The organism is Caballeronia glathei, from assembly GCF_000698595.1.
GTDB lineage: Bacteria > Pseudomonadota > Gammaproteobacteria > Burkholderiales > Burkholderiaceae > Caballeronia > Caballeronia glathei.
Map to the genome: position 1 here is coordinate 56,596 of NZ_JFHC01000017.1, position 55,610 is coordinate 112,205.

Here is a 55,610-nt window from a genome sequence, read left to right on the forward strand (position 1 = left end):
CCGTGTCGAGCGTCTCGCGAGCGGCCCGCTCTAGCGCGGCGCGTGCGTTCGTTGCATGCTCGAACGCGCCGACGAACGCGCGCATCAACGGCGTGCGCTCGTCACCCGGCAGCGTGCTGTAGTCACTCATTGCCGTCGCGCCCCGCGCGCGCCGTGCCTTCGGGCGCTTCGTCGGTCGGCGTGAAAAGTTGCATGGCCCATGGCGCAACGCGGGCCGCACCCGGACGAACGTCGATCACAAGCGGTTGCGTGTAGTCGAACCACGTGTCGTCGAGCACGATGGCAAACATCGCCGTGTCGTCGCCTGCGCTGTAGGCGGCCCGCTCCTCGCGCGCGAGCCGCCGCCGCGAGAGACCGCGCATGCGCTGCCGGACGAGCGTCGGCAGATGCGGGCGCGACGCGATCACCGTCTCGTCGAACCATGCGCCCGCGTCACGCTCGCCCGCATCGGCGGGCATGCGCAGCCCGACCACCAGTTCCTTCTGCAGCGTGCCGCTGTCGAATGGCGGTCCGATCCAGAATCCGCCCGCCTCCTCGGCAAACTGGCGTACGCGATACCCCTCGCGCACCGTCGAGAGCGCGTCGTCGATCCATTCGAGCAGAGGGTCGAACGATGCCAGCAACTCCATGTAGTCGAACGGCGCGAACACCGGCACGCCGCGCTCCGGGCGCAGGCCCGCCAGCGCGCCCGCCATGCCGGCCAGAACGCGATGCAGATCGAGCGGATGCGCGGCGCGCGACAGGAGCGCCGCCTCGAGTTCCGGCAGACGCATCCACAGCGCGGTCAGTTGACGCTCGATCTGGGCGGCATCGTCGAGTTCGCCGGCGTGCCGCGCGGCGCCGAGCCGGCCCGCGAGAAACACGCATTTCTCCCGCGCCCGCAGCAGCATGCGCATCACGCGCTGCCCGAGCAGCGTATCCGGCCTGACGAGCGGGCACGGCGCGACATACTCGGTCAGCGCGACACCACCGCCCTGTTGCCTCAGTCGCATCAACGGCAACCGGTCGTATTCCTGGTTGCCGAGACCGGTCATCAGATGCAGACGCGGCCGCCACGTCGTGATCGTCGCCGGATCAGCCCCCGCCGTCAGATCAGGGACGTCGTTGCTCTGCTGCTGCAGGTAGCGCGCGCCGCGCTGGTCGAGCTGGCCGCCGCGATAAAGCGGCGGTACCGCCAGATAGACCGTGACGGTCTGCTCCGGCGAGCTGAATGCCTGCCTCACGTCCACCTGCAGCACGGGGTCGTCCACGGTGTGGCGGATCGGCAGGCCGTCCGCGAGAATGGCGTCGAGCGCCGTGATGCGCACCAGGCCTTCGGTGAGCCCGGCTTCTTCCTGCTCGAGCGAGAGCACGCCCCAGAATTGCGGCCGCGCCGCGCCCGCGAGCAATGCCGCATGACCGGCCGCGTGCAGCGCCTGCGTCTGGAAATGTTGCGGCAGCAACGGCATGCCTTCAAACCAGCAGATCGGATCGGGAAACAGGTTGCGCATGATGGTTAGTCCGCCGGTCTTGCCGGCTTCGTGGAGCCGCGCGCGGCAGAATTCATCGTTCGCTCTGGCGCGCCAGCAACTGCAGGTCCTGGTCGCCCAGCTTCAGCAGCGCCTTCGCGGGGCCGCCGTCCAGCCGCACGCGATGCGCGCCCGGCGTCTGATAGTCGGCGAACACGAGCACGCCCGCGGCGCGCTCGCCATCGAACGCGAACGGCGCTTCGATGATCTGCTGCCCGGGCACGACTTCATACGACAGCACGCTGAGTTCTTTCGGATAGTCGCGCCGCAACTGCTCGCGCTGCGCGAACCATTTTGCAGACGGCAGGCCAAGCAGCATGTCGAACAGTTGAGGATTGCGCACGAGGACCGCATCCACGGCAATCGGCGTATCGAGATTCGCCTGCGTGGCAACGTCGATCGACAGCGTATCCACGTTGACACGCGGCAGGGAGCTGGAGCAGCCGGCCACGCACAGTGCCGCGAGAAGCGGCATCGAGCGCCAGGCGGCCATAAGCCGGTCGCGCCGGCTGCCGGCGCGTCGCAACGCGATGATCACTTGGCTACCCCTATCACTGTGTCCGTTGTTATGCCGAAGGCAAAGCCGGCATGCTCTTTCTTTGATTCTCTTTCTAAGCATTGCGCCTCGGCGGCGCACGAGCGCCGCGCGTAGTCTACAAGTACCGCCATGCGTACCGCAATCTCCGCTTGCAGAAAAAACGCGGCTCAAAAAACGGACGGGCCGCTTGCGCCTGCTTTCCCTCTGCATTTGCCCGACCGCCAGAAAGCGGTGCAATGCCCTTCAATAGACCGGTATCGTGCGTCACGCAAATTTTGTTTGAAATTCGCTGCGGACTATCGTAGAGTCATTTAAGTCAGATGTTTATGCCGCTGGCGGATTTTTTCAAGTTCCTTTTGCAAATCCATTAGCCGCGGCATACCGGGAGCAGATGCGTGGGGCGGGGCAACGGGTGCCCTTTTTGTGCCGACGTACGCGCCAATCCGGTGCAGGCATGCGGTACGACGTTGCAGTACAACGTATATGCAATTGTTCGGGCGGCTGCATGGTTGTCTGCTGCATCGGCGCTGTAAGCCGGGCAGCGGAAACCGTGCTTATCGCAAAAGAATAAGAAAGGCAAAAAAAAACGCTGCACTACGCATTCAAAGCAATAAAAGAAGATTCCCGTTGAGGTGACCATGTCCGACAGTACCCAGCATTGGTTCGAAAGGAACCGTCCGCCGCGCGTGCAAATCACGTACGACGTCGAAACCGGTAATGCAATTGAAAAAAAGGAATTGCCAATGGTAGTCGGCGTACTCGCCGATCTATCAGGTAATCCGGAAAAGCCGCTGCCGAAAATGACGGAACGTCGTTTTGTGGATATCGACCGCGACAATTTCAACGAAGTAATGAAATCCATCGGTCCGCGCGCTACGCTGCAGGTGGATAACACGCTCGCCGCCGATGGCAGCAAGATCAATCTCGCGCTCAAATTCGAGCACATCGACGACTTCGACCCGGTGCGCATCGTCCAGCAGATCGCGCCGCTCAAGCAGCTCTACGATGCGCGGCTGCGCCTGCGTGACCTGCTCACGAAGCTCGACGGCAACGACGAGCTCGACAAGCTGCTGCAGGAAGTGGTGCACAACACGCAAGGTCTTGCGGAGATCAAGTCCGCTCATCCCGCGGATGCGCCGGTCGCGCAGCTGCCTGCGCCGGAAGGTGATGACGCCCCCGCCGGCGACGCGCCTGCCAACTAAGCCCCGCATCCGAGGAGAAGCCGATGTCCGAGATTCAAGCCGCGGCTGCGCCCGCGCAAATGGAAACGCTCACCCTGCTCGACCGCATCGTCCACGAAGGCCGCATGGCCCACGACGAGGAGCAGCAGCAGCATGCGCGCGAGCTGCTCGCCGAATTCGCGCTGCAGGTGCTCGACAAGAACATGACGGTGAGCCGCGATACCGTCGCGATGATCAATGCGCATATCCGCAAGATCGACGAGCTGATCAGCGAGCAGCTCAACGCGGTGCTGCATCACCCTGACATGCAGTCGCTCGAATCGTCGTGGCGCGGGCTGCACTATCTCGTGAAGAACACCGAGACCGGCACGCGGCTCAAGCTGCGCCTGCTGAACGCGTCGAAGAAGGATTTGCAGAACGACCTCGAAAAGGCGATCGACGTCGACACGAGCGCGCTCTTCAAGAAGATCTACGAAGAAGAATACGGCACGTTCGGCGGCCATCCGTTCAGCCTGCTGATCGGCGACTACTACTTCACGCGCCAGACCCCCGACATCAGCCTGCTCGAAAAGCTCGCGTCGGTGGCGGCGGCCGCGCATGCGCCGTTCATCTCGGCCGCACACGCGCAACTGTTCGACATGGGCAGCTTCACCGAACTGAGCGTGCCCCGCGATCTGTCGAAAGTGTTCGAAACGATCGACATGCACCGCTGGCGCGAATTCCGCAAGAGCGAAGACTCGCGCTATGTCGCGCTCGTGCTGCCGCACGTGCTGATGCGCCGTCCGTACCATCCGGACAGCAACCCGGTGGAGGGCATGAACTTCACTGAAAGCGTCGACGGCACGGATCACTCGAAATACCTGTGGGGCAACGCGGCCTACGCGCTCGGCCAGCGCATCACGAACGCGTTCGCGCAGTACAGCTGGTGCGCAGCAATTCGCGGCGTGGAAGGCGGCGGCGCGGTCGAAAAGCTGCCTGACCACATCTTCCAGACGGCCGCGGGCGACAAGGCGATGAAGTGCCCGACCGAAGTCGCGATCACCGACCGCCGCGAAAAGGAGCTCGATTCGCTCGGCTTCATCGCGCTGTGCCACAAGAAGAACGAAGGGGTTGCCGTCTTCTTCGGCGGACAGACGGCGAACAAGCCCGCCGTCTACAACACGAATGAAGCGACGGCTAACGCGCGCATCTCGGCGATGCTTCCGTATGTGCTCGCCGCATCGCGTTTCGCGCATTACATCAAGGTGATCATGCGCGACAAGGTCGGCAGCTTCATGACACGCGACAACGTGCGTGCGTACCTGAACACGTGGATCGCGGATTACGTGCTGGTCAACGACAACGCGCCGCAGGAAATCAAGGCGCAGTATCCGCTGCGCGAGGCGCGCGTCGACGTGACCGAGGTTGCCGGCAAGCCCGGCGCCTATCGGGCCACGGTCTTCCTCCGGCCGCACTTTCAGCTCGAGGAGCTGACCGCGTCGATTCGCCTCGTCGCAACGCTGCCGCCGCCGGCCGCCGGCTGAGGATTGCCGGCCGCGCGCCGGCGTCACGCACCGTTACCACGATCACGCAGCGCGGCCTTCCAGGTACGCGCCGCTTTCATACGCTTCAGGAGCGCTCATTCATGGATTCGATCATTCTCGACCTCGGCAGCGACATCAAGGGCGAATGCACGCTCGAGGGATATACCGACAAGATCGAGCTGATGTCTTACAGCCATAACGTGGCGATGCAGGTCACCAACGACGTCAGCAACTCGGAGCGAACATCGGGCAAGCCGCATGTGGGCGAATTCACCGTGACGAAATTCGTCGACGTGGCAACGCCGACGCTCAACGAGTACTGCTGCGGCGGCAAGGCCATCGCAACCGCAACCGTCATCGTCGGCCGCAATGCCGCCGAAAGCGACGGGAAGATCATGCCGTTCATCACCTATACGCTCAACAACGTCGTGCTCAGCAACGTCAGCGTGTCCGGCGGCGCGGGCGGCAAGCCGGTCGAAACGATGTCGCTGAACTTCACGAAGATCAAGTGGGAGCTGACCGCGCAGAAGGACGACGGCTCGAAGGAAGGCACAGCCGCAGCGACGTGGGACATGGCCGCAAACAAGGTAGTCAAACAATAAGATGCGCCCACCGGGGATTGAACGCCGATGCCGTCCGTAGCGCCCCCTGTAACGCCGATGCCGCTCTTCGAGCGGCTCGAGGACAACGCCCCCTTCGTGGCCGACGAGGCGCTGGTTCAGCGCACGCTCGGCGCCGACGCGCTGCGCCAGTCGGTACGTGCGGAACTGATTCGCCTTCTGAACACGCGGCGCGCGAAGGCGCGCGATAAGCGGCCGCTCGACGTGCTTCACTACGGACTGCCGGACTGGAGCGCGAACTCCGCCGCGCGAAGCGTGGATCGCGCCGAGCTGGAGCGCGACGTCGTCGAGGCGGTTCGCGCGTTCGAGCCGCGCCTGCAGCAGCCTCGCGCGCAGGTGGAACCGGACCCGGAAGCGCCGTGGCGGCTGCGCCTGCGCATCACGGGCAGCCTGAGCGCGGGCGATCACGCATGGCCCGTGGCGTACGTCGCGCAACTGATGGACGGCCAGCCGGTCGGAATCGTCGATGAACGACTCGCTTGACGACCTGCTTCTCGACTACTACCAGCGCGAGCTGAGCTATCTGCGGCGCGCGAGCGAAAGCTTCGCACAGCGCTATCCGAAGATCGCGCGCCGGCTGGAGCTGGGGCCGGGCGAAAGCGCCGATCCACACGTCGAACGTCTCATCGAAAGTTTCGCCGTCTTGACCGCGCGCATCCAGCGCACCCTCGACGACGAGTATTCGGAGCTGACCGACGGGCTGCTCGAGCAATTCTATCCGTACGTGTCGCGGCCGCTGCCGTCGATGACGATCGTGCAGTTCGAAGCGGACGCGACCCAGGGCAGCGTCGCCGAAGGCTACACGGTGCCGCGCGAGACGCCACTGCAGCACGTCACGTCCAACGGCACGACGATCCGCTGGCGCACTTCCGCCGACGTCACGCTGTGGCCGATCGAGCTGCAGGATGCCCAGATCCTCAATGCCGAAGAAGCGCAGGCCGCGACCGGCGAGCCGACGCTGCAGGCAGCCCTGCGCCTGTCGCTGAGATGCACGGGCCTGCACACGTTCGGCGCGCTGCCGGTGAGGCGGCTGCGCGTTCGGCTCGCGGGTTCGCCGGTCACTGCCGCCGCCCTTTACGATCTGCTGTGTGCCCATGCCGCCGGGGCGTATCTGCAGACGCCGGGCGAAGCGCCGCGCCGCCTGGCGGGCCGGCCCGAACCGGTCGGCTTCGACGACAAGCAGGCACTGTTGCCGCTCGAAGACGGCGTTCATCCCGCCTGCCGGCTCCTCGTCGAATACTTTGCCTTTCCCGAGAAGTTCGCGTTCTTCGACCTGCCGTTCGTGCCGTCGGCCGACGCGGGCAACCAGCTCGACCTGCTGATCGGTTTCACCGCTGCGCCGGGCGGCAGGCTCACGCTGCATGCCCACGACTTCGCGCTCGGCTCGACGCCCGCGATCAATCTTTTTGCGCGCACCTCCGAGCCGCTGCGGCCCGACGGCACCCAGCGCGAAATGCGCGTGAGTCCGGATGCGCACCGCGAGGCGAGCAGCGAGATCTACGCGGTGCGCATGGTACGCTCGGTGCAGGGCCGCGATGTCGTGGAAGTCCCGCCCTATTACGGCGTCCAGCACGGCACGGGCGCGACGCTCTACTGGCACGCGCGGCGCGTGACCGGCATGCATCCGTCACGTCCCGGCAGCGACATCATGCTGACCTTCGTCGATACGCGCTTCGATCCGGTCACGCCCAGTACGCGCACGCTGACGGCCGGGCTGCTGTGCACGAACCGGCACCTCGCGCAAGCGCTCGAACCGGGCGCCCCGTTGTCATTCGAAGCGCCGGGTCCGGTCGCGAGCGTGCGGATCGCCCATCGGCCGACGCCGCAAATCGCCGCTTCACTCGACGGAAGTTCGCGCTGGCGGCTCGCGTCCCAGTTCGTGCTGAACCACGCTTCGCTGGTCGCCGGTCCGGATGCGCTGCAGACGCTGCGCGAGATGCTCGAACTGCACAACCTCGCAGCGAGTCCCGCTGCCCAGCGGCAGATTGCGGGACTGAGCGCGGTGGCGAGCGAGCCGATCGTCGCGCATGTCGGCGACGACTTGTGGCGCGGCTGGCGCAATGGCCTCAAGGTGCGCATCGAACTCGACGGCACGCATTTCGTCGGCACGAGCACGGTGATGTTTTCCGGGGTGCTTGCGCACTTCTTTTCGCTCTACGCGAGCGTCAACCGTTTCGTCCATACCGCGCTGGTGCGCAATGGCAGGGAGATTCACGCATGGCGGCCGAAACAGGGCAGTCCGCTCGTTCTTTAGCGCAGCGCCTTTTCGACGAGCCGTATGCGTTCGAGTTTGCACAGGCCGTGCGCCTGTTCGAACTGCTGCGGGCGGACGCGGTGCCGCTCGGCACCGGTCTCGACCCGCGCGCAGAAGCAGTGGGCCTGACCGGCGCGCTCGCACCGCTGTTCCAGCCCAGCGCGCTCGGGCCGATACGTCGCGCCCCGCTGCGTTCGCTGGCATTCGCGGACAGCGCCGAACCGATCGCGCCGCAGCCGCAGCTTCAGGTGAACGGGTTCGCGCTTGGCGGCACTGAAGGTCCGTTACCCGACGTGTACCAGGAATGGCTGCAGGACCGGCAGCGCAACAAGGACACGTCCGCGGTCGCGTTCCTCGACCTGTTCCAGCACCGGCTGCTTGCGTTGCTGTACCGCGCACAGCGCAAGTACCGCGTCGCCGATCCGTTTCTCGCGCCTGAGCACAGCCCGGTCGAAGTCATTCTGCGCGGTATCGCGGGCCTGAATCTGCGCGCGCGCCGTTGCGCCGATCCCGCCCCGGGCATCGACACCCGCGCGGTGCTCGCGCGCGCCGGGCTGTTTGCGAATCGGCGCCGGTCGCTTGCCGGCTTCGACTTGCTGGCGTCCCACCACTTCGGGCTGCAAGTCCGTACCGAGCCCTTCGCCGGGGGCTGGCGCCCGCTTCCCGAAGAGAGCCGCACGCACATCGGCCGTAACGGGCGCAATCATCTGCTCGGATCAGGCGCCGTGGCCGGCACGCGAATCTGGGACGAACACCGCGGCATCCGGATCGGCCTCGGGCCGCTGAACCTCGACCAGTACGAGGCTTTCCTTCCCGGCGGACGGCACCACGCGCAACTGCGCGCGCTCGCCGCCGCTTACTTCGGCGACGACCTCTATCAACATATCGAATTGCATCTTGCGCGCGGAGAACAGCCGCGCGCCCGGCTGTCTGCGAAGAAGCCGCTGCGCCTCGGCTGGACTGCGTGGGCCGGAACCGGCGCGACGCCCCCCGCGCGCACCGCGCGCATGACCATCGCGGGCGGCCGCGGAGCTTCATCATGACGCTCGACCTGAAGACGCTGGTCGCCAAGCTCGACCGGCCAGCGCGCAGCGCGCTCGAACGCGCGGCGCAGGCGTGTCTGCGGCAAACGCACTTCGATGTCGAAATCGAGCACCTCCTGCTCGAACTTATCGACATCGAAGGCGGCGACCTTGCCTGCGTGCTGCCCCACTTCAGCCTCGAACGCGATGCGCTGATCGCCGAGATTCGCGCCGCACTCGAACAGTTCAAGCGCGGCAACACCCGCACGCCGTCGTTCTCGGCGAAGCTCGTGATGCTGCTGCAGGACGCGCTCGTGCAGTCCACCATCGTGATGCAGGAGCCGCTCGTGCGCTCCGGCACGCTGTTGCTCGCGCTGCTCGAAAACGACGCCATCTGCACACAGCTATCCGGCAGCGTGCCGTCGATCCTGCGCGTCTCGCGCGCCGCGCTGCGCACCAACTTCAAGGCGTGGCTCGCTGCGTCGTCGGAAGGCGGCACGGCTGCGGCGCAGTTGTCGACTGCCGGCCCGGGCGGCGGCGGCACCGCCGGCGCACCGGCGTTGCTCGATCAGTTCACGCAGGACCTTACCGCCGACGCACGCGCGGGACGCATCGATCCGATCGTCGGCCGTAATCCGGAAATCCGCCAGACTGTCGACATCCTCCTGCGACGCCGGCAAAACAATCCGATCCTGGTCGGCGCGCCAGGCGTCGGCAAGACGGCGGTCGTCGAAGGACTCGCGCTGCGCATCGCCGCGGGCGACGTGCCGCCGCCGCTCGCCAACGTCGCGCTGCGCGTGCTCGACCTTGCGCTGCTGCAGGCGGGCGCCGGTGTCAAAGGCGAATTCGAGCAACGGCTGAAAAGCGTGATAAGCGAAGTGAAGCGCTCTGCGCAGCCTGTCATCCTGTTCATCGACGAAGCGCACACGATGATCGGCGCGGGCGGTACGGAAGGCGGCAGCGACGTGGCGAATCTGCTGAAGCCCGCGCTCGCGCGCGGTGAGCTGCGCACGATCGCCGCGACCACGTGGCTCGAATACAAGAAGTACTTCGAAAAGGACCCCGCGCTCGCGCGGCGCTTTCAACTCGTGCAGATCGAGGAACCCGACGAAGAGACTGCCGTCGCGATGCTCCGCGGCGTTGCGGCCAAGCTCGAACAGCATCACGGCGTCGCGGTGCTCGAAGCGGCGATTGTCGACGCGGTGAAGTTGTCGCACCGCTACATCTCCGGACGGCAACTGCCGGACAAGGCGATCGCCGTTCTCGACACCGCCTGCGCACGCGTCGCGCTCGCGCAGCACGACACGCCGCCGCAACTCGAAGCGGCGCGCCATCGCGAGCATGCGTTACGCGACGAACTGGACCGTCTCAAGCAGGAGATGGTGATGGGCGGCAACCACGCGGCACGGCTCGCCACGCTCGATACCGAACATCAGCGCAACGCAGGGCTGGTGCGCGAACTCGATGCCCGCTGGCGCGAAGAGTCGGCCACCGTGCGGGAAATTCTCGCGACGCGCGCGAGGCTCGCCAAGCTGGATCAGGCGCTGCAGGCTATGCCGGACGCCGGCGACGGCACGCAAGGCGAGCAGCTCGAAGACCTTGCGGCGGAGCTTGCGCGGCTCGAAAGCGGGCTCGAAGCGATCCGCGACGATGACCCGATGGTGCCCGTGTGCGTCGACTCGAAAGCGGTCGCCGGGGTGATCGCGAGCTGGACCGGCATTCCCGTCGGCAAGATGCTCGCCGACGAAGCGCACGCCGTGCGCACGCTCAAGTCACGTCTTGCGCAACGCATCGTCGGCCAGGACGCCGCGCTCGACCGGATCGCGAAACGTATCCAGGCGTATCGTGCCGGGCTCACCGATCCGCTCAAGCCGGTCGGCGTATTCCTGCTCGTCGGGCCGACCGGCGTCGGCAAGACCGAGACGGCATACGCGCTCGCCGACGCGCTGTACGGTGGCGAGCGCAATCTCATCTCGATCAATCTCTCGGAGTACCAGGAGGCGCATACGGTATCGCAGCTGAAAGGCGCGCCGCCGGGCTACGTCGGTTACGGCGCCGGCGGCATGCTGACCGAGGCGGTGCGGCGGCGACCGTACAGCGTCGTGCTGCTCGACGAAATCGAGAAGGCGCATCCCGACGTGCTCGAAGCGTTCTACAACGTGTTCGACAAGGGCATGATGGAGGACGGCACGGGCTTGATCGTCGATTTTCGCAACACGGTGATCCTTGCCACCAGCAACGTCGGCTCGGAGCTGCTGCTGAACACACCCGCTGCGGCGCTCGAGACGGACGCATTCGGCAAGCACCTGCGCGAGACCCTGCTCGACACGTTCCGGCCCGCGTTTCTCGCCCGCATGACGACCGTGCCCTATCGAATGCTCGACGATGCGATGCTGCGCGCGATCATCGAACAGAAGCTCGAACAGCTGCGAACGCGCTATCGCGAAGCGACGGGCAAACAGTTCGCCTTCGACGCGGGCATCATCGATGCCATGCTGTCGCGCTGTCGCGCGGCGGGCGCACGCGAGATCGACAACGTGCTGATGAACGAACTGGTCGGCACGCTCGCGCAATGGGCGCTCGAATGAGCGCGCGACGCGGCGTGCGCGCCGTTGCCGCCCGTACCCGTGCGCATCTCCCCGAACTTCGCTTTCTGCTCCGCTAGACGTTCATGTCCCGTCCCGTTCCGACCGACGACACCACCCGCATCGGCATTGCCGGTGCGCCATTCGACGCGCTCTTTCCAGCCAGCTTCGCGGGCCGCGAGGCACTGAGCGCCGTCAGCGAACTGAATGTGCGCGCGAGCGGCGCCGCGCCGCCGGTCGCTCTCTCGGGATTGACCGGGCAGCATGCGACGCTGTCGCTCGTCTGGGGAGACACGCCACGCCTGCTCGATGCGCTCTGCACGCGCGCGTCGCAGTTGCCGTCGACCGCAGACGGGAGTCATTACGCGCTCGAATTGCGCTCGTGGCCGTGGCTGCTGACACTTGCCGCGAACAACCGCATCTTCCAGGGCAAGACCACGCGGCAGATCATCGAGGCGGTCTTTGGCGGACACGGCGCGACTGACTTCGCGTTCAATCTGACGGGCAGCGACGAAACGCGCGAGTACTGCGTGCAATATGCCGAAACCGATTTTGCGTTCGTGAGCCGCCTTTGCGAAGAGCAAGGCTGGTTCTATTACTTCCAGCACGGCAAAGGCAAACACACCCTTGTCATCGCGGACAACAACGATGCGTTCGCCAGTCTTCCCGGCGCCGCCACCCTCCCCTGTGCTGCGGCCGGGAGCGGCCACCGCGAGACCGGTCAGATCCTGTACTGCGAAGTTGTCGAAGAGACCGTGACCGGGATATTCGCCAGTTCCGACTACGCCTATCTGACGCCCGCCGCGCAGCTGTACTCGCAGGCCGAGGCCGATGCGAGCGCGCCGGCTGTCTACGAATATCCGGGGCGCTATCAAACGGATGCAACCGCATCCGCGGTCACGAAGCGCCGTGTCGATGCGCTGCGCAATGCGAAGCGCAGGCTCGTCGGCGAAAGCGACTGCCGCGCGCTGGTGCCGGGGGGCCGTTTCACGCTGTCCGGGCATGAATCGGCCGACGCGAATGTTGCCTGGGTCGTATCGAGCGTCGTGCATGACGCGAACCACAGCGGCTATCGCAACCGCTTCGAGGCGTTCCCCGCAGATAGCGACTGGCGCCCGCCGCGCGTCACGCGCCGGCCCTCGATGCCGACCCAGACAGCCACCGTGGTCGGCAAGCAAGGCGAGGAACTGTGGACCGATCAGTATGGGCGCGTGAAGGTGCAGTTCCACTGGGACCGTGACGGCAAGAACGACGAGCATAGTTCCTGCTGGATCCGCGTCGCGCAGCCGTGGGCCAGCAAACGCTTCGGCGCGCAGTTCATGCCGCGTGTCGGCGACGAGGTTGTCGTGACATTCGTCGACGCCGATCCGGACCGGCCGCTCATCACCGGCAGCGTCTACAACGGCGCGAATCTGCCGCCCTACACGCTGCCCGGCAATCAGACCCAATCGGGCATCAGGACCAGTACGTCCAAGGGCGGCGCCGGCTTCAACGAATTGCGTTTCGAGGACAAGCAGGATAGCGAGGAGGTGTTCCTGCAGGCACAGAAGGATCTGAACGTGAACGTGCTGAACGACGCGGGATGGACCATCGGCCATGACGAAACCCGCACGATCCAGCATGCGCGCACCCATACGGTGAAAGAAGGCGACGACACCCTGGTCGTCGAACAAGGCAACCGCAGCGTCACCGTGAAGGCAGGCAACGAGAGCATCGATATCAACGGAACGCGCACCGTGAAAACCGGCGGCAATGAGACGCGCACGGTCGGCGGCAATCTCGAACAAACGGTGTCCGGCAATCTCACGCTGACAGTGGACGGCAATCTGACGATCAAGGTCGGCGGCACGCTGACACTGCAAAGCAGCGGCAATCTGAGCGCGAAGAGCGACGGCTCGATTGCACTCGCGGCGGCCCTGTCGCTCACCAACCAGGCTGGCACATCCTTGACGAACAAGTCGGACGGAACCCTTTCGAACGAGGCCCAAAGCGTCACGAACAAGGGGGCGGTCGAGCAGACCGTGGACGGCGGCGGCATGCTGACCGTCAAGGGCGGCATCGTGAAGATAAACTGATCCGGCGATGACGAAAGTCCGGGAACGATTGCAGGACGTATCCATCGAACGCGGCGACTCGCGAATCGAAGGCACGACGCTCGACGGCGCGCTGCACGGCACCGCGCGCGTGCAGGTGGACGGCGTGATCGTTGCGGAGCAGCGCTATGCGCGCGGCGCGCTGCACGGACCCGCTACGCTGATGCACCCGGACGGCTCCGTGGCAGCCCGGCTGAATTACGCCGACGACAAACTCGACGGCAAAGCCGTATATTTCCTGCCGGATGGACGCATCCAGCGCGAGGCGCACTATGCACGGGGCTTGTTGCACGGCCCATGCAAGACGTGGCTGCCGGACGGAACGCTGCTCGAACACGCGATTTACCGGCAAGGCAAGCTGCAAGGCGTGCAACTACGCTTTCATCCGAATAGCCGGCTTGCGGAACGGCAAGTGTTCAACTCGGGCAAGCCCATCGAGCCCGCCGAGCGATACGCGCGCGACGGCCGCCCGCTCGGTGCTGACGGCAAACCGCTGTCGCGCTGGCGGAACTGGTGGCGTGCCGTGCTTGGGCCGCCCGGCGCATCGGGCTGAGCCGAGCGCGACGCAAGCGTTTCAAGCCACCAGCGTGGTCATCTGCCCGGGCTGGGCGACCGTGATGACGCCGCCCCACATGCAGACGAGCATGCCTTGTGCGTTGAGCGCCGGCATCGATCCGATCAGCACAGTCGGCGCACCGCCGGGAATCCACGGAGACGGCGTAGCCGGTACGCATGGCATCGGCGTGAACACCCCGAGCTTGGCCGCTGTAGCCGCGATCACCGTGGGATTGGCCGGGCTTTGACAAAGGGCAAACGGCGTGATGTTGACAATCGGAATGGCATCGGCAACGGTCGCAGCGGGAACGCCTCCAACCATCGTGCGATTGGCGGGCAGTACGTTCAGCGTCCCCGGCGCGCCGCCGAACGAGCACTGCAAGGCGGCACCTGCGCATACTTGTGGACTCGACATGGGTATCGTCAGATCTCGCGAACGAATGTGTTTCTGGTCGAACTGCGGGTGGATCGTGCGGGAGCACGTTCGACCGAGAATAGTGTCTCCGGCAATCCGGTGCAAGCCCTCACGCTGCGCTTGAGGCGATACGGCATGTCGACGCGATGCTCGACAGACAAGGGCTTCCGCGCGTCTGCTCCGTGACCCCGAACTGCACAGGATGTCGTGCTTCCGCCTTGCATCCCGGAGGCGAACCCGGTCGGCAACCGAAGATGCGCTAGCCCTTGCCGCGGAACCGCACAGACACCTTTCGCCTGGCGATTCGCCATCCGTGCGCGGTCCGCCGATAGTCATCCGTGTATTGCGCCACGAGATCAGGAATGGCGGGTGGAAGTCCTTCCCGATGTGCCAAACCTTCGGAACGGAAAACTGTCACATATGAGCGGCCCGTTGCGCTGTCTGCGTCCAGAACGTTGACCAGCACATTGGAGCAAAGGTGCAGCGTAGTGATATCGGTACGCCGCCCCGTAAAGAATGCGCGCAGCTGCTCATGTCCGGTGAGTGGCGCATGGCCCTCGCGGTCCCACACGGCATCGGCTGTAAAGACTTCGACGAACCTGTCTGCATCGCAATCGTCGACGGCATAGCAATATTCGTCGACGAGCCGGCAGCATGCGCGTTCCGCACTCGAGATCTCTTCCTGCGTCATCAATTCAATATCTCCGTCCGGCCGGGATAGGTGCTCGACATCGAACGACCACTTATTCCCGCGCTTCTTTCGCGGGAAATGCCGTGTCGTGTTGACGACTCAGTTCCACGATCGTATCGGCATCGAATCCGCCACCCGCACCGAGTTCGTGAATGGTTCGAAAGTATCTGTCCTGTCCACCGGGGATACTCCAGTCGAGCATCGCGGCAGTTTCGGTTCCCACGTTCCGAAAGGCATGAACGACCCCACGAGGAATGAAACACAAGGCGCCCCGGCCGACCTCGCGCGTAACGTCTCCCACCGTTATCTCGTAGGTGCCCTCGAGCACGAGGAAGTATTCCTCCTGCTCGAAATGCACATGGTCGATCGGGCCCTGCCCCGGCTCATGCTTCGCGTACACCGCTGCCAACGCGCCTCCGGTTTGTTCGGCGGTCAGCATGATGCGCATATCGATACCGAATGGGCGAACGGCCTCCCCTTCGTCCGGTGTCACGATAAACGGCTGCAATGAAGAACCTGTCCGCGTATCGGCAATTCCTGTGCTCATTTGATGTCTCCGCAGGCGCGCTGGCCTGTCAGGCCCGGCCATCGCCGGGCTGTTTTATTCGGCGATCACCGGGTTGCGCAAGATGCCAACGCCGGATATCTCGACCTCGACCACGTCGCCATCCTTCATCCAGAGCGGTGGCTGATGATAGGCGCCTACGCCGCTCGGCGTTCCAGTCACGATGACATCGCCCGGAACGAGTTCGGTAAATGTGGAGCAGTAAGCGATGATCTCTGGAATCGAAAAAATGAGATCGGATACCGGTGATTGCTGAACGACCCGGCCATTCAGCCGTGTGACGAGCGTCATGTCGTCGGGATCCCCGGCCTCGTCTGGCGTGACCAGCCATGGGCCAAAGCCGCCCGTTGCGACAAAATTCTTGCCCGGCCCGAACTGCGATGTATGCCACTGGTAATCGCGCAGGCTGCCATCGTTGTAGCAGCTGTAACCGGCGATGTAGCCGGCTGCCGCGGTGACCGGGATGTGGCGGCCACGCCGTCCAATGACGACTGCAAGCTCACCTTCGTAGTCGAAGTCTTCGGACACTTTCGGTACGACCAGCGGCTGCCGGGATCCCACCTGACTGTTTGCGAACCGCGTGAAAACGGGCGGATATTTGGGGGCCTCGAAGCCCGACTCGACCTGATGCGCACGATAATTCAGACCGATACAAATGATCTTGTCCGGGTCAGGAATCACCGGCAGAAGCTGCACTGCGTCGAGCGGATGCTTGCGGCCCTCCCGAGCCTTCTCTGCGACGTTCGCTTGCAGATCGCGGGTTGTGTTCGACAAGAGCGCCTTTAACGAATTTACGCCCTCAAGTTCAACAATGATGTCATCGGCTACAACGCCGACGGCTTGCCGTTCATCGGTAACAAAGCTTGCCAGTCGCAAGTTAACACTCCTTGGTAGATAGGAATTCCGGGTCGGATACGTACGGCGTCAGCGAGGTTCGCTCGATGCCGCGATTCAGGGGCAAGCAGGACTCGGGAAATGCCTGGACGAAGCGACCTCCGCGCATTCGGATGGCCCAGATGAAACGTTCGAGGTTGTTCATGGCACCTGTCGGAAGATCGTGCAGGACGACTGCGGCGTGCTCTTGCGAGACGCACTGCTCCACGGCAGTGTCTACCCAGCCATCCGGATAGAGCCAGTCCTCCGGTATCGCATTCCATAGCACGACGCTGTAGCCACCCTCCTTCAGATAATTCGCCGCGGCGGCACTCAGCAAAGACGGCCCAAGCGTGCCGTCACCACCGGTCGGACGGAACAGCCTGTTCTCATGCGCGGCATCACCGATCAACTCCTGCGTGCGCCCGATTTCAAACTCGGCGGTCTTTCGGTCAGGCGTGGTGCCCAGCGGCACGTGGCTGAAGGTGTGATTGCCGACCCAGTGCCCCTCATCGCGCGCACGGCGCAACAGCGGCTTGCGCGTTCCATCCACGAGCTTTTCCCCCAGTACGAAGAACGTCGCCTGGATGTCGTGCCGGCGAAGCACGTCGAGTACAAAGGGGGTGACCTCGGGCTCGGGGCCGTTATCGAATGTGAGCGTAACGTCGAATTCGCTCATGACGTGGCCTGCTCCGCATCAGGGGATGCCGCCGCCGGAGCCTCCAGCAGGATCTTCGTCGTCTTGTTGAAGTGCCTCGCAATCAGTGCCACGGCGGCGGCTGCGTCGCGATCGATCACCGCTTCCATGATCTGCCTGTGTTCTTCGTTCAGGTTGCGCTCGCCCGGGTGGTACGACACCGACAGCTTTCGATAGCGCTCGGACTGTTCAATCAACGCCTCGCGAATCGACAGCAGCCGGGGCGACCCGCACGCGCCGACGAGCGAGGCGTGAAAACGTTGATGCACCGCGGACCAGTCGGCCATCAACGGCTGAAGGTGCTTTTGCTCCAGAGGCGTGGCCTTCTGCAATTCGTGAAACGCGCCGACGATCGCGCCTTCCCAGGCAGCATCGCCTCGCTCGATCGACGCCTTGATGGCGAGACTCTCTATTTCGATCCGTACGCGGGTCAAGTCCTTCAAATCCTCTTGCGACACGGGCGTTACGCGGAACCCGCGCTGGTCGAACGACTGGGCGAGACCCTCGGATGCAAGCCGGGAAAGCGCCTCGCGCACGGCTGCACGGCTGATGCCCAGTCGCTCGGCCAGCAGGACCGAATGCAGCCTCGAACCTGGCAGCAGCCTGCCCTCGAGAATGTCCGCCCTGATCACCTCAAACGCGTAGCGCGCGCGGCTTTTGCTGCCCGTTCCAGCGGCTTCGGGTAGCTCCTTCGCGGTTCCGCCCAATTCAATCCCATCGGTCACGCTTCCTCCTTCTCAATCGCGTAATGACGACATTTTATACGAATGTCACTCGTCTCAAGGACCGCGTAAACACCTATCCACTTATCCAGAAAGAAAACTCATATTCTCGACTTGTCATAAATGTCGACATTTACAAGTATGAACGACATTTTTAAATCACGCAATGACGGCAAAGCAGTGGCGCGACCAGGCGCCTCGAACAGCAGAGAAATCAAGGTGTTCAGGAGATAGATATGGAACCAGGAAACGTAGAACCGGAACCCGGTGTGCTCTTGCCGCGGCACACGGCGCAGGTGCCGGCATCCGTATCCGTTCGTTGATCCCGACAGATCGAGTACCGCGCAAGGAGCCACGCTTGGCCCACGACTAGCAACCAAAAGGAGGAGACAGCAATGACAAACACGGAGTACACGGGCGTCGCGAAGGCGCTTCACTGGATGATGGCGCTCATTGTCATCGTGGCTTGGATCGTCGGGTACTACTCGTCCACGCTGCCGTTGTCGCAGAAGATTGAAACCGGAAGCGTGACGCTGCATAAGGCGATCGCAACCGTCACCTTGTTCCTGCTCGCGGCACGCATTCTCTGGAGACTGAGTCACCGGACTCCGGAAGCGCCTTCCACGATGTCGAAGCGGGCCCAGGTTGCGGCACGTGCGGGCCACCTCTTGCTGTACCTGTGCATGTTCAGTCTGCCGCTTTCCGGATGGGCGTGGACCTCCGCTGCGGGCTTCACGGTTCCGGTCGCAGGCTTGTTCCACCTTCCGCCCATTGTCGCCACGAATGCATCGGTCGCCGCGACCCTGGGCGCCGTGCATATGACGCTCGCCTATACGACGGCCGCACTGGTTGCCGGCCACATCCTCATGGCCTTTAAGCACCACTTCGTCGACCGGGACGGCGTTCTGATTTCGATGATGCCGAAAACAAGCCGCCGCTCGCGCAACTGACTACGACGCCAACCGAACGCGCAGGTATGGGGCTGAGCGGAGCGCATGGCGCCCGCCGTCCCGCACATCGGAATCGACGAGGAGACATGGAATTGAAACGAATTGCACTTGCCGCGAGCAGTTGCGTCTGCATCGCTGCACATGCCCAGAGCAGCGTGACGCTGTACGGAATTCTCGATAACGGGATATCTTTCGTCAGCAACCAGAAGACAGCGTCGGGCGGCGGTCACAGCGCCTGGATGGCGTCGACGGGAAACATTGTCGGCGACCGATGGGGCCTGACCGGTGCAGAAGATCTGGGCGGAGGTCTCAAGGCGCTATTCAAGCTTGAAAACGGCTATTCCGGACAAACCGGAAAATTGCAGCAGGGAGGGCGCCTGTTTGGAAGGCAATCGTGGGTCGGTTTGTCGAGTTCCGATGCAGGCACGGTGACGCTTGGTCGCCAATATGACTCGGTGGTCGACTATCTCGGGCCGCGAAGCCTCGCGCAGACCTTCTACGGCGGACTTGAGTTTGCCCATCCATTCGACAACGACAACATTTCCGATTTCTTTCGCCTCGACAACTCGATCAAGTTTGCCAGTGCCGGCTACCATGGCCTGACGTTTGGCGGACTGTACGCGTTCTCGAACCAGGCCGGTGGATTCGCCGTCAATCGTGCCTATAGCGCCGGAGCGGCCTACAAAAACGGACCGCTATCGCTGAGCGCCGCGTACATGCAGCTTGATGAGCCCGGCAACGGTGCAGTCGGTGCGCTCGACGGGTCGACGGCGTCGGGCGATGCAACGTTCCACGGCAGCCGTCAACGGGTTTGGGGGGCAGGCGCGAGCTATGCGCTGGGCGCTGCCACCTTTGGATTCGTTTGGACCCAGACCACGGTTGCCGACGCGACCGGTGTGAACATCGGCTCCTCGCTGGCTCCTGCGCAAACAGGTACACCAACTGATCTGCGCTTCTCCAACTATGAAATCAACGCTCGCTATCTTTTGACACCTTCATGGGGTGTCGCCGCGTCGTACACGTTCACGGACGGACGCTACTCGAACGCGACAATCGACGCAAAGCCGCGCTGGAATCAGTTCAACCTGCTGACGTCCTACGCCCTGTCCAAGCTTACGGACGTCTACCTGATGTGTGAATACCAACATGTCACCGGCGCGGCGGGGACGATATTTCGCGGCGCGTTCATCGAGGGCAGCGGCGGGGCCTCCGCGACGAACAAGCAGTTCCTCGCGAGCGCCGGGTTGCGAATCAGGTTCTGACGAACGGGTATCGCGCGGGGTCTGCGTTGCTTGCTAAAACCCTGCGCGAAGATGGCGGAATTCAGACCGTGCGGTAGTCGGTCACCAAGGTGCTGCTTCCCGCGTTGCTTGCGATCATCGAAACGCCATGAGCATCGACATCAGCGTCATCCTCGCGCGAGCGTCCGGCGAGGACCATGAAAATCAGCGTGCGCTTGGCCGGCGCAGGATCACCCGGGCAGCAAGGCAGCTTGTACGCGCTTATTCTCGAAGCGACTGCAACATGGCCTCGAGCAGCGCATCGGGCGATGCCGCGCCCGACAAGACAGACGACTCGTCGAACACAAACAACGGGACCCCGCCGATACGGAACTCGGGTTGCATGACCCCCTTTGTCCGGCGGTTTGAGCCTTCCAGATGCTCGATCAGGCTCCCATGCTCCAATCCGCAGTCGAGTCCTAGCTGCTCCAGCGCGGACAAGTCGCCAATGTCCTTGCCTTCCACGAAGTAAGCCACGAACAGACTTTCGATCAGGTCCGCCTGCTGCGCTTCGTCCCCGTGTTCTGCCGCGTACGCGATCAGGTTGTGTGCGGCTGCGGTATTCGGCATCACGTCGATGCGCTCGAACCGGAAGTCGATGCCCGCAGCCCTGCCTGCCTCCTTTACCTGTGCCCGCCGCGCAGCAACGTTTTCCGCACTGCCAAGGCGCGCGACATAGAACGCCTGATATGCCACACCGTCAGAAGGTATGTCGGGCAGAAGTTGATGCGAGCGCCATGTCACGCTGAGATTCACGTCCGCATACATTTCGGCGAACTGCTTCATGGCGGCATTGAGGTGGCGCTTGCCTATGAGGCACCAGGGACAAACGAAGTCGAAGAATACCTCGATCTTCAACGAGCGTCCCTGCGATGCATAGGTCTGGTTGCTCTGCTTCACCGACAGTCCTTTTTGGTTCGGGGTTGTTCGCCAGGTCCCGCGAACAGGCATCTCGCCGCAGGGCTGTCGATATGCTGAACGACGCTCACGTGCGCCGCTGCCCGTGCCAGATCATGAAGACTGCCGGTCAGGCCTGGCGCGCCACTACGTTGTGGACTTTCGCATCATAGTGGCAGGACGCTTCGTGTACCCCTCTCGCAGAGGGAGGGGTAGACATGGATGCGATCCGGCCGCGCAGATCATCGTCCAAACCCGGGGCGTTCCAGCGCCAGTTGCAACCGGTGGGCCTGGTCGAGATGGAAAATGAAAGACGGGCGAGACCGGACCAGCAACGTCTTCAATTCCGTGTTCGTCGTGGACCGAATGAAGGCGTCAACGGATTTGACCAGTCGATGCAGGAAGATCACCTCGCGATCGAGGTATGTCTGGTCGAACTCCCGAGCTTCGACTGCGTTGAGCCTCGCAACGTCGTCGTAGCTCTGCCGCGTCAGCGCATCGCTGATCCCGCTTCGTTGCGGGGTCGCCGCAAGCCTCTGCATCAATCCGGCGGCTTCCTCGTTGACCTGTCGATGCTCGTCTACGATCCGACTCGCGAAGCTCTGCACGCTTCTCGACTGTGTTCTGCGCAAAGCCGTCTGGCCGGCCGCGATCTCCGCCTGGTTCGCTACAAGGATGATGCCGACGATTTGCGCATCGTTCAGACGTGCCTCCTCGCCAAATGCGCAAATCGCCGATACGAGGAGCAGCAACAGCGCTCCAGCCGCATGTCTCGCGTTCATTGCTCCCCTCGTATTCGAGTTCCGGTCTTGACGCACCATTCACTGAGCGCGTCTGGAGCCCGGTAGACATGCTACGCCGGCCTCGAATGCTGCGTGCGCGCTGACGCGATACGGACCCCGCCGCCCTATGGAGCGGGGCATTCAACGTCTCGTTACCCGGCATCCGTCAAGGTGCCTGTCCCGCTCCAGCTTACCCGATAGCGGGCGTTCAATAAGCGCATTGGTGTTTGCCAATTACTTTACATCGACAACATGGAAACTACCCTTGGTTGTTGCAGCGACGATCGCTCTTGCCGCGCTCGCGGTTTCTACTGAGCAATGATGAGGCAAAAGGCACTGTGGTCAGTTGTCGGGTGCATTGCTGATATTGCAGTCTTGTCTTGCGGAATTGGAGGACGCAATCATGCAATAAGGCTCGCCGGGGTCCGGGCGCTCGACCATCGAGTCTTGGCATCGGTCCGGCAGCCATGTCAAACATCCTTCACCCGAATCTGGTACCGGACTAGAGATCAAGTGCCGAAATTCGACTGCGGCAAGAGCGCGATCTTCGCCGCGATGCCGAAGCGGCGCACTTCCTCCACCGCCATGAAAGGCGAGTGGAACGCCAGCGAGTCAGTGAACGTGCGGGCGGGCGATCGGTTCTGGCACCGCCCTTGGCTGACCTGCTGGCTGCCCGATCGGCTCCAAGGCATCGATGCTCGTGTCGCCCTTGCGGTCGAGCATCGCTCGCGCTGTCTTCATGTCGAGCTCGCCCTCCCACCGGGCCACGACGACGGTCGCAACCCCGTTGCCGATCAGGTTGGTGACTGCGCGTGCTTCGTTCAGGAACCGGTCGACGCCGAGCAAAAGCACCAGTCCTTCCACCGGAATCTTGTGCATCGTAGCGAGCGTTGCCGCCAATGCCACGAACCCGGCTCCGGCCACACCCGCCGATCCCTTCGACGTCAGCAAGAGCACGCCCAGCACCAGCAACTGATCCCAGAGCGTCAGATGCACGTTCATCGCCTGCGCAATGAACATCGCCGCCATCGTAAGGTAGATCGCCGTTCCATCGGCGTTGAAGGTATAGCCTGTCGGCAATACCATCCCGACGACGGGCCGCGAGCAGCCCATCTTCTCCATCTTGATGAGCATCTGCGGGAGAACCGCTTCAGTCGACGCCGTGCCGAGGGTAATGAAGAGTTCGTCCTTGATGTAGCGGAGAAACTTCCACAGCGACAACCCGCACATGCGCATGACCAGGCCAAGCACGACGACCACGAAAAAGATCGATGTCAGATACAGGCACAGCATCAGCTGACCGAAGGAGGCCAGCGTGCCGATCCCGTACTTGGCGATGGTGAACGCCATGCCGCCGAACGCGCCGATCGGTGCGACATACATCACGATCCGGACCACGCCGAACATGCCCTGCAGGAACATGTCGAGCATGTCCACGAACGGCGCGGTGCGCGGACCCAGCTTGGCGAGTGCGATTGCGAGCAATACCGAGAAGAAAATGACGGGCAGAATCTCCCCGTTCGCGAACGCGCCGACGATGCTGTTCGGCACGATGCTCATGAAGAAATCGAGCATCCCGTGTTGCTTCGCCGCCTGGGTGTAAGTGGCAATGGCCGAACTGTCGATATGGGCGGGGTCGATGTTCATGCCGGCGCCCGGCTTGATGATGTTCACGACCACGAGGCCGACCACGAGCGCGATCGTCGATGCGATTTCGAAGTACAGGACCGCTTTGACGCCCACCCGACCCGCCTCATGAAGGTTACTCATGCGGGCAATGCCGACCACGACGGACGCGAAGATGATCGGAGCAAGCAGCATCCGGATCAGTTTGATGAAGAGATCCCCGAGCGGCTTGAGTTGCGAGCCGATATCGGGGTAGAAGTGCCCAAGCAGAATGCCGGCGATGATGCCGATGAGAACCTGTACGTAGAGCTTGGAAAGCGATTTCCTGATCGTTGATACCAGCATGTCTGTCTCCTATGCATGGCGTCTTTTAATGAAATCCAGGCGAGCGCCCACAGCGGTAGTCCGCTGCGGTGAGCACGAAGGGATTTCGCCTGCGTTCTTTTGTTTTTTTGTGAACGCTGCGCGGACGCTGTGCGTCGGCGCTTTTTTCCGGTTGAAGGCTTATGCGGACAGCTTCTGCATCTCGGCGAAGAGATCGGCTTTTCCTTCGAAGCCGATGCCGGGTATGTCCGGCATGGTGATGTAGCCGTTGTCGACCTTGACGCCGTCGGGGAAACCGCCGTACGGCTGGAACAGGTCCGGATAGGATTCGTTGCCGCCAAGACCGAGACCGGCAGCGATATTCAGCGACATCTGGTGTCCGCCGTGCGGGATGCAGCGGCTCGGCGACCAGCCGTGCTGACGCAGCATGTCGAGCGTGCGCAGATACTCGACGAGACCGTAGCTCAGCGCACAGTCGAACTGCAGCCAGTCGCGGTCGGGGCGCATGCCGCCGTATCGGATCAGGTTGCGGGCGTCCTGCATCGAGAACAGGTCTTCGCCGGTTGCCATGGGCTTGTCGTAATAGTTGCGCAGCGTGGCCTGCAATTCGTAGTCGAGCGGATCGCCCGGCTCCTCGTACCAGAACAGGTCGTACTGCGAGAGGGCCTTCGCGTATTGGATGGCGGTATCGAGATCGAAGCGGCCGTTGGCATCGACCGCCAGCTTCTGGCCGTCGCCGAGCACGCTCAGGATCGAATCGATGCGGCGCAGGTCTTCATCGAGCGACGCGCCGCCAATCTTCTTCTTCACGACCGTATAGCCGCGGTCGATGTAGCTGCGCATCTCGTCCTTGAGCTTGCCGTGATCCTGGCCCGGATAGTAGTAGCCGCCTGCCGCGTACACGAAGATCTTGCGGTCGGGCTGGCCATTGCCGTAGCGGTCGGCGAGCAACTGGAAGAGCGGCTTGCCTTCGATCTTCGCCACGGCATCCCACACGGCCATGTCGATCGTGCCGATCGCGACCGAGCGCTCTCCGTGACCGCCGGGCTTTTCGTTCGTGAACATCGTCGCCCAGATCTTGTGGGGATCGAGGTTGTCGCCGGCATCGTTCACGAACGTCGCCGGATCGGCTTCGAGAATCCGCGGAATGAAACGCTCGCGCATCAGCTTGCCCTGGCCGTAGCGGCCGTTCGAGTTGAAGCCGTAGCCAACGACCGGCTTGCCGTCACGGATGACGTCCGTCACGACGGCGACGAGACTCAGCGTCATCTTGCTGAAGTCGATATAGGCATTGCGGATCGGCGAACTGATCGGAACGGTCTTCTCGCGGATTTCAACGATTCTCATGGTGTCTCCTGGTAAGCATCACGCGTTGCCGATGCAACGGGCTGTAGGAGTCGCTAGGTTATTCGCGAAAAGCGGAGTTAAGATTCACCTATATTCATTTCATTTTTCACTAAAAGTGACTACTGATTCTGCATCCGACTTTGAGTTCTTCATACTTCTCGCGAAGCTGAAGAGCATGTCGGGCGCGGCGCGCGCGCTCGATCTGACCCCTCCCGCGGCAACCAAGCGGCTCGGAATCATGGAGCGGCGGCTTGGAGCGCGGCTGGTCAACAGGACGACACGAAGCGTCAGTCTTACGCCTGAGGGCGAAACCTACCTGCGTTACGCGACGCAAATAGTCGGGCAGGTTCGCGAGATGGAAGAAGCGATTTCCGGCGCGCGAGGCGATCCGCAGGGTCTGTTGCGGGTGAACGCGACCCTTGGCTTCGGACGAACGACGATAGCCCCGCTCGTGTCCGAGTTCGCCAAGCGCTTCCCTCACGTCGAGATCCAGTTCGAGGTAACAGACCGGCCTGTCGACCTGGTGGAGGGTGCGTTCGATATGGCAATACGGTTCGGGGAACTGCCCGACCGCCGGCTCAGTGCGCGGCGCATCATGAGCAATCGCCGCTTTCTTTGCGCGTCGCCGAAATATCTCGAACGCTTCGGAACACCCGAGCGCGTCGAAGATCTACTGCAGCACCGTTGCATCATTCATCGGCAGAACGACGACGCGTATGGAGTGTGGCGGTACATCGTGAACGACCACACGGAAGCGCTGAAAGTGAAAGGTGCACTCTCCAGCAACGATGGCGACATCGTGCTGCGGTGGGCTCTTGACGGGCACGGAATCCTGATCCGATCGGAATGGGATCTGGCCAAGTACGTGCAGAGTGGACGTCTCAAGCTGGTGCTGCCGAATACGGTCCTGCCCTCGGCCGACCTCTTTGTTTATTATCCTGGCCAGCGCAACCAGACGACTCGCGCCCGGGCATTCATCGACTTTCTGGTCGATCACTTCCAGGCGCCATTCATCCCCGTCGACGCCAGCGAATTTGTTCGCGATCGGAGTAAAAAAAACAGTCGAAGGTGACGCTCGCGTATGCATCGTGAGTTCGGCCGCGCGTACACGCCCGGCTACATGCCTTTCTGCTTGACCTTAAATCTGCCGTGGCGTGGCAGTGCCCCACGTCATTCCGTCGTGCTCGGATTCCAGAACTTTCGATAGCGGCGTTTCAGATCATGCGCGCCGTATCGCGAGTGCGACCATGCGTCCGTGACATGAGAAATCGAGCGAAGGTGCCCCGCAGTGGCCGGCCGGGACACCCTGCCCCGTTGACGACGGGACGTCGCCGTACAGGACTCGAAACCGGTGAATGACTCGCCGCTACGGAACGTTGGTCCTTAATTGCGTCAGAGACTTCCAAACGATCGACTTCGTGCCGGGTGGCCCGGACGCGGATGTCGCATCCTTTACACCGTTGTCCAGCAAGCGATCGAGGTCTTCGAGCGGCCGGATCGAGGCAGCAAACCGGCTCGATGTGGCGCAAAGGCGCGGCCGATCCGCCATGACTCGTCGCCATCGGGCTGCGAGAGGCCGTCCTCACCGCAGCAAGGACCTGGCGGATGCCCTATCATAGCCGCCGCGCCGGTCACCTTCATGCGATCCTCGCATCACAAGCGTGCAGCGCCTCCGATTCATCTGCACTCACATGTCCTCGCTTCCTTCTCGCTCCAGGCAGATCTCGATTCTGCTCACGGTCTCGTGCGGTTTCATCATGGCCATGCTCGACGTGACCGTCGTCAACGTCGCGCTGTCCGACATTCAGCATGACTTCTCGGTGCGACTCGCGTCGCTCGTCTGGGTCGTCGACAGCTATACGCTGACGTTCGCCGCGCTGCTGCTGCTCGGCGGCGCCCTCGCCGACCGGCTGGGCGCACGGCGCGTCTACGTGATCGGCCTTGCGCTGTTCATCTTCGCGTCGGCGCTTTGCGGCGCGGCCGGATCGGTCTCCATCCTGGTCGGCGCGCGCCTCGCGCAAGGGGCCGCGGCAGCGCTGTTCGTGCCAAGTTCCCTGAGCCTCCTGACCGAGTCGTTCGAGGATCGCCACGTGCGGGCAAAGATAGTCGGCATATGGAGCGCCATCGTCAGTGTCGCGTTCGCGTCGGGACCGCTCGTCGGCGGAGTGCTCGTGCATCGCTTCGGCTGGCGCAGCATCTTCTACCTGAACCTGCCGGTGGGGCTGGTCGGCATCGCGCTGGCATTCGCTTTCCTGCGCCCGTCGCGCCGCAAGGCCCACGCGCTCGACATGCCAAGCCATGCGCTCGTGATGATCGCGCTCGCCGCACTGAGCTTCGTGCTGATCGAAGGGCCCGGTTTCGGATGGTCCAGCCCGGCGATCATCGGTGCCGCCCTGCTGGTGCCTTTCGTGCTGCTGCTCGCGATCATCCGTGAACGGCGCACGCAGACGCCGGTCATCCCGGCGGGCCTCGCGCGCAACGGCACCTTCTGGGCGCTCAATGGGATCGGTTCGTGCATGAACGTGGTGGTGTTCGGCGAGATCTTCGTGTTGAGCCTCTTTTTGCAGAAAGTCGACGGCGAAACCGCGCTCGGCGCGGGCATCCGCATGCTCCCGGTGATGGCGGTGTTTGCCGTCGCCAACTTCTGTTCCGGTCATCTGTCCGCGCGTCTCGGCGGACGCAGGCTGCTGCTCGGCGGCATCGGGTGCGCGGGCTTTGCGTCGCTCGCCGCGACAGCGCTCGGCACCCGGCTCCCGTATGGCTGGCTGATCGTGCCCATTGCGCTGGTGAACGCGGGGATCGGCTTTGCGGTGCCGGCGATGACGGCCGCCGTCATGCACGAGGCCGGGCAGCGCAACGCGAACATCGGCGCCGCGGTGCTGAACGCGAACAGGCAGATCGGCGCGCTTGCCGGTGTCGCCGGGCTCGGCATCGTCCAGCATCTGACAGGCGACTGGGCAGAGTCGCTGCGTATCGGCTTCGCGATTTTCGTCGCATGTCTTGCGATCGCTTTCATGCTCGCGTGGTGGCGCGTGCACGCCGCGCCGAAAGAGCTGGGTCCGGGCGAAGCGTCGGCCGCCCACTGAAGGCGGTGCCGGTGTGCCGCCCCGATATTGATCGGGCAAAGCTCGTGTTCCCGTGCACTGCCGCTGTCCGTTCTGTTTAAGGAATGCGCAACCTGGTGCGTGCTTCGCCATCGGCCGGTCCGCGCAGCGCACATGCCGGCCCGTTGCCCTCAATCGGCTGGCGAGCCAGCGGCGGTCATCGAATGAAGCTTTGCGCCGGCCGGTGCAGGACCGGATCGAAGGGATTGATCATCGGACCGATGGCGTTCGCCTCGCGCCTGAGCAATTCCACCGCAGCCGGCAGGCGCTCGGCCTTCAGGCGGTCGGCCAGCGTGCCGATGCTCAATGCCGCCACCGCCCGCCCGTTGCGGTCGAGCACCGGCACGGCGAGGCCCGCCATGCCTTCGAGCACGCCGGTATTCGTCATGGTGTAGCCGAGTTCGCGCGTGCGCGCGATCTCCGTGCGCAGATAGACCTCGTCGACCATCTGATAGTCGCGCATCCGCGGCAGATTGAAGCGGATCACTTCCTCGCGCTCCGCTTCGGGCAGAAACGCGAGGATTGCAAGACTGCCCTGCCCGACGCCCAGCGCCACCCGCCCGCCAATGTCGCCGGTGAAGGAGCGGATCGGGAACGGGCCTTCGGTGCGATCGAGGCACACGGCATCGAAGCCGCTGCGCGCGAGCAGGAAGACCGTGTCCCTCAGCGACGCCGACAGCCGCAGCAGCGCCGGGCGCGTGAGATCGCGGAAGTTTCCGCGATCCTGCGCCCGCGCGGCAATGGCAAAAAGCTCCAGGCTCAGCCGGTACCGCTTCGTTCGCTCATCCTGCTCGACCATGCCCTCGGCCATCAGCGCCTTGAGCAGCCGGTGCGCCGTTCCCTGCGTCAGCCCCACGTCCTTCGCCAGTTGCGTCACGCGCTCGCCGCCTTCCGGCGACGCGGCGAGCGCGCGAATCAGCGCAAAAGAGCGCTGCAAGGAGCTTGTTGCGGCCTTCTCGTGATTCCGTTCAGTGGAATCTTCCATTATTTATCCACGTCTGCATTTCTTCTAGCCGAATATTAGACGAAAAATTGTCGCCAAATGGAATCTCATTTGTTTTCCGCGCATTTTCCAGGTTTAGAATCGGTCGCAACGGAACATACCGATCCACCCTCTCTTCGGTCACGCGATGTCGTTCCTCAAACTCGAAAACCTCACGAAGCAATACGGCCAGATGACGGTCGTATCGGACGTCAGCCTCTCGGTCGAGCGGGGTGAGTTCGTGTCGCTGCTCGGCCCGTCGGGCTGCGGCAAGACCACGACGCTGCAGATGATCGCGGGCTTTACCGACGTCACCCGCGGACGCGTCACGCTCGACAACCGCGACATCACGCATGTCCGGCCGAACCGCCGCGGCCTGGGCATCGTGTTCCAGAGCTATGCGCTCTTCCCGCACATGAGCGTGGCGGAGAACGTGAGCTTCGGCCTGGAGATGCGCGGGGTGAGCCGGGCCGAGCGCGTGGCGCGTATTCGGGAGACGCTCGCTCTGGTCCGCCTCGACAAGCTCGCGGACCGCTATCCCCGCGAACTGTCGGGTGGCCAGCGCCAGCGCGTGGCCCTTGCGCGCGCGCTCGTGATCGAGCCGCCCGTCCTTCTGCTCGACGAACCCATGTCGAACCTCGACGCCAAGCTGCGCGAGGACATGCAGTTCGAGCTGCGCGCGATCCAGCGCAAGGTCGGCACGACTACCGTCATGGTCACGCACGACCAGTCGGAGGCGCTTTCGATCAGCGACCGCGTCGTGGTGATGGAAGCCGGGCGCGTGACGCAGGTGGACTCGCCGTACAAGGCGTACGAGCGGCCGGAAAGCCGCTTCGTCTCGCAGTTCATCGGCAAGGCGAACATGCTGGAGGGCACGGTCACGCGCGCAGCGAATGGCGAACTGTGCGTGAACCTCGGCCATGGCCTCAACGAAGCGGCGCCGTGGCAGAGCGCGGCCTATCCCGCTCAAGGCGATGCGATCACGCTCTGCATCCGCCCCGAGAAGCTGCGCCTGTGCGAAAAAGGCGCGGGCCGGCTGCCTGCGACCGTCGCGAGCCGCTTCTTCCTCGGCAGCCAGTGGCTCTACAAGCTCGACAGCGCGCTCGGCGAGATGCTCGTGTGCAGCCAGAACGAAGGCTCGGAACCGGTGGCGGAAGGCGCGACGGTGGGCATCGACTGGAGCGCGGATGCCGTGCGCGTGATCCAGGAGGCTCGTCATGTCTAGCCCCGCCGACCAGGTCGACGCGGCCGGCGCGGCGACGGCAGCCGGCGCGGCGCCCGCCGGGGGTGCGGCGACGTCCGCGCGCTGGGCCTACGCGCCGCTATGGCTGATGAGCGCGCCGGGGTTCGTCCTGTTCGCGGCGCTCGTGATCGTGCCGATCGCGATGACGCTCGTCCTCACCTTCTACAAGTTCGATCCGGCAACCGGCCCGATCGCCGTGTTCCAGCTCGGCAACTATGCGGAAGTCGTCACCGACAGCTACTACCGGACCATCTTCGGGCGCACCTTCGGCATTGCCTTCCTGACGACGCTCATCTGCGTCGTGATCGGCGCGCCGGAAGCCTACGTGCTCTACCGCATGCGCGATCCGTACCGGTCCGCGTTCCTGCTCGTCATCCTCGCGCCGCTTCTGGTCTCGGTCGTGGTGCGGGCGTTCGGCTGGAGCATGCTGCTCAATTCGAACGGCCTCGTGAACCAGGCGCTGGGGCTCGTCGGGCTCGGGCCGTACAAGCTCGAATACACGACCTTCGCCATCGTCATCGCGCTCGTGCACGTGATGCTGCCGTTCATGGTGATTCCGGTGTGGACGTCGCTGCAAAAGCTCGATCCGCAAGTGGAAAACGCGGCGCTCTCGCTGATGGCGTCGCCCGCCACTACGCTGCGCCGGATCGTGCTGCCGCAGGTCGCACCCGGCATCCTGTCCGGCTGCCTGATGGTGTTCGGCCTCTCGGCGAGCGCGTTCGCCATTCCGGGGCTCCTCGGCGGACGCCGCCTGAAAGTGGTCGCCACCTCCGTCTACGACGAATTCCTGGGCTCGCTCAACTGGCCGCTCGGCGCGACCATCGCCGTGCTGCTCCTGGTGGCGAACCTCGTGATCATGCTGACCTACTACCGGGTGCTGGAGCGTCGCTACTCCAGAAGCCTCGGCTGACCGGAGCGGCCCGTCATGCGCAAGAACGGCTTCATCGCCCTGACCTTTCATACGCTCGTGATCCTGTTCGTGCTCGCGCCGCTCGTGATCGTGGTGCTGGTCGCGTTCACGCCCGAGCAGACGCTCACGCTGCCCACGCGGGCGCTTTCGCTGCGCTGGTTCCGCGCGATCCTCGACTATCCGGACTTCATCTCGGCCTTCGCGAACAGCCTGAAGCTCGCGTTCCTCTCCGCCACGCTGTCGCTCGCGATCGCCCTGCCCGCGGCGCTCGCCATCGGGCGGGAGCGCTTCCCGGGGCGGGCGTTTCTCACCGGCCTCTTTCTTTCGCCGCTCGTGATCCCGAGCCTCGTGCTCGGCATCGCGTTCCTGCGCTTTTTCGCGATGATCGGCGCGACCGGCTCCTTCGCCTGGCTCGTCGCCGCGCACATGATCGTGATCACGCCGTTCGTCATGCGGCTCGTGCTGGCTTCGGTGTCGGGCTTCGACCGCAGCGTCGAGCACGCGGCGCAGTCGCTCGGCGCGGGCCGCTGGACCACGCTTCGCCGCATCACGCTGCCGATCATTCTGCCGGGCATCACGGGCGGGTGGCTGCTCGCATTCATCAACAGCTTCGACGAGCTGACGATGTCGATCTTCGTCACGTCGCCGCAAACGGTCACGCTGCCCGTACGCATGTACATGTACGCGACCGAATCGCTGGACCCGATGATGGCCTCCGTCTCCGCGCTCGTGATCTTCATCACCGCCGCCGCCATGTTGCTGCTCGACCGCGTGTACGGCCTGAACCGCGTGCTGGTCGGTTCGCACTGACCTCCTCTCCCTGCCCTGCCGATGACCTCTTCCCACACCAACCAGTTCGTGCGCATGGCGGAGAAAGAACGCGCGCGCGTGAACTATTTCATCGACGGACAGCCGGCCACCGGTCTTCTCGGCGATACGCTGCTCACCGCCGTGATGCTCGCCGCGCGGCGCGTGCACGACAGCGACTTCACGGGCGAGCCGCGCGGCGGCTTCTGCCTGATGGGTGCGTGCCAGGACTGCTGGGTGCAACTGGAAGACGGCCCGCGCGTGCGCGCCTGTTCGACACCGCTCGCCGACGGCATGCGCGTCCTGACGCAATCCCCGCCGGTCGTCGCAGCATGAAGCCCGCGACGGTGGTGATCGTGGGCGCCGGGCCGGCGGGGGTGCGCGCGGCCGAGACGCTCGTCGCTGCGGGCGTGCGCCCCGTTCTGATCGATGAGGCAGCGCGCGCCGGCGGTCAGATTTATCGCCAGCCGCCGGAGGGCGCGGGCTTCGTGCGCACGAAGAGCGAGCTGTACGGCTTCGAGGCCGGCAAGGCAGACGCGCTGCACGGGGCCATGGTGCGCATTGCCGGGAAGATCGACTACCGGCCGCGCACGCTCGTGTGGGCCGTCGGCAGAAACACGCTCGACACGCTGCGCGACGGGCAGCAGGAAAGCGTGCCGTTCACGCATTTGCTGATTGCATCGGGTGCCACGGACCGCATCCTGCCGTTTTCCGGCTGGACGCGCCCGGGCGTCTATTCGCTCGGCGCGGCGCAGATCGCGCTGAAATCGCAGGGCTGCGCGATCGGCGCGCGGGTCGTGTTCGCGGGCACCGGTCCGCTGCTGTACCTCGTCGCGTACCAGTATGCGAAGGCGGGCGCGCGCGTCGAAGCCGTGCTCGACACGAACGCCTTCAACCGGCAAGCCGCCGCCACGCCCAAATTGCTGAAAAGTCCATCGACGTTCGGCAAGGGTCTCTATTACGTGAGCTGGCTGATCGCGCATGGCGTGCGGATCGAGCGCGGCGTGACCCTGCTCGCGGCCGAAGGCGAGCGCGCCGTGTCGGGCGTGCGGTTCGGACGCGGCGGCAAGGAGCATTCGATCGCGTGCGACGCCATCGGTTTCGGCTACGGCCTGCGCGCGGAGACGCAGCTGGCGGACCTCGCCGGCTGCGCGTTTCGCTTCGACGCGCTCAATCGCGCGTGGCTGCCCGAGCGCGATATTGCTGGCCGGACGTCGGTGCCGAACATCTACCTGGCGGGCGACGGCGCGGGCATCGCCGGCGCGGACGCCGCCGAACTCGCGGGGCGGCGCGCGGCGCTGGCGCTTCTGGAGGACACCGGCCATCGGGTGCCAGCCGGGGCCGCCGCGCTGGAAAAAAAGCTCGCCGATATCGCGCAGTTTCGCGCCGGGCTCGAACAGGCGTTCGCGCTGCCGGCGGACTGCACTGCCGCCTGGCCCGACGACATGACCGTCTGCCGGTGCGAGGAAGTCGACGCGGGCACGCTGCGCCGCTGTATCCGCAACGGCGAAGCGCGCGAGATCAATCGCCTGAAGGCGCTCACGCGCGTCGGCATGGGCCGCTGCCAGGGGCGCATGTGCGGCGCGGCGGCGGCCGAACTGCTGAGCGCGGAAACCGGCAGGCCCGTATCGGACGTGGGCCGGCTGCGCGGCCAGGCGCCCGTCAAGCCGGTGCCCATTTCGCTCGCATTCACGGCGGGCGACGACGCGCCGCTCGCCTCCCCGGACGACAGCGATGAATAGCGCCGAACGACTCGACTTCGACGTGATCGTGGCGGGCGGCGGTCTCGTCGGATCATCCACGGCGCTGATGCTCGCGCGGCGCGGCCTCAAGGTCGGCCTCTTCGAACGCCGCTATTGCGGCGCGCAGGCAAGCGGCGTGAACTACGGCGGCGTGAGGACCCAGGGCCGCCCCGTCGAACAGCTGCCGCTCGCGATCCGCGCCCGCGCGTTGTGGAGCCGCCTCCCGGAACTGATCGGCACGGACGGCGAACTCGTCGTGTCCGGCCATCTGCGCCTTGGCCGCAGCGACGCCGACATGGCCGCGCTCGAAGCCTATGCACGCGTTGCCAATCCGTTCGGCCTCGGCCTGCGCGTGACCGGCGGCGCGGCGTTCAGAGAGCGCTACCCGTGGCTCGGCGCGGCGGCATTCGGCGGGTCGCTCTGCCCCACCGACGGCCACGCGAACCCGCGCATCGTGTCTCCGGCATTCGCGCGCGCGGCGCGCGCGGCGGGAGCGGACATCCGCGAACAGACCGCGGTGACCGGGCTTCGCCACAACGGATCGCGCTTTGTGGTTTCAGCGCAGCACGATTCCGGTGCGCGGATCGACGCTCGCTCGACGTGGCTCGTCAACGCGGCGGGCGCGTGGGGCAACACAATCGCCGGACAGTTCGGCGAAACGGCGCCCATCGAGCCGATCTATCCGAACATGCTCGTGACGGAACCGCTGCCACGCTTCATCGAACATAACCTCGGCGTGTATGGCGGGGGCGTCTATGCGCGGCAGGTCACGCGCGGCAACGTGGTGATCGGCGGCGGGCGCGGCACGGGCGACGGCGAGTACGCGCAGCCGCTCACCGATACCACGCGCCGCGTGATGCGCGTCGCCTGCGAACTGCTGCCCGCGCTCCGGGAAGCGCTCGTCATCCGCACGTGGACCGGCGTGGAAGGCCGCACGCCGGACGACAACCCGATCATCGGCGCGAGCACGACCACGCCGAACCTGCTGCACGCGTTCGGCTTTTCCGGCGGCGGTTTCCTGCTCGCGCCGGGCGTGGGCGACGTGCTTGCGGAAATCATCGCCACGGGCGAGACGCACACGCCGCTCGACGCGTTCGGCATCGGCCGGTTCCTTGCGGCTCCTGCCACGACCTTTGCAACGACCCCTGACACAACAACGACCCACCCCTCGACGGAAAGCCACGAATGAAACCGTTCCACCTGATCCCGACTGCCGCAGCGGCGTTCATCGCCCTGTCTTCCCCGGCGCAGGCCGACGTCAAGACGCTCTATCTCGGCATGAACGGCGGCCCGATGGAAAAGGCCTACACGAGCCAGATCCTGCCGGACTTCGAGAAAGCCAACGGCGTGAAGGTGGTGATCGTGCCGGGCACGTCATCGGACATTCTGGCCAAGCTGCTCGCCAACAAGGCGAAACCGCAAATCCACGTGGTTCTTCTCGACGACGGCATCATGTCGCGCGCCATCAGCATGGGCGTGTGCCAGAAACTCGACGACGGTCCGGAACTCAGGCAGCTGTATCCGTTCGCGCGCACGAAGGGCGACATGACGGCAGGCGTGCAGCTCGGCATGACGGGCATTGCGTACAACACCCGGCTCTTCAAGGAGAAAGGCTGGGCGCCGCCCACGTCGTGGGCCGACTTTACCGATCCGAAATACGCGGGCAAGGTCGTGTTCCAGTCGGCGTCGAGCAGCACGTTCGGGCTGCATGGCTTCCTGATGCTCAACCGGCTGTGGGGCGGGTCCGAGAAGAACGTCGAGCCAGGCTTCACCAAGTGGCAGCAGTCGGTGGGGAAGAACGTCGTCGAGTACATTCCGAACTCCGCGAAGATCTCCGAGATGGTGCAGACCGGCGAGGCCGGCCTCTTCCCGCTCACGCCGACCGCCGCCGGGGACTTGCAGGAAAAGGGCATTCCCGTCGCCTACGTGAGCCCGAAGGAAGGTCCGGTGCTGCTGCTCGTGGACGAATGCGTGGTCGCGAACAATCCGGACCCGGCGCTCGCGCAGAAGCTCGCGGCGTTTCTGCTGTCGGCTTCGACGCAGACCCGGGCCGCTGAGGCCGGCCGCCAGATTCCGACGAACAAGGAAGCGAAGATGACCGAGCCGATGAACAAGCAGCTCGGCAATCTCGACGAACTCGCGAAGAAGGTGAACGTGGTCGACTGGGACGTGATCAACGTGAGCCGGCCCCAATGGGATCAGCGCTGGAACCGCCAGATCGAGAGGTAGGCGCGCGCAAGGTCGGACGCGCGCGCCCGGGGCATGGACTCCGGCATGCCTCCCCGGGCCCATGCCATTGTTGAGGAACTTTCGAAGCGGCGCCGCTGGCGGGGCCATTGTTCGCGGCGACGCATTGCTCCCCGGCAGCGGCGGCGACCGCCTTCAGGACGGACGCCCGCCGTCGCCTATGCGCCGCTTCCGCCCACGGTCCTCAGGCTCTTCCACTGCCCCTGCTCCACCTGAAAGAGCGTATAAGGCGGCTTGATCAGATCGCCCTGCGGGTCGAATGTGATCCTGCCCGTCACACCCGTCACATTGACCTTTGCCAGGCTCGCCACGATCTTCGCGCGGTCGAGCGAATTCGCGTCGTGAATGGCTTTGATCATCGCCAGCGCGGCGTCGTACGCGCACGGCGCATAAAGCTCGACGTCCTGGTTGAAGCGCACCTTGTAGCGCTTGATCGCGACGCGGGGGTCTGCCTGATCGTCGTACACGTCCAGTTCGAACTTGACCGGCTTGCCGGCGATCGTCGGAGGCTTCGGGCGAATCTGAAGTTATCCGGCATCGTGCTGCAGATATTTGTGCGCGAAGGCAATCGCCATGCTGCCCTCGCCGACCGCTGAAGCGACGCGCTTGACCGGACTCAACCTCACGTCTCCGCAGGCGAACACACCGGGAACACTCGATTCGAGGAGATAGGGATCCCGGCCATGCGACCAGCGTCCCGCCTTGACGACGTCGTCACCTGTGAGCACATATCCGCGCCCATCGCGCGCGATTTCCGGCGGCAGCCACTCGGTTTCCGCATCGGCGCCAATGAACACGAACAATCCACCGCAGTCGTGCCGGCGCACCTCTGCGCTCAGCCCGTCGCGTACGTCGATCGCGGTCAGATGGGTATCGCCGTATGCGCCGACGACCTCCGATCGCAGTTGCACCGCCACGTTCGACTTCCCGTGAAGCTGTTCGACCAGATAGCGCGACATGCTCTTCTCGATCGAATCGCCACGCAGCACAAGCGTCACCCTGCGCGCGTGATTGGCAAAGTACAACGCGGCCTGCCCGGCGGAGTTTCCGCCACCGATCAGATAGACGTCGAGCCCGTGCGTCGCGCTCGCCTCGCTGCGCGACGCGCCGTAGTAGATGCCTTTGCCGATGAACCGGTCAAAGCCGTCGATCGCGAGACGGCGCCACGTGACGCCGGTCGCGAGAATGATGGTCCGCGCCCGGATGACGTCCCCTCCATCCAGGTGGACGTTACGCGCATCGACATCGATTCGCGTAACAGAGCGTGTCACCAGGATCTCCGCGCCCAGCCGCCTTGCCTGTTGCAATGCGCGGCTCGCCAGTTCGTCGCCCGACACACCGTTGGGAAAGCCGAGGTAATTCTCGATGCGCGAAGAGGTTCCCGCCTGCCCGCCTGGCGCTTCGCGCTCGAGCACCACCGTGCGCAAGCCTTCCGACGCGCCGTACACCCCCGCCGCGAGACCGGCCGGCCCGCCGCCGATGATCATCGTGTCGTATTCGGCGAGGCGGGGTTGCGTCTGCAAACCCAGCAGCCCCGCGAGCTCGCGTGTCGCAGGCCGGCTCAGCACCGTTCCGTCGACCAGCCGCAACGCCGGGCAATCCGCCTCCGACGGACAGTCTCCGGGCCAGCGCGCCGGCAGTTCGGGCGCATCGGGCGTCATCCAGTCGTAGCTGATCTGGTTGCGGGCGAGGAACTGGCGCAACGCTGTACAGGCAGTGTCCCAGCGGCTGCCGACCATGGTCACGCGAGCCTTGGGCGGCTCGGCGGAAAGGCCTTGCAATCCGCCGATGCGTTCGCGCGCGAGGGCACCCATCTTCACCGCCACTTCCGGCGAGGCGGCCGCGAGTGCGTAGTAACGCTGAGCGTCAACGCGCATGACACGCGACGGCTCTGCAGCCCGATAGCCACCAGGAAACGGCGAACTCAGCGCGAGCGGCACTTCTCCGAAGATGGTTCCCGGAAGACGCCAGCCGAGCGTGCGCTCGATGCCGTCGAACGTCTTGATGACCTCCATCTTGCCGACGAGCACTGCGTACAGCGCGCGCTCTCCCCCTTCGTGGACGGCGAACTCACCCGCGCACAGATGCAGGTCTGCGGACGTGTTCGCGAGATGCTCCAGTTCGTTGTCAGCGAGTGTCGAGAAAAGGGGAACCGGCCGGATGTCATCGATAGTGAGCATGGATTCGTCCAGACAGGCAAGTGGTGTGAAGTTCGGTCCAGAGGCATTCGTATCATCCGCCTGGCGAGAGGACATGCGCCAGCAAACGACTCAGCCACCTGACGTTCGATGCGAGGCGGGCACAGCGCCGCCAGTCTTCCCTCGCCGCGCGCACCGGTACGGCTCGAACAGATATGCGGAACACGTCGGCAGGCGGAGCCAGTATATGACTTTCGCTCGCCGATGTTTATTCGCCAGCGCCCATTTCCTGATTTGAGTCCGCGCAAATCCTCATTCGATTGCCCGCTTCGCGTCGTGCCCCGACGCGCGTTCGCAGGCTGCTGATCCTGGACCAGGCGGCGTTGCGGCCGCTCAATCGCCGGCGCCCTCTCGCTTCGCCGCTTCGACCAGGGCGCGGATCGCCCAGCGCTTCACCTTGCGGGCACGCGCGTCGTCGAGTTGCAGGACGTCCTTGAAGACCACCATCGCCTCCGTACCGATCACAAGTGCGAGCGCCTGCGTCAGCGTTTCGAGCGCGGCGGGCTTGAACTGATCTTGCGCGGGTTCCAGCGCCGCCTCGATCAGCGGCGTGCGACGGTTCTGGCGCGGCGGCACGTCGTTGTCCGGGCCGCCCTTCGCCACACGCTCCAGCGAATGCGCGAGCATCATGCGAAGCGGCGCTTCGTTGGCCAGGATCATGTCGTGAAGCGCGGCATCGACGCGGGTCAACCGCGCGACCGGATCGCCCGATGCGCGCGTGCCAAAGAGTTTGGCGGCGTCCGGCGTGGCGACATCGAGCGACGCCTCCAGCAGCAGCGCGTCCATGTTCGGAAAATGCCGATACGCCGTGGCGCGCGAAACCATCGCTTCCCCGGCGATCTCCTCCAGGCTCGGCTTGCGGCCCTCCTTCATGAGACGCGAAGCAGCCTGCAGCAGGTCCTTGCGTGTGCGCTGTTTCTGGTTCCGGCGTCCGGCGGTCTCGGCATCGGGCATGTCAGGCCTGTGGCAACTGTTTGATGATCGCCGCGAGATCGACCCATACGTTTTCCCGCCTGATTTGCCCGCTTTCGGCGAATTCAACGACATGCAGCATCCGGAATTCCAGCGCACGCCCATGGCCTTCGAGTCCGAACGGCCTGCCCGGGGCCTTGCCCCGCCATAAGGATTCGTCAACGACGAACCCGTTGCCGTAAAGACGGCGCAGGCACTCGACCCGGCTCTCCGACAAGTCCGCAAAAAGCGCCTCGTAGAACGGCCGCACTTCCGCGCGGCCATGCACCGGCCCCGAGGGCCAGCCGACCACGTCGTGCTCTACGTCCGGCGTGAGCGTCGCGAGGACCCCCTCGACATCGTCACGTCTCTCGAAGCCGAAATGTTCATCGATTTTCCGATCCATCTGCGCACGGGTCAGCGTCATGACTGGTTCCTCGCCTGGTTGCGTTTGCGGGGTTTGTCAATGCATTTTAGTGAGACTAGCGTCTCATTACAAGATCACAATGCTTCGTCGAAGCGCGAACGGCGGCTTGCGAAAGCGAGCTCGTTCGGCTGACGTGGACACGAATGCGGGTCGAGTGGCGATAGCGGCAAGCGCGCCCGCCGCTTCGGAAGGATCGCTGAAAAATACTTCCGCCGCCTGCTCGAAGGGCGATCGCAGGGCGTGCCTCATGGACTCCCTGCGAAAACGCGCTACTGACGGTTCTCCGCCACGTCCGTGCCGCCCACCGATGGCGGGTCCTCGACCCAAAGCCAGAACAGCCGGTAGCCGACGGCAAGCGCCACCGGCCCGATGAACAGGCCGATCACGCCTCCGCTGATCATGCCGCCAAGCGCGCCGATCAGCACGACGGGCATCGGCACGTCGACCCCGCGGCCCAGCAGGAGCGGCTTCAGCACGTTGTCGGCGAGCCCGGCGATGAACACATAGATGGCGAACACGATGCTGGCCACAGTGGCGCCCTGCGTGGCCAGCACGAAGCCGATCACCGGCAGCGTCACGATGGTCGCCGGCAGTTGCATGATGCCGATCAGCAGCACGGCCAGCGTGAGCAGGCCGGCCGCCGGGATCCCCATCACGATGAATCCCGCGCCGATGAGCAGCATCTGGATAAAGGCGATGCCTACGACACCGAGCGCCACCGCGCGGATGGTCGTCGTGCAGAGTTCGCTGATTCGCGGGCCCCTGTCCGGGCCGAAGATGCGACGGGAGATCCGCAAGGCGCTCGCATGTCCTTCTTCGCCGTGCGCCATGATGATGCCCGCTATGATCAGCGCGGCAACGAATATCACCATGCCCATGCCGAGGCCGGCGAGCCTGGTGAGAAGAGCAAGGCTGAGTCCCCTGATCTGGGGCGAGAACTTCTGCAGAAGGCCGGTGAGGTCCGTTGCGGCATGCATCCACAGTTCGTACAGCCGCTTTCCCACGAGCGGCCATGCGGCCACCGCCTCGGCAGGCGGCGGGACGCGGAAATCTCCGCTCTTGACGACCGTGACCGCATTCTCCACGGAATCCACCACCGCGTCGCCCAGAAGGTACGTGGGCACCAGCACGATGCCGAGCGCCACCACCACGATCAGCGCGGCCGTGCGCCCGTGCCGGTTGCCCAGCCTTTTCCCGACCGCGACCTGCAGGGGGTAAATGGTCGTCGCCAGTATCACCGACCATATGACGAGATCAAAGAACGGACGGAAGATCTCGAAACAGAAGATGACCAGCGCGGCGATCAGCCCGGCGCGAATGAACACATCGAGCAGGCCGCGGGACAGTGCTTTCTCCGTCGCGTGCGTGAGCAACATGATGGTCTCCTTTCAGGTTGTCCCGATGCGGGCTCGCCAACGCGGCATTCAGCTGCATGGCCACGCGGGGCGCATCGGCTTCGAAATGGAGGCCTCGAATGTTGCGAATTGCGAATCGCCGACATGCGGGAAACCGGCGCCTGCCGCTTGCGGCGCTCAGCCGCCGAGCGCGATGATCGCCATCGTCAGGAGGACGCCAAAGACCACCATCGCAAGCCCGGCCTTCCATCCGCCCCAGCCGGCGTGGTGGCCCAAAGCCAGCCCGCAGCCAAAAAGCATCACGAGCGTGAGAACGCGTGAAACGAGCAAGGCAGTGGGTACGTCGCGGAAAATGATGAACGGCAGCGCAACCGGGAACGTCGACAGCACGATGATGACGAAGATGCCCAGCGCCCCGAGGAAATCGTTGCGCACGAAGCGCGGGCGGTCCGGCAGGTTCGTCGTGGCCGCAAGCCTCAGCCGGATCGGTTCCAGGTTCTCATCCGACACGAGCGGCCGCATGAACCTCGGCAAGGCATCGCGCAGCACGCGACGCCCGGCGTCGGCGTCGGGCGCATTCCTGATGGCGAGGGCAAGCGTGAGCCGCCTGCCACGGTTGGTCAGCGTGCGTACCAGGAACATGAGCGCGTCGGCGAGTCCCCAGGCGAGGTTGCAGCCAAGCGCCGTATAGAGCATTGTCCGCCCGGCGTCCTCGCCGGCCGTGGCCGCCGACACGGTGCCGACGAAAGTCAGCGCCATGAATAGCCCGAAGCACAGCTCCGAAACCCTGTCGACGGTGTCGAGAACCGGCTCGTGCGAGTCGGCATCGCCCTCATGTGTCAATGCATTCACGAGACTGTCTCCCCGTCGCTGGATAGCCGGGCCGCCAAAGACAACCACCGGATGCCGGACTCATGAGCCGGCCGGCGCGATGTCGGCCGAGTTCGAATGCGCGCTGCTGCGCGTCGCGCCAGCGCCTGAATCACAAGTGGATGGTTGCAGGGCGTGCCCGCGTTCCCGGCGCGCAACGCGTCACTTCCTTGAATTGCGGTTAGCCAGCGGATTGAGCGCGATGACGAAGGTCGCCACGCCGACTACGAGCGCCAGCATTCCATAGCGAAACAAGGCGGATTCGTCATATAGCAAGCCGCGTATCGTGGCGTAGAGGCCGCCCAGCCAGATGAAGACCCCCACCGATGCGCATGCAATTCTAGTCTCGAATCGTTTCATTGTCTTTGCCCCAGATTCCCGCCTTAAGACGCTAAGCGCCCTTGAGAAAAAGGCCACGTCCCCGGCGTTGACGATTGTTCCGGACGGAAAGCATATGGTGTACATGATGCCGGGCCGGTCGCCAGGCGGATTCGATTGCGGTACACAAACGTATTAAATGCCGTTTGGGCGCTTCCGTCCAGCCGCGCCAGGATCGCAGCGTCGGCTCGCCGGCGGCTGACGAAGGCACCTGCGGACGTGCGCGCCCTTGACAGCCACCAGCTTGATGAGGTGGAGTCTGGTCGAGAGGGAAAGCGGTCAATCGTCCCCGAAGCCTGCCGTTAGGCGCGACACGGCGCGGCTCGGCGCGGGCCGCGAACAGACCCATCATCGGCTAGTCGTAGCTGGAGAAACGCCATGCTCAACCGGTTTGCATCCTTCGTCATGTGTACCGCCGTCGTGGCGGTGGCCGGTTGCGCCGGATCGCAGCCGCCGGTCGAGGCCGGTGCGGATCAATCCGCCGTCATTGCCCGCCTGGGTCCACCCAAGGAAACCTACGACCTGCCGGGCGGCGGCAAGCGGCTGATGTGGCCCACGCAGCCCATGGGCACGACGACGACCGCAGCCGACATCGACGCTTCCGGCAAAGTGCTGAGCGTCCGGCAAGTGCTTCTGGACAACGAGTTCTATCGCGCCGAAGTGGGCAAATGGACCCGGGATGATGTGCTCGTGAACTTCGGGCGCCCCTTCGAGACGTCCTATTACACGCGAATGAAAATGCAGGTGTGGTCGTATCGATATGTCGAGAACAACATCCAGCATCTGATATTCAGCTTTTACTTCGACGACCAGGGAATCCTGCGGCAGACGCAGCGAGCGCCCGACCCGAAATTCGATCCCAGCCAGCGCAATCTGTTCTAGCAGCGGATGGCTTCCTTCGTGAGAGGAAGGTCCGTTTCGAATTCCGCAACGTTGCGCGAGGTCGTCCCGGCAATTGTCGTCACTGCTTCGCGGGCGGGAACAGTCCGGTGCCCCTTCACGATCACGTTCGGGAAGGAGACGGCGCCGCCGTTGCCTCACGCGCACACGCCGTCGTTTGCGCCGCTCCGGAAATCGTCGATGACATCGGCCACCGTGAGACGGCGTCCGAGATGGCCGACGCGCTCCTCGATACCTTCGGCGCGAAGGATGTCCCGAACCTTCGCGTGCGCACCGACTATCCTGAAGTCCATTCCCGCCTCCCGCAACTCCACGTGCAGCATTTTCAGCATGCGCGCGCCGGCAAGATCCACGACGGGCGACGTGGAGAGATCGCAGATCACCAGACGAAGCGGTGCGGCGCCCGAGCGGGTCTTCTGCCAGAGCGCCGCGCGCACATGCTCCGCGTTGAAGTAGAACAGCGACGCCTCGACGCGGAACACCAGCGCACCCGCAATGGTCTCGTTGCCCGGGTGACGCTCGATGTCGGAATAGATCCGCGTGCCGGGAATGAGGCCGAGGAAGGCGACATGCGGATGCGCCGCGCGCCGGATGAGCACCAGCATCGACACCACCATCGCCACGATGACGCCCTTCAGGATGCCCATCAGCAGCACGGCGGCGAAAGCCACCATCGACACGCTGAACTCGAGCCGGCTCACACGCCACACGTGGCGCAGCTCGGCGACGTTGACGAGTCCCTTCACGGCCACCAGCACGATAGCCGCGAGTATCACGTTCGGCAGGTTGCTCAGCAGACCCGCCAGATACATGAGGCACAGACCGATGGTGACCGATGCGAACACCAGCGCGAGCGGCGTCCTGGCGCCGGCCTTGTCGTTCACCGAGGACTGCGAGAGGCCGCCCGCCACCGGATACCCCTGGAAGAGTCCGGCCGCGAGATTCGCCGCGCCCAGGCCGAGCAGTTCCTGGCGCGGATCGACCTCGTAGCCGTGCGCCTGCGCCAGCGCGCGCGCCGCCGATACGCTCTCCACGTACGAGAGCAGCAGGCACGCAAACGCCAGCGGAATCACCCCGTCCACGTCGCGCACCCGCAGCCCCGGCAAGCGGAACTCCGGCAAGCCTTGCGGCAGCGCGCCGACCACCTTGAAGCCGAGCGCGCCGAGCGGCGTCACCGACAGCACGACGATCGAGACCACGACCACCAGCAGCGCGACCGGGCGTCCCGGCAGGAATTTCTCGCCGAGCAGCAGGATGACGATTGCGGTGAGACCGAATGCGAGCACCGCGAGGTTCGTGGCGGGAAGCTGGCCAGCCAGCACCGCGATGCGCTCGAAGAATTGGTCACCGCCGCCCGCGACGCCGAACAGCTTGGGCAACTGGGTCAGCGCGATCGTCAGCGCGGCGCCCGCCTTGAAGCCGAGCAGGATCGTCTCGCTGATGAAATTGACGAGCGAACTCAACCGCAGAAGCCATGCGAGCAGACACATAGCGGCCATGAGGATCGCGCTCAGCGCTGCGATCGATACCCAGCGCCCCGGGTCGCCTCCCGCCATGCCCGCGACCGTGACCCCGACGAGCATCGAGATCGCCGAGGTGGGCCCGATCGCCAGATGCCGCGACGAGCCGAACAACGCATAGGCCAGGCCGCCGGCGAGATAGCAGTAGATGCCGTATTGCGGCGGCAATCCCGCGAGCGACGCATACGCGAGCGACACCGGAATCGCATAGGCGGCGAGCGTTACGCCGGCGACGACGTCGCGCCCGAGCCACTCCGGCCGATAGGCGGGCAGCCATTGCGCGGGCGGAAACGCCGCTCGCCACCTGCTCACCGGGGCGCCGCCCGGCATCTTGCCGGCGGAGCGGGGTTCTTCGCTCATGACGTCCGTCCCTTTCGTATGCCTGTCGTTCAGGCCAGCGACAGCGCCTTCGAGGATCGCCTGACAGGCGCATCCTTCCGATCGCCCGCCCTTCGTCCCTGCACGGAATCATCCGGTCCGCGGCTGCGCCGCTGCGTCCTTCACAGGTCCGCTCCGGAGAGGGTCCTTCGTTCACCGGGCAAAGGCGGGTCGGCGGCGGCTACGACTTCCAGAATCCGGTGCTTGCGGAGTTCGAAGGCGCGTGCGATCTGCCTTGCCGAAGCATCGGCGGCATCCGGTGCGCCGCATACGGCCTCCGACGGCATGGCATAGGCGGCGTAACCCCAGCCGAAACCGTATGCCGAGAACCATACGGCGGAACCATTGACGATCACGGGCGCGGTGCATTGGATGAGCGGCGCGACGGCGGCGCTCGGCGCTTCGCCTGAGTCGATCGGGTCGGTCATGGTCGTTTCACCTCGTCTCGTCGGGATGCGCGACTATCTTCGTCTTTCCGGCGTGAATCGCATCGCTGCGCTGGCCTGCTTCTCCCCTGGTCACGATTCATGGTGTACGTTGGATCGGGTTTTCGCAAGTAGACCTTGTTCCGATGCGGCGCTCTGAAGCGGATTGCGAATTTGCCGCGAAGGCCGTCGCGCGAGGGCAGCGCGAACGTGAGGATGCGCGGGAACAGCGATGCGGCAGCAACGCGGCGGCTACGTCGCGAGTGACGATGAACGGCCACGCGACCGGACGGGATCGAGCTCATTGGCCGAAATGAGCGACCGCGTGAATGTCGGCAAGACCCGTCCGGACTTCCTCATGGATGGATCATTTCTTTGCAGCCGGTTCCACGGATATCGCGAATGCCTCCGTATAGACCGCCTCGACCTGTTCGCCCTTGTGAAGACGCTTCAGGCGCTCGGGGTCCTCTACCTTCAAATCCACCGTATTGCCCTTGGGCCCCTTGAGCGTGACCGTCTTCGCCTTGTGATCGACCGCGACGATATCGGCTATGACCGTCACTTCCCGGCCGACCATCCCGCCCGGCTTCGCACCTGGAGCGGATCGCTGCTCGGTTGCACGTTCGGCATGCGACGCCTGCCCCTTCTCCTTCATCAGGCTGATCGTAAGCGCCTCGCTGTATGTGGCGGTCACCATGTCGCCCAGTGCAAGCTGGTCGAAGTTGCGCGCGTCGTTCGTCACCTCCAGTTCCACGATCTTGCCCGCAGCGGTCTTGAGCGTCACGGTGCGAGTGGCCTTGTCGATGCCCACCACTGTCGCCGTGATTTTCGACATGCCCTTGACGGTAGTCTGGTCCGGTCCCTTTGTGACTTCCACGTTCGTTTGCGGCTGAGCCAAAGCCGCCTGAGCCATCAGTGCAACGACAACGATCGAGAAAAGTTTCGTGCGCTTCATTGTGAGTCTCCTGTGGAAAAAACTTGCTTCATCACGGGAAATCCCGGCGATTGTCAGACCCGGCTGGGCAGCCGCTTCACGATCGGTCAAGCGTTTCCACTCCGTCTCGCGGATACGACCTCATGAACCCGCCGCGATCCAGCCTGCATCGCCACGGACGGCGCACCGCGAAGACCGTTTCCGGCCATGTGGAATACCCCGGTACGTGCTCGACGACGAGCGATATCGTGGACATGGCACGTCGTTCGGACTGGCAGTGAGCGTCCAGCCCGGCTTGCCGTGCCCGCCGTGGTCCAGCCGATGCAACCGGGTTGCGGTGCCGGACGGGTGCCGCAGCGATGCGGCGATCCGCCGGACCCGCGCAGATCACCGGACCGGGTTCCCGCGTGCGAGCTTGCGCAGGTCGTCGATCATGCGCATACGCAGTGGACTAAGGCACTGTGTGGCGAGAGCCGCGGTTCTGTTCTCGACGGGAAACGAGGCGGATTGCTTCATCCCCCGTCACGACGAAACCGAGGGTTTCATATCCTGCACCACTCACGCCGGTCAAAGCCCCGTTACCGCCACGAAGGGCTTCGTCCACATCCGTGTGGCAGATGCCGGACCGCACGGACCGCGCGGCTCAGAGACAGGCGTTGATATCGCCGGCGCCGGCGCTGCCGGTACCGCCGCCCGTGCGCATGCCGACCCACGTCTTGCTGTCCGCCGCCCATGCGGGCCGCACGAGAGCGGCTGCGCCGTTCGGAGGCTGCTGGCCGGGCACATAGACGTCCATCGCTTGATTGTTGGCTATCACCACCTGCGAGACGACTGTTTGTTGCGACCGGTTCGCCCATTTCTGCGCGATGCACTGGGCGACGACGGCAGGCGGCTGCTGGCTTTGTCCGACCGTCTGGGCGCTTGGCGGCACGGGCTGGTTCGCACAACCCGACACTACAGCGACGGTCACGACGAGAATCGGTAGCGGTTTCACGTTTTTACCCTCCAGTTGGATTCCTGTTCCCATCGGCTCGATTCAACGTCCCATGAGCATGTCCGGAAGCCCTGATTGACTCCGGTCGCCCGCCCCTTTATGGCGTGCCCGCTTTGCCGACCTCTGCGGCGCTGCACTGGCGCATCCGGTAAGGAGAGAAGGCTGTTCAAGTATGTACGCTGCGGAGCGCTTCGCCGAGCTAATTTCTATGTCTCGCGGGCAATATGTGCAAAGCGCGTGCGAACGAGACGCATTGATCGAGCGCATCGCCAGCACGCATGCGGCTGAACTGCGTGCATACATCATTGATGCAGTGCCTTCTGCTGCATAGGGTGTGGCCAGTGTCAGGCAAAGCCGCGCGCAATGTTCAGTACCTCGTTCGCAGGGCAAAGGACGTCATCGCTCACGACATCCCGGATGACTTGCAGCAGTGCCTCTTCGAGCAGAGAAACGCCGGCACGGCATCGGCCATCGGGCGCCTGTGTGCGGGAAGCCGCACATGGCGATGCGTGGATATGCTGGCTATGCCGTTGCCCACACTCCAGCAACGGCAGAACCGAACTCACACACTATAATTTCACTCGTACCCGTGAAGGACGCATTACAACAACGATCTTTTGCGCCCGCCCCTGCGGCGATGAGGTTACGCGATGAACGACATCGTGAATCGACTGCTGGTTGCAGTTATCGTCGCCTTGTTCCTGTCGGGTTGCGCCGCAACGCCGCCTGCCAGCGAGCTCTCGTACAAGAGCCGCGCCGTGACGCGCACCGAAGGCGGACTGCGGGTAACGACCGTGGTGCTTTCCGCTGATGAAAGCGCGGCCGTCTATGGCGTGCCGCTCGCCAAGAAGGGGATTCAACCCGTCTGGGTAGAAGTCTCGAACAACGAGACCCTTAGCTATTTCCTGATGTCTCCGGGCCTTGACCCGAACTTCTTCCCCGCTTCGGAAGCTGCCGAGGCATATCTCAACAGCGTTCCGTCCGGCGGGAAGGACGAACTCGACCAGCGCTTTCGCGGGCTTGCCTTCCAGAACCCCGTCCTGCCCGGCCAGACCAAGTCGGGATACGTGCTGACGCACCTCAACGAGGGCGCGAAGCTCGTGCAGATCGACCTCGTGGCGAGCGCGCGTGCAAGGACGTTCTCGATCCTCATGGTCGTGCCGGGCTTCTATGCCGACTACCATGTCAGCGAAGTCTTTCGGCGCGAGATCTATCCGCCCGAAAAGATCGTGAACTATACGGACGACGACGCGTTTCGCGCCGCTCTCGAAGCCCTTCCCTGCTGCGCAACGAACAAGGACGGTTCGAAGAACGGCGATCCGCTCAATCTGGTCATCGTCGGGGGCCTCGACGACGCCTTTCCCGCACTCGTGCGGCGCGGCTGGAGCCCGACCGAGCAAAAGTGGTCGGGCGCGATCATGAGGATGGTCACGTCCGCGCTCTCCGGCGATCGTTATGTCAATGCGCCCGTCAGCGATCTTTATCTCTTTGGCCGGGCGCAGGACCTCGCGTTGCAAAAGGCGCGTGACAATGTTCACCAGCGCAATCATCTGCGGCTCTGGCTAAGTCCCATGCGCTATCGGGGTAAGCCCGTATGGGTGGGGCAGATCAGCCGGGATATCGGCACCCGTCTCACGATTCACTCACCTACGCTCACCACGCACAAGATCGACCCGGACGTAGACGAAGCGCGCAAAGCACTGGCGGAGGATATGGCGTATTCCCAGAATCTCACCCAGCTTGGTTTCGTCAGGGGAGTAGGGGCAGCCCCGCAAGGCGCGCCGAGCCAGAACCTCACCACCGATCCGTACTACACCGACGGGTATCGACAGGTACTCGTATTCGACCGCCACCCCACGTCTCTTTCAGAGATCGAAGTCCTTCCGTGGGAGAAGAGCACGAAAATCAACAACACGCCGCCCTCGGGAGCGAAACAATGAGCGCGCCGCCGCGGTCTCCGCGTGCACTGAGAAATGCAGCCGGCAGCGTTGTTCTCCTTCTCGCCCTGGCCGCCTGCGCGACATGGACGGCGCCGGCGAACGTCGACGATGGGCCGCTGCGTGAGCGTGCCGTGAGCGCGACCAACCAGGACGTGCAGGTGAGCGCGGCCGTGCTGGGATCGGAAGACAGCAAGCGCATGTTCGGCGCCGACGTCAACAAGACCAACGTACAGCCGGTATGGATCGAGGTTCGGAACCGGACTTCGCAACCGTTGTGGCTGCTGCAATCGGGAACCGATCCAGACTACTTCTCGCCGCTCGAAGTCGCGTGGTCCATGCACACGCTGCTCGGGGGAGCGACGAATGCGAGCATCGACGATCACTTCAACAAGCTCGGATTCAGGAACCCGATTCTGCCGGGTGAAACCCGCACGGGGATTGTGTTCACCAACCCTGACCGGGACCCCAAGCTCGTCAACATCGACCTGTTCGGGAACAGGACGCTGGTGCCTTTCTCCCTTTTCGTGCACGTCCCGGATGACGTTTCCGACTCTCGCTTGGCGCTGACCCTGTTCCAGTATCCCAATACGGAGATCACCGACTACCACGATCTCGCCTCGCTGCGCGCCGCGATCGAACGGCTGCCGTGCTGCGCGAGCGATCAGCACAAGACGACCGGCGCGGACCCGTTGAATGTCGTTGTCGTCGGCAATCTTGGGGACATAGGGGCCGCATTGGTGCGACGCAGCTATCGCCGCAACCTGCGCGACGGCGATCTCGATCAGTGGGTCTACGGACGCAAGCCGGACGTCGTTCTGCGCAAGGAGGCGCAGGCGGGCGTGGCCGCGACCTCGATCCGTGCGTGGCTCACGCCCATTCGCTTCAACGGCGCGCTCGTGTATGTCGTGCAGGTCGGACGTCCGGTCGGCGGCCGCTTTGTGCACGGCGGCGCCGCAGCCGACGTACTGCATGGGGATGTCGACGAGGCAAGGAATTTCCTGGTCCAGGACATGATGTACTCGGGGGGTCTCGACAAGCTCGGATTCGCCAACGGCGTTACTCCTGCGCCAGAGGCGCGTCCCCGCACGACGCTGAACGGTGCGCCGTACCATACCGACGGATTGCGCGCAGTGATGTTTTTTGCAACGCGGCCGCTGAGTTTTACCAACGTCGAAATTCTGGACTGGGTGCCTTACCTCGAGCGGCGCGAGTCCGCCGAACGCGGAGAGAACGGCGATGCAGGCAAGTAACCCCGCCGCCGGATCGCACGGCGGTGCCGCGGCGCGGCCGGCTCGTCCCATGCGTGCATTGCGCAGCGGCGGCATCGGAATCGCTGCCGCCGTGACCTGTCTTGTGCTCGCAGCATGCGCAGCGAAACCGCTCGTCCCCTACTCCGCGGACACGCCGCCGCTTGCGCTCGTTCCGGCGTCCCAGGCGGGCGTACAGGACAAACGGGCGCGGTTCCGCGAGATCTACTGCGCGGTGCTGGAGGCGCACGGCTCCGCACTTGCCGATTACCGTCGCTGCGAAGACGCGCTGACACGCGTGGGTGTCGAGCCCGCCGGCACCGGCATGCCTGTCGATCTGGGCCAATCCAGGCGCCATCTCGTCGCGGTCGTGGTGCCCGGCGTCGGGTACGACTGCTTCAAGCCCTGGCTGAATGCGCCCGGCACCGTGACGAAACACCTGCAGCCGTTCGGCTACGACGCGATCATGCTCACCGTCGACGGGTTGTCGAGTTCGGCGAACAACGCTCGCCAGATTCGCGACGCCATATTGGCCATGCAACTGCCGGCGGGCGCACCGCAGCTCGTCCTGATCGGCTATTCGAAGGGGGCTCCGGACATTCTGGAGGCGCTCGTCGACTATCCGGAGATTCGCGGACGCGTGGCAGCGGTGGTGAGCGCGGCCGGAGCGATCGGCGGATCGCCGCTTGCGAACGACGCCGAGCAATTCCAGGCGGACATGCTGCGATACTTTCCGGGATCGACCTGCACCTCCGGAGACGGCGGCGCCGTGCAAAGCCTGCGACCGGCAACACGCAGAGCGTGGATGGCGCAGAACCCGCTTCCCGGCGGGCTGCGCTACTACTCGCTCGCGACGTTCCCCCAGCCGGAACGCATTTCCTCGATACTCAAGTCGAGCTACGAGAAACTCGCGCGCGTCGATGCGCGCAACGACAGTCAGGTGATCTTCTACGATCAGGTCGTGCCCGGCAGCGCACTGCTCGGCTACGTCAACGCGGATCACTGGGCACTCGCCGTGCCGATTGCGCGGACACACACGATGATCGGCTCGCTGTTCGTCACGCAGAACGCCTACCCCCGTGAGGCGCTAACGGAAGCGGTGCTGCGCTTTGTGGAGGAAGATCTGGCGACGCCCGGAAAGTGAAGCGAATCGCCGCCGGGAATCTCGCGGCGGCGCCCGCCCGGGGTACGAGGTCCGTGCTCCATTGACCCGCGGCCCCGTATTCCCCGTTGATGCTCACGGGGTCATGATGTGAAACCCGACTGTCGGGATTGCGGTTCGGCCAGCACGACTACGCCTTCGTCGCCCTTCTTCGTCAGGCCGCTCAACACGGCTCCCGCAGCAGGAAGTCGCGCACCAGCGCAGCTACTTCCGCGGTCCGGGTAATCACGAAGAGGTGACCGTCCTCGATGACGTGAAGCGTCGACTGGCGGATGCGGGCAGCGAGAATCCTCGCATTGACGAGCGGGACGATGGGGTCGTCGTCACCGTGCATGACGAGTGTGGGCTGGCGCAGGCAGCCGAGCCAGAGCAGGCTGCTCCATCCCCACGCGGCCAGCAGCTGGTACACGTACCCACGTCCGCCCGGCGCCTGAATGTGACGTCCGTGCTCCTTCAGCAATTCGGGGTCGTCCCGGTACGCGCCACCGTAAATATCGGCGCCGACTTCCTGCAGATAGTCCGGGTCCCGATAGCGGCGCGACCCGATCAGCTTGGAAAGCACGGAAAGCTGCCCGGGCACCATGATGACGCCCGGCGAGGTGGCGGCCAGCACCAGTCGCCGGCAACGCGACGGATACAGATACGCGAATTGCTGCGCGAGCGCTCCACCCCACGACACGCCGAGCACATCCACCTGCCCTTCATAGCCGAGCTTCGAGAGCAGCTTGTCGGTCAGTACCGCCATCGTGGAAAAGCGGTACGGCGCAAGGGGCGCGGGCGATCCGCCCACGCCCGGAATATCAAAGATGACGACTTCCACGTCGCCGAGCGCGTCGACGAACGGCTGGACCAGTTCGAGATTGGCACCGATGCCATTGAAGATGACGAGCGGCGGCGAAACATCGCTGCCGTGCCAGATACCGACGCGGAGCCGTTGGCCGTCCAGATCGACGGTCTGGATATCCAGGGTGCGCACACTTTGCATCGTTCTTGTCCGTGTGAATGTCAGAGGAACGCCGCGCGATAGCGCCGGCGTTCCGTACCGCGAGGCCGGGTTACTGCTTCGGCTGGAGCATCGCCTTGAATTCCTCGACGTTCTCCGCGACGCGGCTGCTTACCACCGCAAAACTCGCGGACGGGATTTTCCAGGCGGTGCCGGTGAATTCCTGCATGTTCGACACCGTGCCGACGTGGGCCTGACGCACCATGTCGCCAACGCTTGCGGACGCTCCTACTGGCGACGCATCCGGCTTCGTGACAAGCGTCTGCAATTGCGACATCGTCGTTCGCGCGATGTCGGCCTGCTTCTCGCCGAGGGACTGAATGCCCGCAAGCGCCGTCGTGGTGAGCGTCGCCAGCGCATCAACGTCCTTGCGGCGCGATTCGATGACGGCGTCCAGGTCGAATCCCGGCACCCTGAACTTGCCGAGCAGGCTGGTGTAATGGGCAAGAATGCTATTTTGCGCGGTTGATTCCATGGTCAAGCTCTCCATTTGGATCATGTTGAAAAAGAATGCTGCGGGTCAAGCCTCGAGGGCGTAGGTTCCCGGCGCGTCGGCAAGCCGCTTGTGGCGCCTGTTGCCGAGCGCCCTGGGCGCGGCGCGCAGTTCGCCCGAACGTTCGGCGAGCCACTGGCGCCAGTCGCTCCACCACGAATCCGCCTCGGGTCGAGCCCCGGCGAGCCATGCGTCGGCGTCTTCGGGCAGCTCCGCGTTACGGAAGAACTTTGCCTTGGGATTGCCCGGCGGATTGATCAGGCTCTGGATATGGCCGCTCGAACTCAGCACGTACCGCGTCTTGCCGCCGAACGTGCGCGCCGTGCTGTAGACACCTTTCCACGGCGTGATGTGGTCCGTCATGCCGGCGAGGACGTACGTGTCGCACGTGACCTCCGACAAGTCGATCGGCGTGCCCAGGACATTCAGTGCCCGGGGCGTGCTGAACAGGTTGTTCGTGAAGATGTCGAGCAACTGGCCGTGCAGCTTCGCGGGCAGGCGCGTCGTATCGTTGTTCCAGTAGAGAATGTCGAAGGCAGGCGGCGCCTTGCCCAGCAGATAGTTGTTGACCCAGAAGTTCCAGACAAGATCGTTGGGCCTCATCCAGGCGAACACGCGGCCGATCTCCTCGCCCGCCAGCACGCCCTTGGCCATGCTGTTCTGCTTGGCGAGCTCGACGGCCTCGGGTGTGCTGAAGAGCCCGAGTTGCGACTGGTTGATATTGTCCAGCACCGCCACCATGAGCGTGGCCGCGTTGACGGTCTTCTCGCCGCGGCTTGCCAGATGGCCAAGCAGGGCCGAGATCGTCATCGCGCCGGAGCAAGCGCCGTGGAGGTTCACGTCCGCGCTGCCGGTGATGTCGCGCACCGCCTGGATCGCCTCGATGAGCGCTGCGACGTACGTGTCCAGATCCCAGTCGCGATGTTCCCCGGTCGGGTTGCGCCAGCTCACGACGAACACCTGAAACTCGTTATTGACCAGATACTCGACGATGCTCTTGCCCTTCGACAGGTCGAAGATGTAGTACTTGTTGATCTGCGGCGGCACGATCAGTTGCGGGCGTGCGTACACATTCGGGGTAGCCGGCGCGTATTGAATGAGTTCGAGTACCTCGTTGCGAAACACCACCGCACCGGGGGACGTACCGAGATTCCCGCCGACCTCGAACGCGGTCTTGTCGACCTGCGCGGGCATGCCCTTGTTGTTCAGCGTATCGGCCAGCATGTTCTTCAGGCCAGCAACGAGACTTGCGCCGCCCGAATCCACGACCTTCCTGAGCGCCGCGGGATTGCCGGCCAGCGTGTTGGTCGGCGCGAGTGCGTCGGTCATGAGCGACATCACGAACTGCGCGCGTTCCTTGCTCCTGTCATCGAGCGCCGAGCGCTCCACGAAACCGGCGAGCGCGTTGCGCCACGCCAGATAGCCCTGCAACGTCATGCGGTACAGCGAATGATCGCGCCATGCCGGATCGGCGAAGCGTTTGTCGCCCTGCTGCGGCGGGGATGTCTCGTTGCCGCTCAAGGCCGACGTCAGATCGCGGGCGAGGGCTGCCGTCTGATCGAGCAGGAGCGCGGGATGCCGCACCGCCTGCGCGCCGATCTGCTGGGCGGCGGCGAAAATGTCGATGGCGCGCAGCCCGACGAACGGGTTGGGTCCAAGCATGCCGTCCGTCGCGCCAGCCGCGATGTCGTCATGCTCATTGCTCATGTTTGCTGCCATCTCAATCTCCGTGCCTTCTCTTTTGTCTTGTCTAACCGCTTGACCATCACGCCACGATCATCACGAGCGTTTGCGCAATCAGCGCGGGCTTGTCTTCGCCTTCGATCTGCAGTTCGTTGCCGGTCTTGACGATGATGCGGCCGCCTTCCTTCCTTTCGACCGAGGTCAGCACCACGCGGCTTCGCACCCGGGCGCCCGCCTTGACGGGCGTCATGAAGCGCACCTTGTCGAGCCCGTAGTTCAGGGCGGCTGATGCATCCGACGGAACGAGACCTACCTCGATCGCGAGCGATGCCAGCAACGAAAGCGTCAGATAGCCGTGCGCGATCGTGCCGCCAAAAGGGCTGTCGCGTTTCGCGCGCTCGACATTCAGGTGAATCCACTGCATGTCGCCCGTGCACTGCGCGAAGGCGTCGATGCGCGCCTGGTCGACGACGACCCAATCCGATACGCCCAGCTCCTGGCCGACGAACTCATCGATCGTCGCCATGCTGTATCCGGTAATGCTCATGCTGTTGCCTTCCTTTCGAGCGAGCAGGCGAACTGTTCGCGCAGCCGCTTCTTGTTCAGTTTGCCCACGCTCGTCTTGTCGAGCTGATCGACGATCTTCACGATCTGCGGCACGGCGTACTT

Annotated in this window: 52 protein-coding genes and 1 pseudogene (1 of these 53 running past the window's edge); 24 read left to right on the forward strand and 29 right to left on the reverse strand. The window is 64.3% G+C overall.

Features of this window, described 5'->3' with window-relative positions:
• The 3 genes in view from BG61_RS39235 to BG61_RS13270 are tightly spaced (at most 52 nt apart) and all read right to left on the reverse strand, a layout consistent with a single transcriptional unit that may run on beyond the window.
• Positions 1–130, reverse strand: partial view of a DotU family type IV/VI secretion system protein gene (locus BG61_RS39235; protein WP_051672483.1) — the beginning only. It extends 860 nt beyond the left edge of the window; the window shows 130 of its 990 coding nt (coding positions 1–130); the start codon lies at positions 128–130; the stop codon falls past the left edge of the window.
• The gene (gene tssK, locus BG61_RS13265) at positions 123–1,490 is read right to left on the reverse strand and encodes a type VI secretion system baseplate subunit TssK (protein WP_051672484.1); all 1,368 of its coding nucleotides are present in this window, start codon (positions 1,488–1,490) and stop codon (positions 123–125) included. Before tssK ends, BG61_RS39235 begins: the two co-directional genes overlap by 8 nt.
• 52 nt (positions 1,491–1,542) lie before the next feature.
• On the reverse strand, positions 1,543–2,001 hold the full coding sequence (locus BG61_RS13270; RefSeq protein WP_035939819.1) for a hypothetical protein: 459 nt from the start codon (positions 1,999–2,001) through the stop codon (positions 1,543–1,545).
• A gap of 683 nt (positions 2,002–2,684) precedes the next feature.
• Here BG61_RS13270 and tssB point away from each other — a divergent pair.
• From tssB to BG61_RS13315, 9 genes are all read left to right on the forward strand, one after another.
• Positions 2,685–3,248, forward strand: a complete 564-nt coding sequence (gene tssB, locus BG61_RS13275) for a type VI secretion system contractile sheath small subunit (RefSeq protein WP_035939741.1) — start codon at positions 2,685–2,687, stop codon at positions 3,246–3,248.
• Positions 3,249–3,271: 23 nt separating this feature from the next.
• Complete coding sequence (gene tssC, locus BG61_RS13280; protein ID WP_035939738.1) at positions 3,272–4,750, forward strand: type VI secretion system contractile sheath large subunit; 1,479 nt, start codon at positions 3,272–3,274, stop codon at positions 4,748–4,750.
• Between the two features lie 101 nt (positions 4,751–4,851).
• Positions 4,852–5,352 carry an Hcp family type VI secretion system effector gene (locus BG61_RS13285; protein WP_035939737.1) on the forward strand — a complete coding sequence of 167 codons (501 nt, stop codon included), beginning with the start codon at positions 4,852–4,854 and terminating at the stop codon, positions 5,350–5,352.
• Positions 5,353–5,379: 27 nt separating this feature from the next.
• On the forward strand, positions 5,380–5,853 hold the full coding sequence (gene tssE / locus BG61_RS13290; protein ID WP_035939735.1) for a type VI secretion system baseplate subunit TssE: 474 nt from the start codon (positions 5,380–5,382) through the stop codon (positions 5,851–5,853).
• The gene (gene tssF, locus BG61_RS13295) at positions 5,837–7,624 is read left to right on the forward strand and encodes a type VI secretion system baseplate subunit TssF (RefSeq protein WP_035939734.1); all 1,788 of its coding nucleotides are present in this window, start codon (positions 5,837–5,839) and stop codon (positions 7,622–7,624) included. Before tssE ends, tssF begins: the two co-directional genes overlap by 17 nt.
• Positions 7,588–8,667, forward strand: coding sequence for a type VI secretion system baseplate subunit TssG (gene tssG / locus BG61_RS13300; RefSeq protein WP_051672486.1), 1,080 nt, complete (start codon positions 7,588–7,590; stop codon positions 8,665–8,667). The genes tssF and tssG overlap by 37 nt, the downstream gene beginning before the upstream one ends.
• Entirely contained in the window at positions 8,664–11,234 is a 2,571-nt protein-coding gene (gene tssH, locus BG61_RS13305) for a type VI secretion system ATPase TssH (protein WP_035939732.1), read from the forward strand. Before tssG ends, tssH begins: the two co-directional genes overlap by 4 nt.
• Before the next feature lie 83 nt (positions 11,235–11,317).
• The gene (locus tag BG61_RS13310; protein WP_035939730.1) at positions 11,318–13,306 is read left to right on the forward strand and encodes a type VI secretion system Vgr family protein; all 1,989 of its coding nucleotides are present in this window, start codon (positions 11,318–11,320) and stop codon (positions 13,304–13,306) included.
• 7 nt (positions 13,307–13,313) lie between these two features.
• Entirely contained in the window at positions 13,314–13,877 is a 564-nt protein-coding gene (locus tag BG61_RS13315) for a toxin-antitoxin system YwqK family antitoxin (RefSeq protein ID WP_035939728.1), read from the forward strand.
• Positions 13,878–13,898: 21 nt separating this feature from the next.
• Here the strand turns inward: BG61_RS13315 and BG61_RS13320 are convergent, their stop codons facing one another.
• The 6 genes from BG61_RS13320 to BG61_RS13345 all read right to left on the reverse strand — a co-directional run bounded on the left by BG61_RS13320 (position 13,899) and on the right by BG61_RS13345 (position 17,845).
• Complete coding sequence (locus tag BG61_RS13320; RefSeq protein ID WP_035939726.1) at positions 13,899–14,294, reverse strand: DUF4280 domain-containing protein; 396 nt, start codon at positions 14,292–14,294, stop codon at positions 13,899–13,901.
• A 259-nt stretch (positions 14,295–14,553) separates the two neighbouring features.
• Positions 14,554–14,985 (reverse strand): nuclear transport factor 2 family protein, encoded by a 432-nt coding sequence (locus BG61_RS13325; protein WP_232256432.1) that lies wholly within the window; start codon positions 14,983–14,985, stop codon positions 14,554–14,556.
• A gap of 52 nt (positions 14,986–15,037) precedes the next feature.
• Positions 15,038–15,532, reverse strand: coding sequence for a cupin domain-containing protein (locus BG61_RS13330; protein ID WP_035939725.1), 495 nt, complete (start codon positions 15,530–15,532; stop codon positions 15,038–15,040).
• 54 nt (positions 15,533–15,586) lie between these two features.
• The gene (locus BG61_RS13335) at positions 15,587–16,426 is read right to left on the reverse strand and encodes a fumarylacetoacetate hydrolase family protein (protein ID WP_035939722.1); all 840 of its coding nucleotides are present in this window, start codon (positions 16,424–16,426) and stop codon (positions 15,587–15,589) included.
• Position 16,427: 1 nt separating this feature from the next.
• Positions 16,428–17,102, reverse strand: coding sequence for a polysaccharide deacetylase family protein (locus BG61_RS13340; protein ID WP_035939720.1), 675 nt, complete (start codon positions 17,100–17,102; stop codon positions 16,428–16,430).
• A complete protein-coding gene (locus BG61_RS13345; protein WP_035939717.1) occupies positions 17,099–17,845 on the reverse strand; it encodes a GntR family transcriptional regulator in 747 nt (248 codons plus the stop codon). Before BG61_RS13345 ends, BG61_RS13340 begins: the two co-directional genes overlap by 4 nt.
• A 392-nt stretch (positions 17,846–18,237) precedes the next feature.
• Between BG61_RS13345 and BG61_RS13355 the strand changes: the two genes are divergently transcribed.
• Together BG61_RS13355 and BG61_RS13360 are read left to right on the forward strand one after the other, a co-directional pair.
• A complete protein-coding gene (locus tag BG61_RS13355; RefSeq protein WP_035939716.1) occupies positions 18,238–18,792 on the forward strand; it encodes a cytochrome b in 555 nt (184 codons plus the stop codon).
• Positions 18,793–18,878: 86 nt separating this feature from the next.
• Complete coding sequence (locus tag BG61_RS13360) at positions 18,879–20,054, forward strand: porin (RefSeq protein WP_035939715.1); 1,176 nt, start codon at positions 18,879–18,881, stop codon at positions 20,052–20,054.
• Between the two features lie 240 nt (positions 20,055–20,294).
• Here the strand turns inward: BG61_RS13360 and BG61_RS13365 are convergent, their stop codons facing one another.
• The 4 genes from BG61_RS13365 to BG61_RS13380 form a co-directional block, all read right to left on the reverse strand.
• Positions 20,295–20,972 carry a DsbA family oxidoreductase gene (locus BG61_RS13365; RefSeq protein WP_051672487.1) on the reverse strand — a complete coding sequence of 226 codons (678 nt, stop codon included), beginning with the start codon at positions 20,970–20,972 and terminating at the stop codon, positions 20,295–20,297.
• A gap of 239 nt (positions 20,973–21,211) precedes the next feature.
• Positions 21,212–21,751: a DUF4142 domain-containing protein gene (locus BG61_RS13370; protein ID WP_035939714.1), complete on the reverse strand. Its 540-nt coding sequence runs from the start codon at positions 21,749–21,751 to the stop codon at positions 21,212–21,214.
• A 612-nt stretch (positions 21,752–22,363) separates the two neighbouring features.
• Positions 22,364–23,722, reverse strand: a complete 1,359-nt coding sequence (dctA, locus tag BG61_RS13375) for a C4-dicarboxylate transporter DctA (protein ID WP_051672488.1) — start codon at positions 23,720–23,722, stop codon at positions 22,364–22,366.
• Between the two features lie 159 nt (positions 23,723–23,881).
• Positions 23,882–25,048 carry a mandelate racemase/muconate lactonizing enzyme family protein gene (locus BG61_RS13380; RefSeq protein ID WP_035939712.1) on the reverse strand — a complete coding sequence of 389 codons (1,167 nt, stop codon included), beginning with the start codon at positions 25,046–25,048 and terminating at the stop codon, positions 23,882–23,884.
• 115 nt (positions 25,049–25,163) lie between these two features.
• Here BG61_RS13380 and BG61_RS13385 point away from each other — a divergent pair, with 115 nt between their 5' ends.
• Complete coding sequence (locus BG61_RS13385) at positions 25,164–26,120, forward strand: LysR family transcriptional regulator (RefSeq protein WP_035939710.1); 957 nt, start codon at positions 25,164–25,166, stop codon at positions 26,118–26,120.
• Between the two features lie 619 nt (positions 26,121–26,739).
• Positions 26,740–28,134: an MFS transporter gene (locus BG61_RS13390; protein ID WP_052040603.1), complete on the forward strand. Its 1,395-nt coding sequence runs from the start codon at positions 26,740–26,742 to the stop codon at positions 28,132–28,134.
• A 175-nt stretch (positions 28,135–28,309) separates the two neighbouring features.
• Here the strand turns inward: BG61_RS13390 and BG61_RS13395 are convergent, their stop codons facing one another.
• Positions 28,310–29,137, reverse strand: coding sequence for an IclR family transcriptional regulator (locus BG61_RS13395; RefSeq protein ID WP_035939708.1), 828 nt, complete (start codon positions 29,135–29,137; stop codon positions 28,310–28,312).
• 145 nt (positions 29,138–29,282) lie between these two features.
• On the opposite strand from BG61_RS13395, the gene BG61_RS13400 reads away from it, so the two are divergent.
• From BG61_RS13400 to BG61_RS13430, 7 genes are read left to right on the forward strand one after another with little or no spacing between them, the layout of a single operon-like run.
• Entirely contained in the window at positions 29,283–30,359 is a 1,077-nt protein-coding gene (locus BG61_RS13400; RefSeq protein WP_035939707.1) for an ABC transporter ATP-binding protein, read from the forward strand.
• Complete coding sequence (locus tag BG61_RS13405) at positions 30,352–31,287, forward strand: ABC transporter permease (RefSeq protein WP_035939705.1); 936 nt, start codon at positions 30,352–30,354, stop codon at positions 31,285–31,287. Before BG61_RS13400 ends, BG61_RS13405 begins: the two co-directional genes overlap by 8 nt.
• 15 nt (positions 31,288–31,302) lie before the next feature.
• On the forward strand, positions 31,303–32,097 hold the full coding sequence (locus tag BG61_RS13410) for an ABC transporter permease (protein ID WP_035939703.1): 795 nt from the start codon (positions 31,303–31,305) through the stop codon (positions 32,095–32,097).
• A gap of 21 nt (positions 32,098–32,118) precedes the next feature.
• Positions 32,119–32,430, forward strand: a complete 312-nt coding sequence (locus BG61_RS13415) for a (2Fe-2S)-binding protein (RefSeq protein ID WP_035939701.1) — start codon at positions 32,119–32,121, stop codon at positions 32,428–32,430.
• A complete protein-coding gene (locus BG61_RS13420; RefSeq protein WP_035939700.1) occupies positions 32,427–33,836 on the forward strand; it encodes an FAD/NAD(P)-dependent oxidoreductase in 1,410 nt (469 codons plus the stop codon). Before BG61_RS13415 ends, BG61_RS13420 begins: the two co-directional genes overlap by 4 nt.
• Positions 33,829–35,025, forward strand: a complete 1,197-nt coding sequence (locus BG61_RS13425; protein ID WP_051672490.1) for an NAD(P)/FAD-dependent oxidoreductase — start codon at positions 33,829–33,831, stop codon at positions 35,023–35,025. The genes BG61_RS13420 and BG61_RS13425 overlap by 8 nt, the downstream gene beginning before the upstream one ends.
• On the forward strand, positions 35,022–36,065 hold the full coding sequence (locus tag BG61_RS13430; protein WP_035939698.1) for an ABC transporter substrate-binding protein: 1,044 nt from the start codon (positions 35,022–35,024) through the stop codon (positions 36,063–36,065). The genes BG61_RS13425 and BG61_RS13430 overlap by 4 nt, the downstream gene beginning before the upstream one ends.
• Positions 36,066–36,241: 176 nt before the next feature.
• On the opposite strand, the pseudogene BG61_RS13435 reads toward BG61_RS13430, so the two are convergent.
• The 7 genes and pseudogenes from BG61_RS13435 to BG61_RS13465 all read right to left on the reverse strand — a co-directional run.
• A pseudogene (locus BG61_RS13435) lies at positions 36,242–36,514 on the reverse strand (ABC transporter substrate-binding protein); the annotation flags it as partial.
• 96 nt (positions 36,515–36,610) lie between these two features.
• Positions 36,611–38,263 carry an FAD-dependent oxidoreductase gene (locus BG61_RS13440; protein WP_035939694.1) on the reverse strand — a complete coding sequence of 551 codons (1,653 nt, stop codon included), beginning with the start codon at positions 38,261–38,263 and terminating at the stop codon, positions 36,611–36,613.
• A 351-nt stretch (positions 38,264–38,614) separates the two neighbouring features.
• Positions 38,615–39,235, reverse strand: a complete 621-nt coding sequence (locus BG61_RS13445; protein WP_035939692.1) for a TetR/AcrR family transcriptional regulator — start codon at positions 39,233–39,235, stop codon at positions 38,615–38,617.
• 1 nt (position 39,236) lies between these two features.
• Positions 39,237–39,659 carry a nuclear transport factor 2 family protein gene (locus tag BG61_RS13450; protein WP_035939690.1) on the reverse strand — a complete coding sequence of 141 codons (423 nt, stop codon included), beginning with the start codon at positions 39,657–39,659 and terminating at the stop codon, positions 39,237–39,239.
• Between the two features lie 269 nt (positions 39,660–39,928).
• Positions 39,929–41,035 carry an AI-2E family transporter gene (locus BG61_RS13455; protein ID WP_035939688.1) on the reverse strand — a complete coding sequence of 369 codons (1,107 nt, stop codon included), beginning with the start codon at positions 41,033–41,035 and terminating at the stop codon, positions 39,929–39,931.
• Between the two features lie 156 nt (positions 41,036–41,191).
• Positions 41,192–41,866: a hypothetical protein gene (locus tag BG61_RS13460; protein ID WP_051672491.1), complete on the reverse strand. Its 675-nt coding sequence runs from the start codon at positions 41,864–41,866 to the stop codon at positions 41,192–41,194.
• Positions 41,867–42,046: 180 nt separating this feature from the next.
• On the reverse strand, positions 42,047–42,244 hold the full coding sequence (locus tag BG61_RS13465; RefSeq protein ID WP_035939809.1) for a DUF2964 family protein: 198 nt from the start codon (positions 42,242–42,244) through the stop codon (positions 42,047–42,049).
• Positions 42,245–42,640: 396 nt separating this feature from the next.
• Here BG61_RS13465 and BG61_RS13470 point away from each other — a divergent pair, with 396 nt between their 5' ends.
• On the forward strand, positions 42,641–43,144 hold the full coding sequence (locus tag BG61_RS13470) for a hypothetical protein (protein ID WP_035939684.1): 504 nt from the start codon (positions 42,641–42,643) through the stop codon (positions 43,142–43,144).
• Between the two features lie 155 nt (positions 43,145–43,299).
• Here the strand turns inward: BG61_RS13470 and BG61_RS13475 are convergent, their stop codons facing one another.
• The 4 genes from BG61_RS13475 to BG61_RS13490 all read right to left on the reverse strand — a co-directional run bounded on the left by BG61_RS13475 (position 43,300) and on the right by BG61_RS13490 (position 47,413).
• Positions 43,300–45,042 (reverse strand): SulP family inorganic anion transporter, encoded by a 1,743-nt coding sequence (locus tag BG61_RS13475; RefSeq protein WP_051672492.1) that lies wholly within the window; start codon positions 45,040–45,042, stop codon positions 43,300–43,302.
• Between the two features lie 140 nt (positions 45,043–45,182).
• The gene (locus BG61_RS13480) at positions 45,183–45,488 is read right to left on the reverse strand and encodes a hypothetical protein (RefSeq protein WP_232256430.1); all 306 of its coding nucleotides are present in this window, start codon (positions 45,486–45,488) and stop codon (positions 45,183–45,185) included.
• A gap of 364 nt (positions 45,489–45,852) precedes the next feature.
• Positions 45,853–46,440 carry a hypothetical protein gene (locus tag BG61_RS13485; RefSeq protein ID WP_035939682.1) on the reverse strand — a complete coding sequence of 196 codons (588 nt, stop codon included), beginning with the start codon at positions 46,438–46,440 and terminating at the stop codon, positions 45,853–45,855.
• Positions 46,441–47,062: 622 nt separating this feature from the next.
• A complete protein-coding gene (locus BG61_RS13490; RefSeq protein ID WP_035939681.1) occupies positions 47,063–47,413 on the reverse strand; it encodes a hypothetical protein in 351 nt (116 codons plus the stop codon).
• A 650-nt stretch (positions 47,414–48,063) separates the two neighbouring features.
• Here BG61_RS13490 and BG61_RS13500 point away from each other — a divergent pair.
• Genes BG61_RS13500 through BG61_RS43960 form a run of 3 tightly spaced genes read left to right on the forward strand, consistent with a single transcriptional unit; the run spans position 48,064 to position 51,744 of the window.
• A complete protein-coding gene (locus BG61_RS13500; RefSeq protein ID WP_035939677.1) occupies positions 48,064–49,353 on the forward strand; it encodes an LssY C-terminal domain-containing protein in 1,290 nt (429 codons plus the stop codon).
• Entirely contained in the window at positions 49,350–50,603 is a 1,254-nt protein-coding gene (locus BG61_RS13505; protein WP_035939675.1) for an LssY C-terminal domain-containing protein, read from the forward strand. Before BG61_RS13500 ends, BG61_RS13505 begins: the two co-directional genes overlap by 4 nt.
• Entirely contained in the window at positions 50,590–51,744 is a 1,155-nt protein-coding gene (locus BG61_RS43960) for a lipase family protein (RefSeq protein WP_035939672.1), read from the forward strand. Before BG61_RS13505 ends, BG61_RS43960 begins: the two co-directional genes overlap by 14 nt.
• 181 nt (positions 51,745–51,925) lie before the next feature.
• Here the strand turns inward: BG61_RS43960 and phaZ are convergent, their stop codons facing one another.
• The 4 genes from phaZ to BG61_RS13530 form a co-directional block, all read right to left on the reverse strand.
• The gene (phaZ, locus tag BG61_RS13515; protein ID WP_035939671.1) at positions 51,926–52,747 is read right to left on the reverse strand and encodes a poly(3-hydroxyalkanoate) depolymerase; all 822 of its coding nucleotides are present in this window, start codon (positions 52,745–52,747) and stop codon (positions 51,926–51,928) included.
• Between the two features lie 70 nt (positions 52,748–52,817).
• Entirely contained in the window at positions 52,818–53,240 is a 423-nt protein-coding gene (locus BG61_RS13520) for a phasin family protein (protein WP_035939803.1), read from the reverse strand.
• 45 nt (positions 53,241–53,285) lie between these two features.
• On the reverse strand, positions 53,286–54,977 hold the full coding sequence (locus BG61_RS13525; protein WP_051672494.1) for an alpha/beta fold hydrolase: 1,692 nt from the start codon (positions 54,975–54,977) through the stop codon (positions 53,286–53,288).
• A 46-nt stretch (positions 54,978–55,023) separates the two neighbouring features.
• The gene (locus BG61_RS13530; protein ID WP_035938287.1) at positions 55,024–55,488 is read right to left on the reverse strand and encodes a MaoC family dehydratase; all 465 of its coding nucleotides are present in this window, start codon (positions 55,486–55,488) and stop codon (positions 55,024–55,026) included.
• Positions 55,489–55,610 lie beyond the last annotated feature (122 nt).

Bases quoted from the DNA above. Each gene is read 5' to 3' on its own strand.
- tssK (WP_051672484.1), bottom strand. From the start codon at position 1,490: ATGCGCAACCTGTTTCCCGATCCGATCTGCTGGTTTGAAGGCATGCCG.
- BG61_RS13270 (WP_035939819.1), bottom strand. From the start codon at position 2,001: ATGGCCGCCTGGCGCTCGATGCCGCTTCTCGCGGCACTGTGCGTGGCC.
- tssB (WP_035939741.1), top strand. From the start codon at position 2,685: ATGTCCGACAGTACCCAGCATTGGTTCGAAAGGAACCGTCCGCCGCGC.
- tssC (WP_035939738.1), top strand. From the start codon at position 3,272: ATGTCCGAGATTCAAGCCGCGGCTGCGCCCGCGCAAATGGAAACGCTC.
- BG61_RS13285 (WP_035939737.1), top strand. From the start codon at position 4,852: ATGGATTCGATCATTCTCGACCTCGGCAGCGACATCAAGGGCGAATGC.
- tssE (WP_035939735.1), top strand. From the start codon at position 5,380: ATGCCGTCCGTAGCGCCCCCTGTAACGCCGATGCCGCTCTTCGAGCGG.
- tssF (WP_035939734.1), top strand. From the start codon at position 5,837: ATGAACGACTCGCTTGACGACCTGCTTCTCGACTACTACCAGCGCGAG.
- tssG (WP_051672486.1), top strand. From the start codon at position 7,588: ATGGCGGCCGAAACAGGGCAGTCCGCTCGTTCTTTAGCGCAGCGCCTT.
- tssH (WP_035939732.1), top strand. From the start codon at position 8,664: ATGACGCTCGACCTGAAGACGCTGGTCGCCAAGCTCGACCGGCCAGCG.
- BG61_RS13310 (WP_035939730.1), top strand. From the start codon at position 11,318: ATGTCCCGTCCCGTTCCGACCGACGACACCACCCGCATCGGCATTGCC.
- BG61_RS13315 (WP_035939728.1), top strand. From the start codon at position 13,314: ATGACGAAAGTCCGGGAACGATTGCAGGACGTATCCATCGAACGCGGC.
- BG61_RS13320 (WP_035939726.1), bottom strand. From the start codon at position 14,294: ATGTCGAGTCCACAAGTATGCGCAGGTGCCGCCTTGCAGTGCTCGTTC.
- BG61_RS13325 (WP_232256432.1), bottom strand. From the start codon at position 14,985: ATGACGCAGGAAGAGATCTCGAGTGCGGAACGCGCATGCTGCCGGCTC.
- BG61_RS13330 (WP_035939725.1), bottom strand. From the start codon at position 15,532: ATGAGCACAGGAATTGCCGATACGCGGACAGGTTCTTCATTGCAGCCG.
- BG61_RS13340 (WP_035939720.1), bottom strand. From the start codon at position 17,102: ATGAGCGAATTCGACGTTACGCTCACATTCGATAACGGCCCCGAGCCC.
- BG61_RS13355 (WP_035939716.1), top strand. From the start codon at position 18,238: ATGACAAACACGGAGTACACGGGCGTCGCGAAGGCGCTTCACTGGATG.
- BG61_RS13360 (WP_035939715.1), top strand. From the start codon at position 18,879: ATGGAATTGAAACGAATTGCACTTGCCGCGAGCAGTTGCGTCTGCATC.
- BG61_RS13370 (WP_035939714.1), bottom strand. From the start codon at position 21,751: ATGAACGCGAGACATGCGGCTGGAGCGCTGTTGCTGCTCCTCGTATCG.
- dctA (WP_051672488.1), bottom strand. From the start codon at position 23,722: ATGCTGGTATCAACGATCAGGAAATCGCTTTCCAAGCTCTACGTACAG.
- BG61_RS13380 (WP_035939712.1), bottom strand. From the start codon at position 25,048: ATGAGAATCGTTGAAATCCGCGAGAAGACCGTTCCGATCAGTTCGCCG.
- BG61_RS13390 (WP_052040603.1), top strand. From the start codon at position 26,740: ATGTCCTCGCTTCCTTCTCGCTCCAGGCAGATCTCGATTCTGCTCACG.
- BG61_RS13395 (WP_035939708.1), bottom strand. From the start codon at position 29,137: ATGGAAGATTCCACTGAACGGAATCACGAGAAGGCCGCAACAAGCTCC.
- BG61_RS13400 (WP_035939707.1), top strand. From the start codon at position 29,283: ATGTCGTTCCTCAAACTCGAAAACCTCACGAAGCAATACGGCCAGATG.
- BG61_RS13405 (WP_035939705.1), top strand. From the start codon at position 30,352: ATGTCTAGCCCCGCCGACCAGGTCGACGCGGCCGGCGCGGCGACGGCA.
- BG61_RS13410 (WP_035939703.1), top strand. From the start codon at position 31,303: ATGCGCAAGAACGGCTTCATCGCCCTGACCTTTCATACGCTCGTGATC.
- BG61_RS13415 (WP_035939701.1), top strand. From the start codon at position 32,119: ATGACCTCTTCCCACACCAACCAGTTCGTGCGCATGGCGGAGAAAGAA.
- BG61_RS13420 (WP_035939700.1), top strand. From the start codon at position 32,427: ATGAAGCCCGCGACGGTGGTGATCGTGGGCGCCGGGCCGGCGGGGGTG.
- BG61_RS13425 (WP_051672490.1), top strand. From the start codon at position 33,829: ATGAATAGCGCCGAACGACTCGACTTCGACGTGATCGTGGCGGGCGGC.
- BG61_RS13430 (WP_035939698.1), top strand. From the start codon at position 35,022: ATGAAACCGTTCCACCTGATCCCGACTGCCGCAGCGGCGTTCATCGCC.
- BG61_RS13440 (WP_035939694.1), bottom strand. From the start codon at position 38,263: ATGCTCACTATCGATGACATCCGGCCGGTTCCCCTTTTCTCGACACTC.
- BG61_RS13445 (WP_035939692.1), bottom strand. From the start codon at position 39,235: ATGCCCGATGCCGAGACCGCCGGACGCCGGAACCAGAAACAGCGCACA.
- BG61_RS13450 (WP_035939690.1), bottom strand. From the start codon at position 39,659: ATGACGCTGACCCGTGCGCAGATGGATCGGAAAATCGATGAACATTTC.
- BG61_RS13455 (WP_035939688.1), bottom strand. From the start codon at position 41,035: ATGTTGCTCACGCACGCGACGGAGAAAGCACTGTCCCGCGGCCTGCTC.
- BG61_RS13465 (WP_035939809.1), bottom strand. From the start codon at position 42,244: ATGAAACGATTCGAGACTAGAATTGCATGCGCATCGGTGGGGGTCTTC.
- BG61_RS13470 (WP_035939684.1), top strand. From the start codon at position 42,641: ATGCTCAACCGGTTTGCATCCTTCGTCATGTGTACCGCCGTCGTGGCG.
- BG61_RS13475 (WP_051672492.1), bottom strand. From the start codon at position 45,042: ATGAGCGAAGAACCCCGCTCCGCCGGCAAGATGCCGGGCGGCGCCCCG.
- BG61_RS13480 (WP_232256430.1), bottom strand. From the start codon at position 45,488: ATGACCGACCCGATCGACTCAGGCGAAGCGCCGAGCGCCGCCGTCGCG.
- BG61_RS13485 (WP_035939682.1), bottom strand. From the start codon at position 46,440: ATGAAGCGCACGAAACTTTTCTCGATCGTTGTCGTTGCACTGATGGCT.
- BG61_RS13500 (WP_035939677.1), top strand. From the start codon at position 48,064: ATGAACGACATCGTGAATCGACTGCTGGTTGCAGTTATCGTCGCCTTG.
- BG61_RS13505 (WP_035939675.1), top strand. From the start codon at position 49,350: ATGAGCGCGCCGCCGCGGTCTCCGCGTGCACTGAGAAATGCAGCCGGC.
- BG61_RS43960 (WP_035939672.1), top strand. From the start codon at position 50,590: ATGCAGGCAAGTAACCCCGCCGCCGGATCGCACGGCGGTGCCGCGGCG.
- phaZ (WP_035939671.1), bottom strand. From the start codon at position 52,747: ATGCAAAGTGTGCGCACCCTGGATATCCAGACCGTCGATCTGGACGGC.
- BG61_RS13520 (WP_035939803.1), bottom strand. From the start codon at position 53,240: ATGGAATCAACCGCGCAAAATAGCATTCTTGCCCATTACACCAGCCTG.
- BG61_RS13525 (WP_051672494.1), bottom strand. From the start codon at position 54,977: ATGGCAGCAAACATGAGCAATGAGCATGACGACATCGCGGCTGGCGCG.
- BG61_RS13530 (WP_035938287.1), bottom strand. From the start codon at position 55,488: ATGAGCATTACCGGATACAGCATGGCGACGATCGATGAGTTCGTCGGC.